The 45,787-nt window shown below is 59.3% G+C and carries 41 protein-coding genes and 3 pseudogenes; 17 read left to right on the top strand and 27 right to left on the bottom strand.

What is annotated here, in order from left to right:
* Positions 1-355 (bottom strand): annotated as a pseudogene (locus JKL45_RS22235) (transposase family protein); the annotation flags it as partial.
* A gap of 1,533 nt (positions 356-1,888) precedes the next feature.
* Between JKL45_RS22235 and JKL45_RS30100 the strand changes: the two are divergent.
* On the top strand, positions 1,889-2,626 hold the full coding sequence (locus JKL45_RS30100; protein WP_246498806.1) for a LuxR C-terminal-related transcriptional regulator: 738 nt from the start codon (positions 1,889-1,891) through the stop codon (positions 2,624-2,626).
* 234 nt (positions 2,627-2,860) lie between these two features.
* Here JKL45_RS30100 and JKL45_RS22225 read toward each other — a convergent pair whose 3' ends face one another.
* From JKL45_RS22225 to JKL45_RS22200, 6 genes are all read right to left on the bottom strand, one after another.
* On the bottom strand, positions 2,861-3,313 hold the full coding sequence (locus JKL45_RS22225) for a cupin domain-containing protein (RefSeq protein ID WP_201863819.1): 453 nt from the start codon (positions 3,311-3,313) through the stop codon (positions 2,861-2,863).
* 231 nt (positions 3,314-3,544) lie between these two features.
* Positions 3,545-5,878, bottom strand: coding sequence for a DUF4962 domain-containing protein (locus JKL45_RS22220; RefSeq protein ID WP_201863817.1), 2,334 nt, complete (start codon positions 5,876-5,878; stop codon positions 3,545-3,547).
* Positions 5,879-5,931: 53 nt separating this feature from the next.
* Positions 5,932-7,482, bottom strand: coding sequence for an extracellular solute-binding protein (locus JKL45_RS22215; RefSeq protein ID WP_246498805.1), 1,551 nt, complete (start codon positions 7,480-7,482; stop codon positions 5,932-5,934).
* Between the two features lie 55 nt (positions 7,483-7,537).
* A complete protein-coding gene (locus tag JKL45_RS22210) occupies positions 7,538-8,452 on the bottom strand; it encodes a carbohydrate ABC transporter permease (protein ID WP_201863815.1) in 915 nt (304 codons plus the stop codon).
* A gap of 9 nt (positions 8,453-8,461) precedes the next feature.
* Positions 8,462-9,346, bottom strand: a complete 885-nt coding sequence (locus JKL45_RS22205; RefSeq protein ID WP_312897015.1) for an ABC transporter permease — start codon at positions 9,344-9,346, stop codon at positions 8,462-8,464.
* Positions 9,347-9,540: 194 nt separating this feature from the next.
* Entirely contained in the window at positions 9,541-10,302 is a 762-nt protein-coding gene (locus tag JKL45_RS22200) for a GntR family transcriptional regulator (protein WP_201863813.1), read from the bottom strand.
* Between the two features lie 159 nt (positions 10,303-10,461).
* Here JKL45_RS22200 and JKL45_RS22195 point away from each other — a divergent pair, with 159 nt between their 5' ends.
* Positions 10,462-11,175 carry an SDR family NAD(P)-dependent oxidoreductase gene (locus tag JKL45_RS22195; RefSeq protein WP_201863823.1) on the top strand — a complete coding sequence of 238 codons (714 nt, stop codon included), beginning with the start codon at positions 10,462-10,464 and terminating at the stop codon, positions 11,173-11,175.
* Positions 11,176-11,255: 80 nt separating this feature from the next.
* On the opposite strand, the gene JKL45_RS22190 is transcribed toward JKL45_RS22195, so the two are convergent.
* From JKL45_RS22190 to JKL45_RS22170, 5 genes are all read right to left on the bottom strand, one after another.
* Positions 11,256-12,359: an alginate lyase family protein gene (locus JKL45_RS22190; RefSeq protein WP_201863811.1), complete on the bottom strand. Its 1,104-nt coding sequence runs from the start codon at positions 12,357-12,359 to the stop codon at positions 11,256-11,258.
* An 829-nt stretch (positions 12,360-13,188) separates the two neighbouring features.
* Complete coding sequence (locus tag JKL45_RS22185) at positions 13,189-14,169, bottom strand: ABC transporter substrate-binding protein (RefSeq protein WP_201863809.1); 981 nt, start codon at positions 14,167-14,169, stop codon at positions 13,189-13,191.
* Between the two features lie 170 nt (positions 14,170-14,339).
* Positions 14,340-16,085: a cache domain-containing protein gene (locus tag JKL45_RS22180; protein WP_201863807.1), complete on the bottom strand. Its 1,746-nt coding sequence runs from the start codon at positions 16,083-16,085 to the stop codon at positions 14,340-14,342.
* A gap of 113 nt (positions 16,086-16,198) precedes the next feature.
* A complete protein-coding gene (locus tag JKL45_RS22175) occupies positions 16,199-17,161 on the bottom strand; it encodes an ABC transporter substrate-binding protein (RefSeq protein ID WP_201863804.1) in 963 nt (320 codons plus the stop codon).
* A 35-nt stretch (positions 17,162-17,196) separates the two neighbouring features.
* Complete coding sequence (locus tag JKL45_RS22170; RefSeq protein ID WP_246498803.1) at positions 17,197-17,976, bottom strand: IS6 family transposase; 780 nt, start codon at positions 17,974-17,976, stop codon at positions 17,197-17,199.
* A 1,282-nt stretch (positions 17,977-19,258) separates the two neighbouring features.
* Between JKL45_RS22170 and JKL45_RS22165 the strand changes: the two genes are divergently transcribed.
* Positions 19,259-19,399: a hypothetical protein gene (locus JKL45_RS22165; RefSeq protein WP_201863802.1), complete on the top strand. Its 141-nt coding sequence runs from the start codon at positions 19,259-19,261 to the stop codon at positions 19,397-19,399.
* 253 nt (positions 19,400-19,652) lie between these two features.
* On the opposite strand, the gene JKL45_RS22160 is transcribed toward JKL45_RS22165, so the two are convergent.
* The 4 genes from JKL45_RS22160 to JKL45_RS22145 form a co-directional block, all read right to left on the bottom strand.
* Complete coding sequence (locus JKL45_RS22160; protein ID WP_201863800.1) at positions 19,653-19,862, bottom strand: hypothetical protein; 210 nt, start codon at positions 19,860-19,862, stop codon at positions 19,653-19,655.
* 55 nt (positions 19,863-19,917) lie between these two features.
* Positions 19,918-20,412, bottom strand: a complete 495-nt coding sequence (locus JKL45_RS22155; protein WP_201863797.1) for a c-type cytochrome — start codon at positions 20,410-20,412, stop codon at positions 19,918-19,920.
* 1,047 nt (positions 20,413-21,459) lie between these two features.
* Positions 21,460-22,137 (bottom strand): ankyrin repeat domain-containing protein, encoded by a 678-nt coding sequence (locus JKL45_RS22150; protein WP_246498802.1) that lies wholly within the window; start codon positions 22,135-22,137, stop codon positions 21,460-21,462.
* A gap of 51 nt (positions 22,138-22,188) precedes the next feature.
* Positions 22,189-23,502, bottom strand: a complete 1,314-nt coding sequence (locus JKL45_RS22145) for an amidohydrolase family protein (RefSeq protein WP_246498800.1) — start codon at positions 23,500-23,502, stop codon at positions 22,189-22,191.
* A gap of 334 nt (positions 23,503-23,836) precedes the next feature.
* Here JKL45_RS22145 and JKL45_RS22140 point away from each other — a divergent pair, with 334 nt between their 5' ends.
* Complete coding sequence (locus JKL45_RS22140; RefSeq protein WP_201863793.1) at positions 23,837-24,694, top strand: LysR family transcriptional regulator; 858 nt, start codon at positions 23,837-23,839, stop codon at positions 24,692-24,694.
* Between the two features lie 43 nt (positions 24,695-24,737).
* On the opposite strand, the gene JKL45_RS22135 is transcribed toward JKL45_RS22140, so the two are convergent.
* Together JKL45_RS22135 and JKL45_RS22130 are read right to left on the bottom strand one after the other, a co-directional pair.
* Positions 24,738-25,646: a tyrosine-type recombinase/integrase gene (locus JKL45_RS22135; protein ID WP_246498807.1), complete on the bottom strand. Its 909-nt coding sequence runs from the start codon at positions 25,644-25,646 to the stop codon at positions 24,738-24,740.
* Between the two features lie 164 nt (positions 25,647-25,810).
* A complete protein-coding gene (locus JKL45_RS22130; RefSeq protein ID WP_201863792.1) occupies positions 25,811-26,668 on the bottom strand; it encodes a GNAT family N-acetyltransferase in 858 nt (285 codons plus the stop codon).
* 282 nt (positions 26,669-26,950) lie between these two features.
* On the opposite strand from JKL45_RS22130, the pseudogene JKL45_RS22125 reads away from it, so the two are divergent.
* From JKL45_RS22125 to JKL45_RS22100, 6 genes and pseudogenes are all read left to right on the top strand, one after another.
* A pseudogene (locus JKL45_RS22125) lies at positions 26,951-27,130 on the top strand (MbcA/ParS/Xre antitoxin family protein); the annotation flags it as partial.
* Positions 27,127-27,429: a DUF433 domain-containing protein gene (locus JKL45_RS30865; RefSeq protein WP_376771060.1), complete on the top strand. Its 303-nt coding sequence runs from the start codon at positions 27,127-27,129 to the stop codon at positions 27,427-27,429. The pseudogene JKL45_RS22125 and the gene JKL45_RS30865, both read left to right, overlap by 4 nt.
* Positions 27,426-27,644: a hypothetical protein gene (locus JKL45_RS22115; RefSeq protein WP_201863789.1), complete on the top strand. Its 219-nt coding sequence runs from the start codon at positions 27,426-27,428 to the stop codon at positions 27,642-27,644. The genes JKL45_RS30865 and JKL45_RS22115 overlap by 4 nt, the downstream gene beginning before the upstream one ends.
* 306 nt (positions 27,645-27,950) lie before the next feature.
* On the top strand, positions 27,951-28,349 hold the full coding sequence (locus tag JKL45_RS22110) for an MbcA/ParS/Xre antitoxin family protein (protein ID WP_201863788.1): 399 nt from the start codon (positions 27,951-27,953) through the stop codon (positions 28,347-28,349).
* Positions 28,324-29,058 carry an RES family NAD+ phosphorylase gene (locus JKL45_RS22105; protein ID WP_201863786.1) on the top strand — a complete coding sequence of 245 codons (735 nt, stop codon included), beginning with the start codon at positions 28,324-28,326 and terminating at the stop codon, positions 29,056-29,058. Before JKL45_RS22110 ends, JKL45_RS22105 begins: the two co-directional genes overlap by 26 nt.
* Before the next feature lie 259 nt (positions 29,059-29,317).
* A complete protein-coding gene (locus tag JKL45_RS22100; RefSeq protein ID WP_201863784.1) occupies positions 29,318-30,460 on the top strand; it encodes a hypothetical protein in 1,143 nt (380 codons plus the stop codon).
* Positions 30,461-30,784: 324 nt separating this feature from the next.
* Here the strand turns inward: JKL45_RS22100 and JKL45_RS22090 are convergent.
* Both JKL45_RS22090 and JKL45_RS22085 read right to left on the bottom strand, forming a co-directional pair.
* A pseudogene (locus JKL45_RS22090) lies at positions 30,785-31,495 on the bottom strand (IS6 family transposase).
* 15 nt (positions 31,496-31,510) lie between these two features.
* Positions 31,511-31,954: a hypothetical protein gene (locus tag JKL45_RS22085; protein WP_201863781.1), complete on the bottom strand. Its 444-nt coding sequence runs from the start codon at positions 31,952-31,954 to the stop codon at positions 31,511-31,513.
* A gap of 448 nt (positions 31,955-32,402) precedes the next feature.
* On the opposite strand from JKL45_RS22085, the gene JKL45_RS22080 reads away from it, so the two are divergent.
* From JKL45_RS22080 to JKL45_RS22065, 4 genes are all read left to right on the top strand, one after another.
* Entirely contained in the window at positions 32,403-33,125 is a 723-nt protein-coding gene (locus JKL45_RS22080) for a LuxR C-terminal-related transcriptional regulator (RefSeq protein WP_201863779.1), read from the top strand.
* 320 nt (positions 33,126-33,445) lie between these two features.
* A complete protein-coding gene (locus JKL45_RS22075; protein ID WP_201863777.1) occupies positions 33,446-33,646 on the top strand; it encodes a NepR family anti-sigma factor in 201 nt (66 codons plus the stop codon).
* Between the two features lie 31 nt (positions 33,647-33,677).
* On the top strand, positions 33,678-33,974 hold the full coding sequence (locus JKL45_RS22070; protein ID WP_201863775.1) for an integration host factor subunit alpha: 297 nt from the start codon (positions 33,678-33,680) through the stop codon (positions 33,972-33,974).
* A 435-nt stretch (positions 33,975-34,409) separates the two neighbouring features.
* Complete coding sequence (locus tag JKL45_RS22065; RefSeq protein WP_246498798.1) at positions 34,410-36,848, top strand: PAS domain S-box protein; 2,439 nt, start codon at positions 34,410-34,412, stop codon at positions 36,846-36,848.
* A 344-nt stretch (positions 36,849-37,192) separates the two neighbouring features.
* Here JKL45_RS22065 and JKL45_RS22060 read toward each other — a convergent pair whose 3' ends face one another.
* The 3 genes from JKL45_RS22060 to JKL45_RS22050 all read right to left on the bottom strand — a co-directional run bounded on the left by JKL45_RS22060 (position 37,193) and on the right by JKL45_RS22050 (position 40,204).
* A complete protein-coding gene (locus JKL45_RS22060; protein WP_201863774.1) occupies positions 37,193-38,248 on the bottom strand; it encodes a diguanylate cyclase domain-containing protein in 1,056 nt (351 codons plus the stop codon).
* Complete coding sequence (locus JKL45_RS22055) at positions 38,197-38,802, bottom strand: cache domain-containing protein (protein WP_201863773.1); 606 nt, start codon at positions 38,800-38,802, stop codon at positions 38,197-38,199. Before JKL45_RS22055 ends, JKL45_RS22060 begins: the two co-directional genes overlap by 52 nt.
* 73 nt (positions 38,803-38,875) lie before the next feature.
* Positions 38,876-40,204: an IS701 family transposase gene (locus JKL45_RS22050; RefSeq protein WP_246498796.1), complete on the bottom strand. Its 1,329-nt coding sequence runs from the start codon at positions 40,202-40,204 to the stop codon at positions 38,876-38,878.
* Positions 40,205-40,564: 360 nt separating this feature from the next.
* On the opposite strand from JKL45_RS22050, the gene JKL45_RS22045 reads away from it, so the two are divergent.
* A complete protein-coding gene (locus tag JKL45_RS22045) occupies positions 40,565-41,017 on the top strand; it encodes a sigma factor-like helix-turn-helix DNA-binding protein (protein WP_201863772.1) in 453 nt (150 codons plus the stop codon).
* Between the two features lie 28 nt (positions 41,018-41,045).
* Here the strand turns inward: JKL45_RS22045 and JKL45_RS22040 are convergent, their stop codons facing one another.
* From JKL45_RS22040 to JKL45_RS22030, 3 genes are all read right to left on the bottom strand, one after another.
* A complete protein-coding gene (locus JKL45_RS22040; RefSeq protein ID WP_201863771.1) occupies positions 41,046-41,837 on the bottom strand; it encodes a restriction endonuclease in 792 nt (263 codons plus the stop codon).
* A 124-nt stretch (positions 41,838-41,961) separates the two neighbouring features.
* The gene (locus tag JKL45_RS22035) at positions 41,962-42,189 is read right to left on the bottom strand and encodes a hypothetical protein (protein ID WP_201863769.1); all 228 of its coding nucleotides are present in this window, start codon (positions 42,187-42,189) and stop codon (positions 41,962-41,964) included.
* A 493-nt stretch (positions 42,190-42,682) separates the two neighbouring features.
* The gene (locus tag JKL45_RS22030; RefSeq protein WP_201863767.1) at positions 42,683-42,892 is read right to left on the bottom strand and encodes a cold-shock protein; all 210 of its coding nucleotides are present in this window, start codon (positions 42,890-42,892) and stop codon (positions 42,683-42,685) included.
* Between the two features lie 287 nt (positions 42,893-43,179).
* Between JKL45_RS22030 and JKL45_RS22025 the strand changes: the two genes are divergently transcribed.
* Positions 43,180-43,980, top strand: a complete 801-nt coding sequence (locus tag JKL45_RS22025) for a phosphatidylinositol-specific phospholipase C/glycerophosphodiester phosphodiesterase family protein (protein ID WP_201863766.1) — start codon at positions 43,180-43,182, stop codon at positions 43,978-43,980.
* Between the two features lie 389 nt (positions 43,981-44,369).
* Here the strand turns inward: JKL45_RS22025 and JKL45_RS22020 are convergent, their stop codons facing one another.
* Complete coding sequence (locus JKL45_RS22020) at positions 44,370-44,633, bottom strand: hypothetical protein (RefSeq protein WP_201863765.1); 264 nt, start codon at positions 44,631-44,633, stop codon at positions 44,370-44,372.
* A gap of 811 nt (positions 44,634-45,444) precedes the next feature.
* On the opposite strand from JKL45_RS22020, the gene JKL45_RS29770 reads away from it, so the two are divergent.
* Positions 45,445-45,787: response regulator transcription factor (locus tag JKL45_RS29770; RefSeq protein ID WP_210345865.1), on the top strand; the 343-nt coding region annotated here is incomplete at its 3' end.

The raw sequence follows: 45,787 nt of genomic DNA, 5'->3' as shown, positions 1-45,787 counted from the left end.
AGCAACTCCACCATAGCCGGTCCTCCCAATGACCACCTCATCCCAACACCCGGCGCGTCAGCAAATTTCCACCACCACCGCGGACTCTACCTGCAGTGCTGATCACGACCTCATCAAGGTGCCATTTGTCTCCTGGTGCGGGCAGACGCCTGCGGATCTGAGTGGCGATTCTCTGGCCAAACTTCAGCGCCCACTGTCGCACTGTCTTATGGCTGACCAGGATACCTCGTGCCGCGAGCATCCCCTCGACCATGCGCAGACTCAAAGGAAACCGGAAGTACAACCAAACGGCATGGCTGATCACTTCAGCCGGGAAGCGGTGACGGGCATAGCGAGGATGACGGGAGTTCTTCATCATCCCTCACCTATGCCCCGATCCGGTCACCCCTTGGTTAATTTGACGGTGCCGTTCGGCTATCGAGGACTTCTAGATCACGGACTCGGCCGGTCACGCCTACCTGACGAACACCGGCATCGACTTCACATTCAGCCGTGATCCGGCCAAGCAACCGCAAGCCTCAGCCTTCTGGGCGCTGCTCGATGGACGGGACAAGATTGTCATTCAGGACACCCGGCAGCGCGAGCTTGATGACTGGGTATTCAAGTACGTCGGCGTCGCGGGCGTGGACAAGCCTCGGATCGTTCAGGTCGGTGTCAGTGAGAAGAACCTGCTCTGCAAGTGAGATGCACGCAATAACAGCGTGGACCAGAAGCAGGCATTTGCCTCGGGGAGCTTGAAACGCAAGCTCGAGCTTGAATGTCCGAACTCTGTCTGCATCGTTTAGAAGACGCTCTAAGCTCAGCTCGGCAGGGACACCTGTCGACCCATGAAACACAGTCTAGCTAGGCACTGATTGTCATCGGTTCCGGACTGCGCCGTGATGGAGAACCCGGCTCGTCTCGGACACAATCACGGGCCTGCCGCTCGATAAGCTCACAACAAGCTCGTGTTCTCCGATCCCAAGGGAGCGTTGACCTCGGCCAGAACTAGCCGCTGAAAAGTCGAAGACGGCCCATACTGTGCAGCGCGCCCCGTCACTCTCGCACGCTACCATCGTTGTCTCCGGTCGGTACTGATAAGTCCGTTGCGGCCAGCGCTCCGCGAATCGGCGCTTCTCGGCAAGTACAGAGCCGATCGTTCGCTCACGGCCATGAAACGTAACGGTAGAGCCATAAAACGATGAAGCCGCAGCGAGCGTCAGCCGGTTTGGTGCAGACCAGAGGTCAAGATAGTCGGCAGCTAGAGCTTGGGCAGCTTGCGCACTCAGGGCCTTCCGATCGCTCTCCCACGCAGCTTGAACGGGTGGCCGAGCAGCTTCAGGTGGTGCAGCAAGTTCGGGGGCGGCAATGTCACCCGGGCGGACAACCGGATCGACCCAGGCCGGGTTCGCTTGCGCGACCGCCGCAGGTCCCCATAGCAGCAGACAAGAGATGAGTGCAGTTCTCGACGCGCAAAGGGATACCGACAACATGCCGTTCTCCTACAAATTCATGCAATCTAAGACATGCTCATCCTAGAGCGTGGCTTCCTTGTGGCAAACCGATTTCTTGGGGTTGTCATCAAGGACGCTCAAAGCCCAGCTTCAGCATACATCGGAGGTCAGCAACAGCTTTCGAAGATGAATGACATCAAACGCGCCCGTCAGCCGCTGTTCATCTTACTCCAAGTATGTGTGATGTGCTCGCAGCACCTTATCAATATGCTTCTGGATTGAACGCACGCTGCCAAGGATAGTTGAGCGTGATCTCAATGTGATACCCGAACCTTCTTGGATCAGCAGATATACGGCCTTGGTGGAGCTTGCCAAGGATCTTGCTCGGTTATAGCCGATGAACGCGACCGAAGTGCGTAGGACGTCATCATTTTGAGCATCAAGGGGGCGAACACATGGACCAAGAGATCATCTACGAAACGCAGATCGGTCCACTTGTTCATGCTCCTTTCGATCATGTGACCACCTTTCTGGTCTGCCGCAACACCCTATTACGCACCGGCATCAGCTATATCTTGGCAGATACACCGTTTGCGGTGGCGGCTGAGACTTTCGACGGTTTGTCCGCGTTCCCGGCGATCGTCGATGAGACGCCGGTGCTCATCCTCCTGTGCGAGAGCCTCGCAGCGCCTGTCTATGAGGAAGCGATTGAGAAGCTGAAGGCGCAATACCCATTTGCCAAGGTGGTCGTTCTCGCTGATCACCTGGTGCCTCAGGCCGTGGTACGCCTTTGCGCCGCTGGCCTGAACGGGCTCTGCCCAGCCGCCATGCCCCAGCCCGCGTTGCTCAAGGCTTTGGAGCTGGTGATGCTTGGCGAGACATTCCTCCCGGCTTCAGTCAGCTTTGAGCTGCTCAAGCAGGGACTGCGCCCGCAGCTTTGCGACGGGCAAGCTGCGCCCGCCCCTAATATACCCGAGGGAATGGGCAATCTGTCGAAGCGGGAGGCCCAGATCCTCCACTGCCTGACCCGAGGAGCCTCGAACAAGCTGATTGCGCGGGACCTCGGGGTGGCTGAAGCAACCGTCAAGGTGCACATCAAAGCCATTTTGCGCAAGGTGAAGGTCGCCAACCGGACCCAGGCGGCGATGTGGGCGCAACAGCATTTGGAGCTCGCATCAAGCAATCAGAGTTGAGCCCGGAGGGCAGCAGCCTTCACGCTGGGAGTAGCGTTTGAGGAATCGCTCAAAGCGCTGGCACGCCACACCGAGTTGATCAGCAGGGCTGGTGCCGGCCCTGAGATATCAAGATCATACTCGCCCTTGCCGCAACATTGGGGTGGCGCCAAGGTCGCCTATTGGCATGAGGCAGAAGTGGAACGAAGGTCCGCTAACGACGCGGCAAGAGACATTGCGGTGCTGATAGGAAGGTCAGTAGGGCGTCCCATCCTTGTGGATGTCCCCGGCCGCCGTGCTGTAGCGCAGATCAACGTCCGGATACTCGGCGACATCCTCATCGGGGCGGCGTGACCCTACCTCCAGGATCAGGGCAGGCTGATCGGAGAGGTTTTGCAGGTGGTGACCGTTCGGATCCCCAGCCTTGAAGCCGGCGCAATCCCCGGCGCGCAGGATCTCCTCACCACCTTCTGTGATGAGAACGACCTCGCCTTCCAGGACCCACACGAACTCGTCCTCGGCCGAATGCCAGTGTCGCTGCGACGACCATGCGCTTGGCGGCAAGTGCAGCAGGTTGACCCCGAACTGGGTCAGCCCGGCAGCATCACCCAAGGCCCGCCGAACCCGATCGCGGCAGGGCAGATCGTACGGCGCCGGATAGTCGGACCCCTCACATCGGGCCGCAGTCATCACATCGATTTTTGCCATCGTCGAGCCTTCGGTCGTTGCCACCCTCTCAGGATCTACTCCGGAGATCAGGGTCTGTTGCGGAGACAGTATCAGGTGAAATTGATATCTGTGAACCAGGAAAGGGCGCGGGTGGCACCGGACTGAGGCACAAGAAACGTCCGCTCAACAAAAGAACACCGGACTTTCCTGAAAGGCAGGGCAACGACGCCACCTGATTCGTTGCAGACATCCGGAGTCTTCTCCGCTTGTTCAAAAGTCCTTTGGCAGCGCCACGGAGAACTCCCGATCGTTCTCGTCCACGAAGTAGATATCTGTGCTGAAACCCTGATCATCGATGAAGTGCAAGACGCGGGCCGGTTCGTTGAGAGCATAAGGCACGAGCAACGTCACTAGGTTGTGCTGCCGGGCAGGGGGCACCTCGGCGGCAAGATGACATTGCAGTGGGAGGCCTTCGATCTCCGCCGGATCGACGTCCGGAAACCCCTGGTGCTGCCGGAGAACTGGCTTTCCAGCACTGCTGAAGACGAAGTGGCCGTACAGGCCTGCCTGCTTGCCGGTCACCCGGAAGGTCTGGCCGCCGATCTCCATCTCGTTCTCGGTGTGGAACAGGAACGAGATCGGCTCCGGCTCGTCGAGCGAGACCCGATCAACGATCACGAAGTAGCGCTCGCGCACAAAATGCACGTCCCGTTGCACCAACCTCACCGCGGGATTGACGGACCGGTAGGCGAAGGTGGCGTCCCCGCTCATGAAGATGCTGGTATCATCCTGCTTGACTGCGAGAATCCTGCCTGAGGCTGCTTTGCCCAGTGCTTTGTCGCGCTCAGCGTATTGACCCTTGCCGCCGATCAGGATGGCGTTCTTCGAGCGCGTCTGGCGGCGCCACAAACGATGCATGGAGGAATTGAACGCTACGTAATAGCCGCCCTGAATAGCCAGATCCTCGCCGAAAGCGCGCAGCAGGAACGCGTTCTGATCACCGTGGCTGTGGCTCAGGGAGCCGTACGGACTGCTCTTGAAGACGAACTGAAGGTGGCGTGCCGGATCGCTCATGTCCTTCTGGAGGGCAACCCAGCCGATGTCGTGAAAGACTTGCAGCAGCGGGAGATCCGTCGGCTGCTTGGCATCGACCGCGGTGAGATCATGGGCGTATTGCAGATCCTCGAAGGCGAAGTCCCACCAGCCGTAATTATAGAACAGATCCTCGGTACCTGGATCGTCGCGCTTCACCTGCTCGAAATACCACTGATAATGGCCGTTGCCTGTCGCTCCGGCGAAGTGGCGCATGTTGTAGCCGGTCTTCAGGCTCGGCGGATCGCCCATGGTGGAATCATCGCCGAAGCAGGTGCGGCGCACGCCCGGCGCTTTGGTGTAGAGAGGGAAGTTGCCGGTTGCCTGGAAAAAGGCTCGCTGGAGAATGTCAACGCCGTAGTAATTGCGGATGAGGCCGGCCGCTTCGAGCAGATAGGCCATCCCGGTCGTCCAATAATGCGGGCCTTCCGCCCAGCCGCCGTCCTCGGCGCCCCACGGGGAGTAGATGCTAGACAGATACTCGACTGTGTAGTCGAGCCAGTCCTGGACCTCCTCCTCGTCGTTGAGCAGAGCAATGCAGCAGGGTGTCAGGACAGCCGACAGCGCCCGCACGGCATGACTGTCATAAGGGAAGATGTGGATGCGGGCATGGCCGATGACGTGATCAGCAATTTCACGGGTCCTTACTAGGAGTGCTGCGCGGACGAGTTCTCGCTCGCGGGCATCGAGACGGTCGTAAAGCCAGTCATACCCCCATGCGAGGGCGCTCGCCACGCGGAACGCGGCCTCGTCGTTGTAGGCGCGGGAGGTCGGTCCGAGCACGTCCCAGTCGGCAACCGTCAGAAGCCATGACTTCGCACGCTCCAGAAGGTGATCGTCCTCCAGTAGCCGGCCCGCGATGGCGAGGTGCCGGATGGCGTAGATAACTTCCTGGCAGTCGATGTACATCTGCCGCCACAGAGATGCGACCCGCTTGTTGTTGGGGTAGGGCGCAGGTTCCGCCATGATCGGGCGGTCGATCCACGGCTTGACCGAACGGGCATAGAAATTCTGAAATCCGGAATGATCCGGGTTTTCCTTCAAGGCCGCGGCGAAAGCCGAGACCTTGTCGGAGCTGAGCCAGAGCCGGGGATGCGCCGGGCTGGCGGCTTTTGCCCGGTCCATCCGGGATGGAAGTGGAACAGCCGTCAGATCAACCGGCACGGTGAAACAGCGGCCCTCGCTCCAAGCGCTTGCGGGAGCGCCCTGATCGGGATCCCAGATGGCGTAGGCCCACGAATACTCGCCCGGAGCATAGGCGTGATCCGGCGTGAAGAAATTTCTGTGTAGGTCGTCGTAGATGAAGAGGGGCTTGCCGTCCGCACGGCCGCCCTCCGTCACTTTCAGAACGTACCGGGATCCTTCGTCCAAGGTGGGAAGCCACACGAACCGCGGCGGGTTCTCATAGATCGTCTCGGCGTCCGGCCTGTATTTTACCGTCAGCGCGCTGGCCTTTGGCTGGTCGAGGATGCGCTGCTTGGCGGCTGAATGGGAATAGACGCTGGTCGACATGATGGCGGATCCGATGGTGAGGGGCCGCCAGCCCAGAGGCTGGCGGCAGGCGTTCAGCGATATTGACGGTCGTAGGCTTTCTGCATCACGGCGAGAACCTGATCCAAGCCGAGCTTCTTTAGTTGGGCGTTGTAGGTCTCCCAGTCCTTGTCCACATCCCGCGAGCCCAGAATCCAGGCCTGCATTTGCTCGATCATGAATGTTTGGATATTGGGCATGTGACGGTCGAAGACCTGACGCTCGTCCGTTGTCATGCTCACGCCGAGGAATTCGTCGATCAGGTAGTTGCCCTTGTCATAGAGCTCGATGCCCTTCAGCGCGTCCTCGTTGGTCCATTGGCGCTCATACTCGTAGTCCTGCCAAAATCCGATCGGAATCTGCGCGCCGATGTCCCACATCTGCGCATTCACCGGCGCCTTGGCTTTCAGGATCTCCGGCTTGTAGCGCGGCTTGCCATCGACCATGTCGTAGTGCTGTCCCTCGACGCCGAAGTTCGAAAGAAGGCGCCCCTGCGGCGTGAAGTAGAAGTCGAAGAGCTTGATGGTTTCGACAGGGTGCTTGTTGGCGACCGTGATCGCCCAGCCGTCTGGCCGCAGACGGGCGCGGCGGTTCTCGTTGATGCGCTTACCGGAGGCGCTAGCCGGCGGTGCGATCGCCAGGAACTTCAGGCTTGGCACTTTGTCCTTGAGGCTGGTGTTGTAGCTGGCGGTCGAGGCGAACCAATCGTAGGTCATGCCGCCTTGGTTGGCACCGAGGAGAGCTTCACGGGCGCGGGCGCGGCGGGTATAGACCTCCTTGTCGATGAGGCCTTCCGCATACCATTTGGCGATGTTGCGGATGCCAGTCTTGTAGTTGTCACCGGTATAGGGGTGCTTGACCTTGCCGTCGTCGATGTAGAAGTCGTGCTGAGCGTCCGACCCACTGGATCGTCCATCCCAGAGAACCACGAGACGCTGCAGCTCGGTGTCGGGCTCGCGGATGAAGATCGGCACCTCGTCCTTCTGTCCATTGCCATTCGGGTCTTTTTCGCGGAAGGCCTTGAGCACCGTGTAGAGCTCATCCACGGTTTGCGGCGGCTGAAGCCCGAGCTTCTCCAGCCAGTCGTAGCGGATGAACCAGCCGCGGGCATATTTGCCGTCAGGCACATAGGGGATCCAGTAGATGTTGCCATCCGGCGCCGTGATAGCCTTGCGCACCTGCTCGTTCTGAGCGAGGAAGCGCTTCAGGTTAGGGGCATGCTGGTCGATGAGCTCGTTGAGGGATTGGAAAGCTCCCTCCATCCCGTAGCGCACAAAATCGTGCCGGAGCTCGTTGCCCGCGACGATGTCCGGAAGGTTGCCCGACGCCATCAGGAGATTGAATGCCTCCCGGCTGAGGGTGGTAGCTTTCGAAGCCACGTTTTTCAACTTGATCCCCGTGAGGCGGGTCAGTTCCTTGGCCACGGGCCACTCGTCGTTCCACACGTACTTGTCGCGAAAGTGCATGTGGACTGTCAGTTCAAGCGGCTTATCGACGATCTTGGTGGTCTTGATGTTCTGAGCCGCAACGGGCATTCCTGCCAGCATGGCCGACATGAGCGCGGCCGTCATCATCCTTTTCATCATGTTCCTCCGAAAGCGTTTCCTTTGGGGCGCGTCGACCCGGCCCGGCGTTCCCTCGTCATTCTTTGACTCCGCCGAGTGTAATTCCTTTATTGAAGTATTTCTGGACGTACGGAAAAACGATCACGATGGGCAGGATCGACACGACCATGATGGCCGCTGTGATCGTTTCGAACGAATATTCCGTGGACATGAGCCCGCTGGCGAAGCTGTCGTCGCTGCGCATGTCCACGATCGTCCTCTTTAGGTAGACCTGAAGAGGAACCTTCTCCTCGCTGCGCAGAAGCACCATGGCCCAGAAATAGCCGTTCCAGCGGGAAACGAGGCACAGGAGCCCGACCGTCATGATCGCCGGCTTGGCAAGCGGGATGAAGATCTTCCACAGGAGTTGGAAGTCGCTCGCGCCGTCGATCCGGGCAGCCTCTTCGAACGAGGCCGGCACGGACTCGAAGTAGTTGCGCAGAAGGATCACACTGAAGGCATTGCAGGCGAATGCCAGCACGATCCCTATACGGGCGTCGAGCAGTCCGAGATCGCGGATGTTGAGGAAGAACGGGATAAGCCCCGCATGGAACCACATAGTGAAGGCCACCATGAAGCCGATGATGCGACGCCCTCTGAGCCTCGCCCGCGACAGCGCGAACGCGCCGGGCACCATAATGAGGAGACTCGTGATCGTTCCGAAAAAGGCATAAAAGAGCGTGTTGCCGTAGGCAATCCAGAACTTCTGATCCGCGAGGACGTATTCGTAGGCGGCGAGCGTGATCTCCACCGGCCAAAGCGTCACCTGGCCTGACGTGACCGCAAAGCCCGAACTCAGCGATGCCGACAGGATGTAGACGAATGGATAGAGTGTGCTCAGCACGAAGAGCAGGAGGAGAACCGTATTGGCAACGCCGAAGACCCTGTCTCCCCGAGTGTAGAGGTTGAAGGGTTCGTGTGAGGTATCGGGTGTGGGCGCGCGAGTAGCCATACAAGGACCTCACCATACCGAATGCTGGCTATAGCGCCGGCTCAGCCAGTTGGCGCTCACCACCAGCACGAGTGCCACAACCGCGTTGAAGAGGTCTGCCGCCGTGCCGAGCGCGTATTGATTGTTCTGGAGGCCTGCACGGTAGATGAAGGTCGAGATCACATCGGCCGTCTCGAAGGTCGCGGGCTGGTAGAGCAGGATAATATACTCAAAGTTGACCTCGATGAGCTGGCCGACTCGGATGATCAGCATAATCATGATCACCGGAAGGAGCGACGGCAGCGTGATGTAGCGGATCATCTGCAAGCGCGAGGCGCCGTCCATGCGGGCGGATTCATAAAGCGCCGGATTGATGCCGGCGATGGCCGCCAGATAGACAATAGAGTCGAATCCGGCTTCCTTCCAGATGTTGGAGCCGATGAAGATCGGCCGGAAGTATTCCGGGATCGTGAGGAAGTAGATCTTCTCGAAGCCGAGACGGTCCAGGAGAATGTTCACGATCCCGGTCGTGGGCGACAGGAAGTTCACCACGAGACCGGCGATGATCACTGCCGAGATGAAATGCGGCATGTAGGTGATAGTTTGGGCAATCCTGCGAAATCCTTGATGCTGAATCTCATTGAACATCAGGGCAAGGATGATCGGAACTGGAAACGCGAACACGAGCGAGTAGAAGCTGATGAGGAGCGTGTTCTTGACCGCTCGCAGGAAGTACTCGTTGCTGAAGAGTGCGACGAAATTGTCGAAGCCGATCCACGGGCTGCCCTCGATTCCACGGAAGAGGCTGTACTGCTTGAAAGCGATTTGAAGCCCGTACATCGGCGTGTAGAGGAAGACCACGAACCAGATGATCATGGGAGCGAGCAGCACATAGAGCTGCCAGTCCCGGCGCATGTCGCTGAGCAGAGTGCGGAAGGCTCTTCGGATGTCGGATCCTCGGTCGATCGAGGAAATTGCGGGCGGCACGGCAAGCTCGGGCGTCGCAATAACGCCATCCATCATCCTCACGGATCCGCCGCCGCTCTCCCTGTCGAGTGCCGCGTCTGCCATCCTGCATTCCTCCCTTCGCCTCCGCTCACATTCTTGGCTTATGCGGAGAGCCTGTACCGTGGCCGTTCCCGGTTGATCGCCTCGAAGAGCGCCCAGAACTCCGGGTTTTCTCCGAGTTCCCAAACCTTCGTCTCGATGCTGCCGAGATGGCCTCGCATGGCCGCTTCGGCTTCTGCCGGATCCTTGTTGGCGATAGCTGCCGTGATGGACCGATGCTGAGCCAGGACCCGATCCGTGGCGCGGATATTCAGGCGCTGCTTGAGGCTGCGGATTCGGTCTATCTCGACTTTCGCGGTGTCGATAAGTTGAATGATCCCTGGCAATTTTGCGGACTCGATAATGATAGAGTGAAACTCCTCGTCGAGGTGCCGGAACGCCGTGTAATCCTGGGACGCAACGGCCTCTTCTTGACAGGCGAGGCAGGCTTTCAGGTTGCAGACGTCGTCTAAGCTCCGTTCCGTAGCGGCACGCTTGGCAGCGCCGCTCTCGAGCTGCAGGCGAACGAAGCAGCCTTCCAGAAAGCGATCAAGGTTGATAGGCGCCACATAGGTTCGGCTTTTCGGAACCACCGTGACGAGGCCTTCCTCGGAAAGCCGGATTATCGCCTCGCGCACGGGCGTCTTGCTGACCTTCAGGGGCGCGGCTACGTCCTTTTCCGAGAGGGTCTGCCAGGGAAGCAGGACCATCTCGATGATGAGTTCCCGCAGCGCCTTGTGCACCTGCGCGACGAGCGGTTCGTCCCCGGCCAAGAGACCGGGATGAAGGATGTCCGTGAGTGGTCTTTCCAGGATTGTTACCATGATTGAGATATCAGCGGTCTACTCTAAGATATCAGTTGACGGGGCCCTTGCAAGGCCCAGTTAATGGTGAAAGACCTCAAGTCTAGGTCGTCCGCAGGGAGGTTGCCATGAGATCGGAGCCCCTGTTGGCCGGAAAGACCGTTCTCATCAGGGTGGGTCATCCCGGATCGGCGCGGCTGCCACCCGCGCGTTCGCCTCACAGGGGGCGAAAGTGGCTTTCTCCTACATGACCGTGCCGAGGAAGCCGACATCCTGGAGCGCGAACTCAACGGCTCGGGGCGGCAAGTCATGGGCATCAAGGCCGACATGACGGATCCGGCCGCCGTTGCCGATGCTCTCGGGAGGGCTGAGGAGGCGTTCGGACCAGTCGATATCCTCTTTGCCAGTGCCGGCGGTCTGCTCAAGCGCAGCCGCTGCGTCGAGACTTTCCTGGACCTCTGGCAGGAGGCGATTGCCGTCAATCTCACGAGCACGTTCCTCGCCTGCCAGTCGGCTCTGAGCAGCATGGAGCCACGGAGATCCGGAAGCATCGTGCCGGTGACCTCGCTTGCAGCGTTCGACGGTGGCGGCCCCGGCGCCTCCCATTATGCTGCCACCAAGGGCGCCGTCGCGGTTTATGTCGGGGCGCTGGCGAAGGAGGTCGGCGCATTGGGGATCCGCGTCAATGGCATGGCGCCCGGCCCCATCGGCACGCGCTTCCATGATACCTTCAATACACCCGAGGGACGCAAGGCGATCGTTGAGCGAACGCCTGTCCGTCGGGAGGGCACTCTAGAGGATGTGGCCGAAGCCGTAGTCTTCCCCGCATCGGACCACGCATCCTATTTGTCCGGAGAGATCATCCATATCAACGGCGGTCTCGGCATGATTTAAAGAGGAGCGGGGCCTGCAGGACGGTTTTCCGGCCGCCTGACGAGGGTCATCTCGCCCCGTCGCAAGCATGAGCTGCAGTGTCACTTGCTGCCGTGAAAAAGAAGTGTCAGATCGCCACCGATCCTGCTTGAGGCGAGGGGCCGTCTCGATGCCAGCAGCGCCTCGATCCGAGGCGAGGGGAAATGGCGCTGATGGATTTCGAGCCAAGCGATGCGGTTGGCGGGCACGATGCCGTCATTGGGGAAAGTCTCCTGCTTCGCGCCCGTTGCCTTCTCGAAGAAGAATGGGTCGTCAAGGGATGCGACCACCCGGTCCACCAGCCGCTTCAGAGCGCCATCCTTATCGGCATAGAGATCGAAATCCCGGCTGCGCGCCAATTCCGCCGTGGCGACGAGCGGTTCCGCGGCGTAGATGTGGTAGTCGCGGGCACGCTTGCCCCGGTCAAGCTCGAGCGGCAGCGTGCCTTCCGGGGTGATTTGCGAAAGGCCGATGCGGGCGCTCTCAATGCCCCAATCGGCCAAGCGCATGTCATCGGCAGCGATACCGGCTGCAGAGGCGGCAAGGCCTGCCCAGTAGCGGTGGTTGTTCCGCCCTGAGACCTCGTGGTTTTGATTCATGAAGTTGACCACCTGCTGGCCGAGTGCCTTGAGCCAGGCTTCAACCCGCTTTTTCTTGTCCCCCTGCAAGTCTGGAGCATTCCGGATCTGGAGATAGGCCAGCGCGAAACCCCCGAGCGTCTGGCCCAGGTTGAACAGGGCGTGCTTCGAGCGCATGTCGGTCATTGCGTTGGCCGAGGCCCAATGCTCCAGCCAATTAAGCGCACAAGCGGCTGCCGCTGGATTTGTCGGGCTTGAGCGCACATAATCGTTGGCTATCTGCACGAGCCCTTTGGCGTAAGCCCTAAGTGGCACCATAGCCTCCAGATAGTTCTCGTTGGCGGTTTCATCGATCGTTGCGCGGGAGCTATCGGCCTGCTTGTACTTGCTCTGCGTCTCAAGGGTGATCACAGGCATTCCAGGCAAATCGCATTTGTATTCCGGCTCCACCTGCCCCTTGTCTCCGCCGAGAGCCGGCACGAGGTACCCCACCCCTTGCGCATGACCGGGCGCTGCCTGCAGTAGGGCGAGAAGAACTGAGGTCAATCCAACGCTGCGCAAAAACCAATCGACAGAGCTGAGAGGCATATCCTACTCCTGTTGCAACTGCCTGCCTTGGAAAATGCGGCGCAGTTGCCGATCAGCTTCCAGACAGATCTGGGCCTGCAGTGAAGAGATCATAAGGAAGTAGAGCCTACAGGACCTATGAGAAGCAGCCGAAATGTCCTAGGTGACGCCCTCTAGTCCTGAAGCGCTTGTAGCGATTAAAGAGAGCAAAAGGGTTTGTTGGGCAGACTGGTAGCGAGTCAGCGGTACAACGTTTCCGGCCAGGCGCAACAAGGCTGCGAGACACTTTCATTCGCCAATGCGTACCCCATCCAATCCGGAGCCGCCGGGTCCTTCTCCAGTTCCGGAGTTTCTGCAGTTCAAGATCTGGCTGCTCGGGATCAGTCCCATGATCTCTGCTTGAGGGCAATGGCCCTCAACGCTGGGGGCTCGCTCCCTGTTCCACACACCGCTTTCCGACATTCTCGACGTAAGCCATTGAAGGATCTGGCACGCAACGGGCTACAAGCTCGGAAGGTCGCAAAATGGCACCTCCCGGAAGTAAGCCGAAGGTGGGCTTACTGCAGAAACAGTAGACGTTCCTGAAAGTCAGGGATCGTCGCTGGATAACCCGGAGAGGACGTTCACAAATTGCCGTCTCTGCTGAGAAGTGAATAGTGGCAAGACTTGATCCGTGTTCTCACATCAGACTGAGAGGCGACTCTCACGCGATCTCGCTTGAGGACCCAGGTCGAACCGCTTAAGACGTCGTTGGTACAAGATGCCGCGACTTCACGGACGCGGTCACTGAGTTTGCATCGCAATGCGCGACGTCACTCGCATAGCGTCAGCTGGAAATCGAAAAGCAGCGTCATTCGATGACCATATCGGCACCGCTAATCAGTGAAGGCGGGACTGCGATGCTGAGGGAGTTCGCGGTTTTCAGATTGATCACCAATTCGACTTTCGTAACGAGCTGCACCGGCAGACCGGACGGTTTTGCTCCGCTCAGAACCTGTCCGGCATAGCTGCCGGCGCGGCGATGGGATTGCGCGAAGTCGCCGCCATAGCTCATCAGGCCGCCTGCCGCGGGAAAGTCGCGGGACTGCGTGACGGCAGGCATAGAATAGCGAAAGCACAGATCGGCGAGCTGTGTGCTGCGGAAGGCAAAGTAAGGATCCGAGGTGAATACCAGCCCTCCTGCCTGTTCTCGGGTAGCGGCCAGGAACATCGCTTCAAACTCGCCTTCATTGCTGGCATTCATGACATGGAGCCGAACCCCGAGTGCCTCGGCGGCTGCCTGGAGGTTCCGCACCTGAGATCCCGAGGTTGGGCTAGTCGGGTTGACGGCAGCGGCGAAGGACGGCGCGGCCGGACGCAGGTCATGCATGAATTCCAGTCGCTTGCGTGAGACTTCCACGCTCAGACTTGACACCCCCGTGAGATTGCCTCCCGGCCTAGACAGGCTGTCGACCACGCCGAGCGCGACGGGGTCACCCCCCATCTCGAAGACAATGGTGATCGTCTTCGTCGCGGCTTTCGCGGCAAGCGCGGCAGGTGCGCCGCCGGACGCAACGAGGACGGCGACCTTTTGGCTGGCGAGATCAGCCGCCAATGCGGGCAACCGGTCGTACCGGCCCTCCGCCCATCGGTATTCGATCTCTACATTGCGGCCCTCAACATAGCCGGCGTCGGCAAGGCCTTGCCGGAACGCCTTAAGGCGACTGTCGAACGGTCTGGGCGATTCCGGCGCGAGGTAGCCTATAATGGGCATGGCGGGTGATTGTGCACGCACCGGGAGCGTCCATGCCGCCGCGCCGCCAAGCCATGCGAGGGCGTCCCGCCGTCTCATCGCACTGGAGGCCAGGCGTGAAGGCGAAGGACATATGGGCGATAGGATTTCGTTCCAACCGCTATCATCTGGTCATCCTACGTGTTCAGGGGCATCCGACGACTTGGCGTCAGCATAGCCGCAATAGCCGTCTCACGAAACCGGTTCGAGCCAACTAGGAAGACGGGCGATCATGAAGCTTGAGGCCGCTGGGTGAAGCCTACGCAGTACACTAGGAACTCTTCGTCGTATCCCTTGATCAGACGCATGCCGATTGGGTGAACATGGCGCTTGTCCTTAACCGCTTCCGCAGCCGTCGCATCCACGAGGATCTCGCTATCTGAGGCCGACGCGCACAATCGGGCGGCGAGGTTCACGACGCTGCCGATCGCCGTGTAGTCGAACCGGTTCTCGTAGCCGATACGCCCGACCGTGGCCGGTCCCATGGCAAGTCCCACCCCGAATCCGATCCGGTAGCCTCGTTCCCGCCAGCCGACGATCAGCTCCTGCACACTTACCTGCATCTCCACTGCCAGATCCACCGCCCGCACAGCTGGTTCGTCGACCGGCACAGGCGCGTTGACGAGCACCATCAGACCGTCGCCTGAGAAGCTGGTGAGCGTCGCCGCATACCTGGTGATGATCGCTCCGAGCGCGTCGTAGTATTCCGACAGCACGCTCATGACCTCCTCGGGAGCGGCTCTGGCCGAGAAGGCCGTGAAGCCCCGCAGATCGCAGAACACCACCACCACCTCGGTGCGGCGGCCCTCGAGCACGCCGTCGTCGCCCTTGCGGTCAACGAGTTCGGCCACCTGCGGGGCCAGGAACCGCTTGAGCTTGGCAATGCGCTCCTGGCGCTCCTGCGACACCGCCAACTCGGCCGCCATGGCGTTGAAGCTGTCGGCCAGGCGCTGGAGCTCGTCCCCTGTCCTGATCTCGATAAGATGGTCGAACTGCCCGGCGCCGATGCGTTCTGTGCCCTCCTCGAGCAGCCGGATCGGCTGTGTCATCCGACGGGCCAAGGCATAGGCAAGCAGGCCAGCGAAGAGGGCACCACCGAGAAGAAGGACGCCAGTCCGCCACAGAGCGGCATAGATCGGCCCGAACGCCTCCGTGAGCGGCTGCTCGACCACAATCGTCCAATCCGGCCCGGGGATCGGGGCGGCGGCCACCGCAATGGGGCTGCCCTCGGCGTCATGGCTCGTCGCAAAGCCCGCGCTAGTAGGCCCGACCGCCTGTCGAGCCGCCTGAAAGGGCGCTAGCGTGGCCTCATCCGCTCCGCGCAGGACGAGGCTGATGTCCGGGTGGGCAATAAGCCGTCCCGGGCTGTCGAGCACGAACGCGTAGCCTGTCTGCCCAACTCTGATGGAGGAGATGACGTCCCAGATCAGCTTAAGGTTGACCTCTGCCACGACGGCCCCCACGGACGGACGGTTGCCGGAGATCGCGACTGTCAGGTAGGGCTCGGACCCGCGGTAGTAGCTGACCTCCCCGTACCAGAGCCGCGCCGACCGGGCTCCGATGATGGCGGGCTCTCCCGAGCGATCCGTGTGGCTCTCGGTTCGGTTGAGGCCAATGCGCGACACGTACAGGCGCTCCCGTCCGGAGCCGTCGACCAGGGTCAAGCTGACGATGGCGGGCACTTGGCGCAACAGGCGCAGAGCATCGATGCGCCGGCGCTCGTCCAGCTCCCCGGTCCAGGGGAGTTGCACCAGCCAGCCGAGCTGACCGGTGATGTCGTCGAGAAAGCCTTGGATCCTGGCAGCGGCCGACCTTGCCTCAACCCCGAGCAGTTGGTCGAGCCGGGCCCGCTGATCGCGATAGCCGAACCAAGCTTCACTGATGCCATTGGCGGCGAGTGGAATGACCACTGCCAGAAACAGCACGAGAAAGTACTTGCGGAAGAGGCCATGGAACCGGAGGCGCTGCACGCTCATGGCCTATTTACCTCAGGCAGTTCCGTCAGCAGCGGGGCGGAGTAAGCCAGGCGGAAACCAGCCACCCCAAGCCACTGCCGCTGGCCTCAAGGTCTGGGCAGTCTGTACCATCGTCATTCGATTACCTCGTCGGCTTGTGACAGGAGCGATGGCGGAACAGTCAGCCCAAGCGCCTTCGCGGTCTTGAGGTTGATCACCAGTTCAAACTTAGTTGGCTGTTGTACGGGCAGTCCACTCGGCTTGGCACCCCTGAGGATCTGACCTGCATAGAGTCCGATGACGCGAAAGAAGTCGGCAAAGTTCGATCCAAAGGAAATCAGACCCCCAGCTTGGGCAAATTCACTGCGGAAATACAGTGTCGGGATCGCTTGTCGGGCCGCCAAGGCGACGAGCTGATCTGCACGTGCGAACAGAAACGGATCGGCCGCGATGAGAAGCGCGTCCACCTGCTTCTGCTTCAGGTCCTCGAAGGCACGGTCGGTGCTGACGCTCAGGATTTCGACGCGGTGCCCGCGGGCGGCGGATTGGACCACACTTGACTCAATCAGGGTCGCAGGATTGGTTGGGTTCACGAGGAGGCCGATGGTGGACGCTCTGGGAAGCAGTTCGTGCAGAAGCTCCAGCCGCTTCGATGCAGCCTCGATGAAGAGCGCTGTGATCCCGGTGAGATTACCGCCCGGCCGGCTAAGGCTGTCCACAAGGCCGACTTTGACCGGATCATCAGCGGTCGTAAAAACAACGGGAATGGTTCGGGTCACAGCCTTCGCGGCCTTTGCGGCAACGGTGCCGCCGGTTGAAACCAGGACCGCAACCGACTTCCGCACGAGTTCGGCTGCCATTGCAGGTAACTGATCATACCGACCTTTCGCCCAGCGGTACTCGATTGTCACATTGTGACCTTCAACGAACCCCGTTTCGGCAAGGCCCTTGTGAAACGCGGTTAAGAACGACGCATCGACATCGCTGGACCGGCTGTTCAGGAACCCGATCACCGGCAGTGCGGGCTGTTGCGCTCGCACGGCAAGCGGCCAACCCACCGCGACGCTCATGAGTGAGATAAACTCGCGCCGCTTCATTCGATGATCCCGAAGTCAGGTCAGCAGAGTCCATCCTACGCCAGCCGAGTAGGTTTGACGAGGGGCACTGTTGCAGTCACTTGAGATGTGCATAACGAACCCGGTTCAACGGGCCGCTCAGGGGCAAGACCGAAGAGCTGATTGACGAGACCTATTTCGCCTGTCACTCGACGGCCCTGCTGGAGGTAATGCCCGCGGCGGATTATGCGCATGATCTCAAAACCCGTCAGGGTCGCGGCGGCGGTGCTCATGGTCTGAAAGCCGCGTGTTGGATGGATCAATCGCTTGAGCGCACCATGATCCGCCTCGATGATGTTGTTGAGGTATTTCGACGTGCGGTGTACCACATCTTTCGACAACAGCCCTTCGTTCTGCAGGCGCTCGATCGCCTTGGGATATGACGCCAGCTTGTCCGTCGTGCTGGAGAATGGCGGATAGTGGCTCATTGCCTTTATGGCCTTGTGTAAGAAACGATAGGCAGCGTTGGTATTCCGGCGATCAGATAGCATGAAGGCAACCAACCGACCGTGCTTGTCGACCGCGCGAAACAAGTATTTCCACTTGCCGCCTACGCGGACGTAGGTCTCGTCCACCGTCCAGGAGCCTGAGCGAGGTCCCTGGTAGAGCCGGATTCGCTTCTCGATCTCTGGCGCATAGCGCTGAACCCAGCGGAAGATCGTGGATGGAGCAACGGCGACACCGCGTTCCTGCATCATCTCGGCGAGATCACGATAGCTGATGCCGTACTTGCAGTACCAGCGCACGCATAGAAGGATGATCTCAACCGGAAAGCGGCGGCGCTTGAACAGAGACAACAGGATCGCTCCTTGATTGGCCGATCCGGATTACACTCCCGAAGTTAATGCAACAGTGCCTGCTCTGGATTTGGCGCGGCCGCATGGCTAACGGGCAAGCCCTAGTCGATGAGCTTTGTTGCGACTATTTACGTCGTACGTTCAGCCCGGCACTCCCGACAACCCGGCATCGATCAGTTTTGCTCTTCTGCGCTACATGCGGGGCGAGGGTAGGCGCTTGTTCATCACTCTGGAGTGCACATCCTTCGAGGACGTGAAGGGACAGCTCAATTCCCTGCAAGATGAGTTGAACGAGATCCGCAAGAGGGTCCGGCGGGAATTCCAGATTGCATAGGTTCGGCATCATTCCATGGTGTTTGCTTCAGTTGAACGGCGGCATTAATCATAGGCTCGTGCGGACATGGCGAACTTGGTAGACGCAAGGGACCCAAAATCCCTTGTGCTTGTCCGTGCGGGGTCGAGTCCTTCCGTCCGCGCCATCAACAAATCCCTTCACCATACCCCGCTATTCGCTGACGAGGCGCGGATGAGGTGGCTATTGGATTATAGAAGACCAAGCAGCAAAAAGGCAGGGCCGCTTCCAGACGATAAAATGATCCCGTGTGGCAAGGCAAAGGTCTGGATCTCTTTCCAGTCGAGCGATCTGTGCGTCAATCGCACTAAGTTTCTGCTCAAACCGCGCTATCTCACGTCGCGCAGAGGAAAAACCTATCTGCTTTTTCGCTGGCATGCCGCACCCCAGTCCTTGTGGTAAGGGCTCATTAACCAGTTTCGTCGGAGGCTGCTGTGCCCTGACGCACGCAAGTGCACGTCCGATGGGGAGACCCGAGGGTAGAGGAACGCCCTCCGGGTTAGTTGGAAGAGATCCCCGAACGTGCCTTCCACCCATTCCAGGTAGCCTACCGCCTCTGACATTAGCCACGGGAAGTAATCATCCGAGCAAGAACCATAATCTCAAGGAATTTTTCCATATATCCCTTTGAGTTTATTGCGAAACAGAGATGAACATTTACGCTTGGAAGTGGTCTCCAAGGGAGCCGCAAGCGTGGAACGGGTGGTGGTAACGCGTACAGGGGATGATGTCTGGTCGGTCTCGCACGACCGGCGAAGCATCTCAGTTCACTCCACAGAGGAGCAGGCACTCTCCGCAGAGTTTGCCTTGGCCTCAAAGCGCAAGCGGCAGGGGTTTGAAGCAGTTGTCGTGATTGCACGAGTGAGATGAAGGTGATGACGCGCTTATGCCCACGGTCCTATCTGTCGCCTATTGTAGGATTTCTTCAACATGGCTGACGATGATGACAAGCTCCTGGTGGCTCGTCCGAAGTCGCCCGCCACTGACAGGCTGTCGCACGTCCTAGAATGGTTCGGGTTGCTGGTTGCCCTAGGTGTTATCGGCTGGGCGCTCGTCTACACACTCGGTTAGTCGCCAAGAGGCAGATGCGCCTTGGCCGGGCTCTAGGAGGAATTCGCAGCAGATGCCGCGCGATCCGACGCTCTGCGCCGAGATCCCTGCGAAATAAGTGAGGCACTGGCGCCCCTCGTAGCCGCCGTTGTACCGCACGATGCGACAGGTACCCTGGTCCGTCATCTTTTCGCTCCTCAATCCTCAAGGCGGGCCTCACGCTGGAGAGCGACTCCAGCCGACTGGCTCCGACCAAACATGCGATGGTGTTAACCTAAAGCTTCAATTTCTCGTCGTGCGGAGAGAAGTCGGCTGCAGGATCCTGTCGCGGATCACCCGATTCATAGTCCCAACTCTGCGGGGCCATGGCATAGACCCGATCCTGCAGGGCCGTTACATTTGCCATGACCTCAAACGGCGGTTCAGGTGGGAGCGGCCGAGCGAGGTGCATCTCCAGCTCAGCCTCAAGCATGTCAGATGTCATGTGCGCCTCCCCGGGGATTGCCGGCTTCTGGGTTGGGGTGCTCTGCTCCAGGTGGCTACTGGGGCATAACCACCGTCAGGTAAGGGGCTGAGGGCTTCTCGTTGGCCCCGACCGGACCGGGTACCGGATTTCTGACCGGCTTCAGGCTCTTGAGATAGCCAGCCAGAGCCCGGGCATCACCATCCGTGAGCTTGCCATAGGAATGGTACGGCATGATCGGCACGAGTTGCCGGCCGTCCGGCCTGACGCCGGATCGCACCGCCTTGATGATGTCGGCCTCGCTCCACTTGCCGAGCCCTGTGTCGGGATCAGGGGTCAGGTTGGGCGGATAGAAGATACCGAGGCCAGGGATCTGGAAGCCGACCTCCGATCCAGCCAGAGGACGCTGCAGATCGGGTTTGCCGAGGAAGGTGCCTGGTGTATGGCAGCCGGTGCAGTCCATGATGGTCACCAGGTACTCGCCACGCTGTATCTGGCTCTGTGCGAAGGCCGCTGGGACGGACAGGAGGAGGCCGCTGGCTGCCAAAGCAGCCGGGATGATGGATATCATGGAGCATCTCTGACTGAGGTTTAACCCAGCTAAGGTGCCAGAGGCTACACGGGAGTGAAGTGCGCAAAAGGCGTAGATCGGCGACGGTAACTGTCACGGACTTCCTTTCAAAGCCATTCCCAGGGATCGGCTGACGCAATGTCCAGGGTCGCGGGCTCGAGGCCACCTTGCCCATGCTCGGCAGCCGCATCAGGTTACATAATCTTTGTTAGCGCCATTGTTTGTGTAGCCGCAAAGTTAGAATGTCCTAATCCTGTTGTTCTGAAAGGCCATAACTCTTGCTTTGAGGCTTCCATCCCAGCTGCAGCGGGAGACTTTATGGCGAGTGGTTTCTAATTGGCAGCTCGGGCTGCTCTCGGTTCAAGGATCACAGCGATCCATGCTTGCTGACCGTCTTCATAGGAAACGCAATGGGGCAACCGATGCAATTGAATTTTGAACGATGTAAAAGCCTGTTCGACTTTATTCGACAGCAATCGCCTTGAGAGCCCGCCTAACAGCGACACGGGCTGCCTTGACGTGGCTGGCGGCTAGCAGTTCGTCGACAATTCTGAGCGCCATTACAGCGTCGGCCTGCTAGACCGCGTCCGGAGGGACTGCAGTCGCGCCGTGAGCCCCTTCAGCCCTGGCAAGATCGTCGCTCTAGCCCATCAGATATGCCGGACTTTATTTGAACGCGGTAGCTAGAGTTGAACACGGTAGCTAGGCTTGCCACCGCATCCTCATCTGGATGTTGGGGACGACCGGTAATGATGTCCTAGATGAATCCCACCTCCAGAGAGGCGCAATGCTATGAGATCTTCAGCGCATGAACTCGTTCTCCAATGTGCTCTTTGATCATCGTGTGCACACTAGGCTCCGTGGGGGCAGACGTGACCAAAGGCGGAAGGCGGTCCATCCGCGCTCTTCCCACCTTCCTTTTGGCTTTGGCTATCATTGACCGAGCATGGTTATTAGAACGCAACCCGCTCGCTGATGAGGTCTCCATAACATCGGCGGACCTTATCCATCAAAGACATTCCAGCTAGACCGACCGATGAGAGTGGCTCACATTGCTCCAGCCGCGACAAGGATCGCTTCGATTTCCCTGTAGCCACGGCTGCGCGCGTGATGCAGCGGCTTCACGCCATCCCGATCCGCCAAGTTGATGTCGGCGCCTGCCTTCACCAAAAGCTCGACGATCTGCAAATGACGTTCGCCCCCAGCACCCAGGATGATGGCCTCCAGCAAAGCGGTCCAACCGAGATTGTTGACGTGGTCCACACTGATGCCCGCCTCGATCAAAGTGCGGACAGTGTCAACATGGCCACGCTCCGCGGCTGGAATGAGAGCAGTGCCGCCATAGCGATTGGTGCTATTGAGATCCGCGCCGTGCGCGAGTGTCATCTTCAGGATCTCGAGATGACCACGCGCCCCGGCATAGAGATAGGGGCTGTCGTTGATCAGATCCTTTGCATTGACGTCGGCGCCGGCCTCAATCAACGCCCTCGCAACCTCGATCCTGTTGCCGTGGGTTGCGATGAGCAACGCCGTTCGCCCGGCTTCATCCCTCGCATCGACGTCAGCGCTGAGGGAGAGAAGAGCTTGAATCTGTGCCGCATCGACATCGTTGTCTGTGACGGCGTCCAATAAGTCTTTCCCTCTCGTTGATTGTCCAACAACCATCATCGATGGGCCCACTATGCCGAGTACAACAAGGATCGAGATGGCGAGACTTCTTCGCATGATCGGAACTCGTTGCAGGAGCAGTGAGCGGCTCGGCCGATGGTTGTTGCCTCAGGCACGCTCAACAGCACCGTAGACCAACCGCCCCTTGTGGAACGTTGCCCGCCGCGGGGAGCGCCGTGCGACGGCCTCGGCGGAACAGCTGGCATCAACCACAACGAACTCAGCCGTGTCACCTGATCGCGGCCAAGCCACTTTCCCATCGTCGCTCAGCGGAAGCACATCGCCGGTGGCGATCGCAAGGGCGCGCGACAGACGGAACTCGTCGCTACCACCGTAAAGCTGAGCCCACAGGTTGGCCTTCTCCAGCATGTCACCACTACCGAATGGTGACCAATGATCGATGACGCTGTCCGTGCCGGTCATAATCTTGACCCCTTTGGCACGCAGCTGCGGCAGCGGCATTGTCCTCTGTCCAATCGGCACCGTCGACACTACGGTCAAGCCCTGCGCGGCCATGCGCCCGGCCATCTCGTTCAGCTCCTCGGGACGCAGCGTGGACAGAGCGAAGGCGTGGCTGAGCGTCAGCCGGTTACGCAGAGCAGGGGTCTTCTCGACAGTTGCGATCATGTAGTTGAGAGCCGCCACGCCGGCAGGGTTGGCTTCATGGATATGGATATCGACACCCTTGTCGTGGTCGAGCGCGATCTGGAACATCGCATCCAGCGATGCTTCCATGGCGCCGTCAACATTGGTGGGGTCCAGACCGCCAACGTACTGCACGCCCATGCTCATGGCTTCACGCATCAGCCCATCCACCTTGGAATGTAACAGGCCGTGCTGCGGGAAGGCGACGATCTCGCACTCGAAGCTGTCGCGATAATTCGCCAGCGCAAGCTGCAGATGCTCCAGGCTTTTTAATCCGCTCACTGGATCGATGTTGCAGTGACTGCGGGCTACTGAGCTGCCTTGCGAGAGGAGGAGGTCAATCAGCGTCTCCGCACGTGCCTGCGAGGTTGGCAGCAGCTTTGGAAGAAGCACTTCCTCCCGCGCAATCATATCCATGATGGTCTTGCCTTGACGGGGAAGGGGAGCCTGCCACGGTCCTCCATAGAAGGTCTTGTCCAGGTGTATGTGCATGTCTCGGAATGCAGGCAGAAGCAGCTTGCCCTGCGCTTTGTAGCGCGGTAGGGCTGCCTCCAACGCGGCATCCGCGTCGTGCACCGCTTTGATGCGACCATCCTGGATTTCCAGCGTATGGATTCCGGTCCGGGTGCCGACCACCACTTCGCCCTCACGCTCGAAGCCTTCTTCGAGGCGCACATCGGTCAAGTAGTAATGACTGTCTTTAAGCGTTGTGACCTGCTGATGGGACTGGTTTGTCTTGGAAGTGGCCTCGGCGGCTGCGGTCTGCGCACCGCTCAAGCCCAGTATCGTGGACGCAACCGCCAGCCCACCGGAATGATGAAGGAAGGCTCTTCGGCTTTGGTGATTTGCACTTTGCACGTGTCGCTCCTGTCTGCTTATCGCTGAGGTGTAACGGTCGGCACTTGGGCGTGCGTCGGCTGCCGAGTTCGGCTTAGCCGTTATAAGGCTGTCAATCGTCGCATCTCCTACAACGAGATCCGCTCACGCCGCCAAGAATTCTGTACTGCAGTGTCGGAAGGATAGTGCCGGCGCACTTCATCTGGAAATTAAATGTTCAGATCAGGATTATTGATTTATTGAATAACAGTGGCAGTGCTTCAACGAGTCGCCGATGCTCGACCCACGCCTATTGCGGACCTTTATTGCAATCATCGAAGCCGGAGGCTTTACCCGGGCAGCTGAGCGCCTGCACATGACCCAGTCGACCTTGAGTCAGCAGCTCGCCCGGCTGGAGGAAGCCGTTGGGCAGACCTTGGTGGATCGGGACGCACGCCCCATACGCCCCTCCGCCGCAGGCGAACGCCTCCTTGGGTATGCCCATCGGATCATGGCGCTCCAGAGCGAGGCGACGGCGGCACTGGGCAACCCGGCCGGCACAATGCCCATTCATATCGGGCTTCCGGAAGATGTCTTCAGCCGTCCCATGGCCCAGCTTTTCGGCGAGTTCGCTAGGCGCCATCAGGAGATCCGTCTTGACGTCAGCGCCGGGCTGAGCCGCGACCTGACCCGGCGTTACCGTGGCGGCGAGTTCGACATCGTTGTCGTCAAGGAGCCGGCACCTAGCAACGATTGTCGGACCAGCTTCCCCGAATCCACAGGCTGGTTCGAGAGCAAGGATGCTCCTGATGCCTGGCCGGACCCTGTCCCCCTCGTGACCTTCCCTCCTGGGGGCCTTTACCGTGAGACCATGTTCGACCGCATCGAGCGTGAGCGTCGCCATTGGTACATCGCCTTTTCAGGCAGCAGCCTCAACAACGTGCTCGTCGCCGTCGAGGGGGGCCTTGGCATAACCCTCCTCCCGATTGCCGCAACGCTCGGGCGCTACGTGAGGCCTTATACCCAATTCGGCGACGAAGCCCCGATCATGATTTCCATCTATGCTTGGGAGAGCACGGGTCTCATCGCGGAATTGGTACAACAGATCGGCGCCGCCTTGTCCGAACGCAGCCGCCGTCCCGGGAAGTTGTGAGTGCTTCCTGTCAATCGAAACTGGAGGCGGGTCACGATCATCTTCAAGCTGAACCAGCTTGCGCATTCAGGGGATGGAGGTCACGGACCATCTGGTGCAGGCGGGAGGTGTCGAGATGAGTATAGATCTGGGTGGTTTCAACGCCGGCATGGCCGAGCAGCTCCTGCAGCACCCGCAGGGCGGTGCCGCCGGAATGCATGTGGGTGGCAAAAGCATGCCGCAGCACGTGCGGTGACACCCGCTCGGGGCTGGCCAGCCCTGCGGCCACCGCGGCCTCCTTGATTTCGAGCACGGCTGCCTGGCGCGTCAAAGGCTTGGTGCTATTGCGGACCGAGTGGAAGAGCCACTGGGTCGGCTTGCTCCCGGAATAGGCATGAGCGAGCTTCTGCCAGAGGGCGATGGCCGCGGTCGCCCGCTCATGCAGGGGCACGAGCCGCTGCTTATCGCCCTTGCCGCGCACCAGAAGCATGCGGGTCCCAGGAGGCGCTGCGTCAGACTGCAGCGACAGCGCCTCGCTGATCCGCATGCCGGAGGCATAGAGGGTCTCGAACAGGGCGGCTCTCCGGGCATAGCCTGCCTGACGGTAGAGGCCGACCGAGGGATCGGCTGCGAGCGCGTGGGCGGTTTCCAAGAGCGCTTCGGTTTCGGCAATGGATAGGACGATGGGCAGCTTCCTGGGCCGCTTCACGGCCGGCATGGTAGAGGTGGGATCGCGGGGGCCGAGTTCCTCGGCGATCAGGAGCTTGTGCAAGCCGCGCACCACCGTGATACGCCGGGCGATGGTCGAGCTGGCATAGTCGCGCCCATCGAGAGCGGCGATGTAGTCGCGCATCTGCTCCAAGCCGATTTCGTTCAGGCCAAGGCTGTTCTCATCGAGCCAGGCGAGGTAGCAGTTGAGATCGTCGGTGTAGGTGTCGATGGTACCGACCGAGGCCCCGAGCTCGGTCGCCAGAGCATCGAGTCACAGCTGGGCCAGCCGATGGTTGGTCCGCATCAGATCCTCCTGGGAGAGGATCCTGCCACAGCACCAGTTACAGACTTCTTGTCAAAATGACTGCCTGCCACAAACCGGGACGGTTGGCCCACTATTGTCAATTCCTCCGCAATTTTGAGTTATTATCCGAGCTCGAAGGTCGAGATCCCATAGGTTCGGGTAAGCGGCAGGTCCGGCCGCACGCCCCGGTACATCCGGGCTGTCTCAAACACAGGCGAAAGACTGTAGCGGGCGGCCAGCTGAACGGCAGCCTGGTTCGGCTCCGGTAGATCCAGGAAGACCAGAGCCCCCTTAGCCTTTACTGCAAGTGCCTGGAACAGCAGATCCGCCTCACGCTCACCGTCGGCAAAGAGTGGTCCGATCTTGTAGCCGTTTTGGCATTCCCGAATGACGCCATAGCCCCTGATTGTTCCATCCTCCACGAAGGCAATGGCAGTCCGGGCCTCTGGCCTGAGCCAGCAGCGCAGAAAGGCCTCGCGCGGCGCGGCAAAGAATGGGTGATCATAGGCCAGAACGGCCGCGACGAGGTCAGAGCCCACCAGCCTCAGGCGCTTGTCCCGAGGAGGCTCGACCTGCGGGCTGCCGCCGAAGCGCACGTTGCGGTGCGCCAGCACGAAGCCGGATCGGGCATAATTGTCCTGTTGAGCGACGACACCATCGAGACCGACTGTGCGGTCCTCCAAGTAGTCCATCCCGGCTTGCCAGAGGCGATAGCCGAACCCATGCCCTCGCCGATCCGGCCGGACCATGTAGAACCCGAGAAACCCGAATGTGCTGGAGTAGCGCACGACCGAGATGGAGCCGATGGGCTCGGCACCAAGACAACCCATCAGGAACCCTGCTGGATCGGCAGCCTGGAAGCACTCAGCATCCTTGAGGCCGGGGTTCCAGCGCTCGGCTGCCGCCCAGTCGATTACCTGATCGAGATCCGTGCGATCCATGACACGGATGGCCAAGGTATCGGTGCTCGCGTGTGCCATATTCCGCCTCTTCAAGCTTTGCTTCTGATCGAAGAACTTGCCTCGCTGCCCCAGGCAGGAGTTTGGCTACTCGTGGGACACTCCACTGGGCTCCAATGCCGCCAATCTTAACTGATGCAATCGCTTCAGGATCCACGTAGCGGGTGAACTCCGCCGCAGGGGTAGCATTGCCGCCCTCCGACAGAGACGCTAGCGGGCAGGGGGGATCGTATCAGCGTCGGCTTTGGCATATACTGTCCGCAGTGAACCCTGCTTGAATGGCTTGTGATGGATGATGCGACGCTCCAGATCCTCACAATGGCTGAAGAAATGGCCGGCAGCGAGCAGCAGGCCGCGATCTGGTTCAAGCATCAGCCCATTCCGGCCTGGGGCGGAAAGACAGCTTCTGACCTCGTTCGTGAGGGTAAGTCAGATCAGGTCATTGCCTATCTGGAGGCCCTACGATCCGGCGGCTATGCATGATTCAGAGAAGGCGAGCGAGCTTGGTACATGACCTTGTCACGAGCGATCCTGAAATCCTTGATGGCATGCCGGTTGTTAAGGGCACACGGGTCTTAGTTTATGACTTGGCGGCATCCGTTACGGCAGGGATCTCGCGGGATCGCATTCTGGCGGCTTATCCCACCATCGAGGAGCACCATCTGGATGTGCCCGTCGCCTACGCGAAGGCTAATCCATTGCAGCGACAGACCCGTAGATTTCCAACGGTGGCTGGGGCAACTCTGGTGAGGTCTGAGCAGATACCGAGGCGGAAGGGATGATGGTCGAACCACAGGATCTTGAGTATGGAGGACCCGAGTGGTCCGAGCAGCTCAAGAGCGCAATCCGTGAGGCCATCGCCGAGGCTGTCGCGGAGCATCAGAGAAGAGGGAATCCTGTGTACTTCACGGACGATGCGGGCTGCTTTTGTGTGACGATGCCCGACGGCCATGAGCGCCGGCTGACAGATGCGGAAATCGAGGCTCTCATGCGGTGACCAATCGTCAAGTTCTCCTGGTGTCGGTGAGTTCTCTTAAGCGCTAGGGTGATCACGCGGCCAGCTAACAGCAGACTTCTTGTCAAAATACTAATTGTGCAAAATGTTATGTCGTTTCAATTGAATCTGCATTGAAGATGCAAGTGTTGATAAAAGTAATGGGTTGCACCCGGAAGGGGAATGTCCCCGCCTCACACTTCATCTCGGTTGTGCCACTCGGCGCCTTTGCCACTAGCTTAGCAACGGAACTGTACTTGCAGATCTGCAGTTTATGACCTAAATTGTGCGATATCGCAGGAGGGCATTATGAGCGGAGCTGTTCAGGCTGTTGCTGAGAGGATGCCTGTCGACAGACAGCGCCTGGCGCTTGAGGGCTTCTTCAGCATCATGGATCATTGGGGGGTCGACAACACCATCGCCCGCAGACTTCTTGGCTCGCCTGCCGAACGAACTTTTTATGAGTGGAAAAGGGGTAAGGTTGGGCGTTTACCCGAAGATACGCTCCGCCGGATCGGCTACATCGCCGGCATCTGGAAAGCCCTTCAGATCGTATACTCACAGCCGGATCTTGCGGATAGCTGGGTCAAGCGGCCAAATGCTTTCTTCGGAGGCCAAACCCCACTCGAGCGCATGGCCGCCGGTGACGTAACCGATCTTGCCGCCGTCCGCACCTACATTGATGCTGCCCGTGCTCCCTGGTCTTGAGATCGCCGAGGCCGCCGTCGATTGGGCAAAGGCGTGGCGTATCATCGCCTCGCGCTTTCCACCAATCCATCTGTTCGAGCGCGTTTCGCCCAATACTGCAGTTTGGGAGGCACTGATCGAGCTCGAGGAACTCACGAACCCTCGTGTACGGGATCAAGTTGGCCAGATCAGCCTGGTACCACCGGAGCGGCGGATCAGTGGCATCAATGCCTCATGGGTGATGGCATCCTTCACCCATGTGAACCCAAAGGGATCACGCTTCTCCGATGGTACATATGGGGTGTACTACGCAGCAGGTAGCCTTCAGACGGCCATCGCCGAGACCGTGCATCACTTTGCGGCGTTTGCACGCGATGCGAATGATCCGCCGCGGCGCGAAGATATGAGGGTGTTGGTCGGCCCTATCTCAAACCGCTTTCATGACATTGAAACCTTACAGCCTGAAGAGCACCGTGCCGTAGTGATGGATCCAAGCTCCTACGGGACTAGCCAAACCCTTGCCCGCTCACTACGCGAGCAGCACAGCAATGGTCTGCTTTATCCAAGCGTGCGTTATCGGCAAGGCCACTGCGTGGTGGCTTTTTGGCCCGACGTCGTTGGGATCCCGCGCCAGGAGCGTCATCTGCAGTACGAATGGAATGGCCAATCCGTGACGCGCTACTTCGACTACAGCCGCAGTGAGTGGCTTCCGATGCCGGCAGACGCGTAAGGGATACAACATCCCCGCACGGTTAGGTTCTGCCAAAGCAGATCACCACAACCCATTCATCGTGCCGCTTCACTGGATTGGACATCCGCGCGTCCTGTTGTGACGGAACGAAGCACGGTTTGACAGCATCTTGGAATTTTGCGGATTTGGCGTTAATTGCCTGCAAATCCTTTGCCAGCTTCTTTCGAAACGGGTCGCTCAAGGCATTGAGCCCTTCCGATTTCAAAGAGCCCTTCACAATCCTCATAGGACCAGCAAGATGCCAGGCATCGCACGTCAGTTCGAGCCGCAGATCACCCGTACCGGTGGAGCCCCTTCCAAGTACCGTTTCACCGCCCGATGCTCCGGGTGTCCCAAGACAGACACCTACGAGGCCAGCAGGCCTGCCGGTGATGAGCTCGTCAAAGGCTACTTCAAGGACCGTGGCTGGCTTCTCGGACGCGAGCGGGCCTATGATCTGTGTCCAGCTTGCCTAGCCGAACCCCGAGAGGCTCAGCGCCATCGGTCGCCAGAGGCTGCGAACGCATCCAGCCGCCTGAGCGCCCCGGCGGACAAGCGGTCCCGGGATACGGCTGACATCCTGGCGCGCCACTTAGGCAAGCCGGAGGAGCTCGCTGCTGAGGTCTTCCGTTCCAAGCAGATACAGTCCTCTCACCCGTCTGCTCCGCATGTACCTCAGCAGACCGGATCAACCCCTGCGCTGCCCCCTGAGGTCGAGCAGGCCCTGACCGGGATGGCTGCGGATTTCAAAAGCCTCCGGTCCACCATGGAACTCATAGTCGAGCAGGTCAGCAAACTGGTGGCTCTTAGCGGTCAGCAGACCGAGGCGATTGCACGCCTGGCACCTCTGATGATCCAATCGGCTGAGGGAATTTCCGGCAGTGTCAGAGAGGTTGTGTCTGCCGTACAGACGTTCGCCCCGCCCACCGCCGTGCCGCTCGCCCAACAATCCATTTCAGCGGGTAAGGTTCGCAACGAGCGACAGCAGGACGTCAGCTCAGAACCGGAACCTATTGAGATGCCTGATGCGCTGGCGAAGCGGATTCAGCGTTCAGGGAAAACCGGAGGGCCAACGCGTAAAGCTGCCTCTGCTCAGGTCGTGGTCAAATCGATTCCTGATGCCAAGCGCTCGGACCGGTTCTACACCTCCATCCGCCTGCCTCGCGAGCTGTGGGATCAGGCAGGCTTTGGGCCGGACGAGAAGCTTCTGCTTGCCTGGAGCGGCAAGGCTCTCACGGTTGAGCGTGCGACCGAGGGTGGCGTGAAGCCGAAGGCGGTTGGTGACACCTCTGTGGTGCTGCAATCCTGGAAGCTCGGTAACCTCAACTTCGATCAGCCCAGGGTCGCCGGCGCCAACGGCTCTCTTCGGCTGACGGCGGAACGTCGCAGCCCTAGGGCTTGATCGTCACAACATGCACAGTGATCGCCTGTTCCGCTCTGGCTGCAGCGCACGGGGTGGGGCAGAGGCGTGCGGACGTCTGGTCCTGAGCTAGCCCTGTGACTTGGTCTGCACGGCGATCCAGTCCTGCGCCTTGATCAGGACCGCCTCGCGGTCTGCCGCCAAGACAATGCCGGGCCGCTGATTGGGCTGGGTGATCACTCCCATCCACTCCAACGGAGTCGGCTGCAGCCTGACGGTGTAGCCGAGTTACTCGAGCATGGATAACTCATCGGGCATCGTCAACTTAACGGGTTGAGGCAGGTCCGCCCGTCCTGGACCGTCAACTCAGAAGCCAGCCGCGACGCCAGTTACCTCGGCCCAGACCCCGAAGGCTCGGGCGCGGGACTTGCGGTGATCAGCAGCGTTGGTGTTGGCGGGCCGGCGGAAGAGGTTGGCAACCTGGTTGTGAACGGAGAGGAAGCGCTGGGCCTGTTCTGCCGACTTGATGCGTTTCATGATGCGCTCGGGTCGTCGGGTGGCCTGATGGCTGTTCTCTGCTCGGTTATTCAAGCCACGATGCTGCCGATGCTTGACACCCGGGATGATCCCTCGCTTAGCCGCGCCGTAGCTGGCGAGCTTACCGGTGATCATCACGCGCGGTGCGATGCCCTGCTTCTAGAGTAGCTTCCGCAGCAGGCGCTTGGCTGCTTTGGCATCGCGGCGTCTCTGGACCAGAATGTCGAGCACGATCCCATGCTGATCGACGGCTCGCCAGTGCCAATACTTTTTCCCAGAGATACTGATTACGACCTCATCCAAGTGCCACTTGTCTCCGGGTGCCGGAAGACGACGGCGGATTTTGTTCGCAAGGTTCTGGCCGAACTTCCTTGCCCACTTTCGCACGGTCTCATGGCTGACCTCGATGCCTCTGGCGGCGAGCATCTCTTCGACCATGTGCAGGCCGAGTGGAAACCGGAAGTACACCTAAACGGCATAGCTGATCACTTCAGTCGGGAAGCGGTGACGGGCATAGCGTGAATGATAGGTCGAGTTCATCCCTCACATATGCCTCTATCCAGTCACCCGCCAGTTAACCTGACGGTGCCGCCCGAACACCGTCCGGGAGAGGCGCGCTGGTTTCAGATAAGGTGAGGAACCATTCGTCGGGCGGATAAATCTGTTGTTACGTTGGAAGCCGATGGACAACATTCGTTCGGGACTGTGACATGGCTTCCCATGCGAGTTCAGCCAGGACGCCAATGCGCTCCCGGCGGTCGGGGCGGTTGCCCAGATCACCTCGAGTTGCCCACTGGTTTCCCGCAGAGCGATCAACGCACCATCCCAGCGGGTATGGGTCAACCCTGGCTCGGTGGAGCCGTAGCCTGTTTCCTCACGCCAAACCATGCGGGCAATGGCGCACATGACCCCAAACGCCTCATGCAGGCGCGAGATCCAATCCGGCTCGGTCTCTTCGTTGTGAGCCGATATCGCGGGGTACTGGTGCAGGCTGCTCATCGTTGTTTTGGCTCCCGTCATCAGGTCCAGAGGCCACTGCACCCTATTGTTTTACTGCAGCTTTGAGAGACTAAGGCCCAAGGCTCGCCAGCGGCAAGGTCCAGTGGCGAAAGCCTCCTCACCCGCCGTTGCCAAGGAGGTGAGGAGGCCTCCTGATCTTGAAGGCGATAGCTGCCCTCGCTCCGATACTCCTCATGAGGTAGTCGGGTTTCAGCTTAGCTGCATGTTTGCAGGGGAGGAGGCGAGTGCTCCCATTGGCTTAGCCCGGAGGGGCATCCTCCTTCGGGAACCGCCATGCTTTAGCCTCGTTATTGCCACGACTCGCCCACGCTTTGGCATCCATCCGAATTATCTGGCCTTACGTCAGACAGTCCCGCCTGCTTACCGCAGGCGGGTAAGGAAACGATTTGCTGTGGGTTGGCCTGAGAAGAACGAGGGGATTACGAGCATGGACCAAGACGTCGGCTACAAAGTCGAGACCCTGGTGCTGGCACCGAGTGCTCCCGAGAAGGTCGTCACCTTCTTGATATGTCAGAACACGCTGCTCCGGACGGGCGTCAGTCATATCCTGGAAGGCACCCGGTTCGTAGTAACAGAGGGTACTCTGGCCGGAGCAGAGGTGCCGGGGCTCATTCTTCTCTGCGACAGCCTCTTGCCAGAGAACGCGACTGACACAATCAAGCAGCTGAAGGAGCACTATTCAGGCGCCCGCCTAGCGGCCCTCAGTGATAATCTCGATCCTTTGACTGTTCGGGACCTCTTCAACGCCGGACTGGATGGGCTCTGCCAAACAGGCATGTCCCAGCCTGCTTTGGTCAAGGCTTTGGAGTTGGTGATGCTGGGTGAGATGTTCCTGCCGATCTCGGTGAGCCTGGCTATGCTCGACCAATCCATGTCTCCCCAACGGCAGAGTATGGCTGCCGCGAATGACCCTACGGCGCTTTCAATCAAATTTTCGGAGCGCGAGGCTCAGATCCTGCGGCACCTGATAACGGGGGCCTCTAATAAGCTGATCGCACGGGATCTCGGGCTGGCTGAGGCCACGGTGAAGGTACACATCAAGGCTATTCTCCGGAAAGCGAAGGCTGCCAACCGGACCCAGGCCGCTATGTGGGCAACCCAGCACCTTGGCTTTCAGACGCGTTACCAAAGCTCCGAATTGGCAAGCTGACCCATGAAAAGGGGCCCGCTCCGTGGGGGAGGGGCCCTTAGATTGACGCCGTAGTTATTGAGAGAGGAACGGCGATCCTTTTCAGACGGTCGAACAGGAGCGAACGATCCGTCAGACAGGCAAACGACAGGGACGCCGACCTATTCCACCTTAGCCGCAAAGAAAAACTTCGCCTGATGTCCAGCCTCCGCATTCTCCTCTGAGGGACCCAGCTGGACCAGCAGAGATGTACAGTCACGCTGAAACCTAATCCAAAAGGGTGAGTTCCCCCTCACATATGTAAACAGGGGCAATGCAGGGACATCAAAGAGAACGATGCCATGCAGCCGAGCAATAGAGTTTCGTGGGCAAAGCCGATCCCCAACAGCCTGAACTTCTCACAGGAGCAGGTAATCTTCTTCGTCGGCCACTCCTTACGCAGTCTCTACGACGACATTCTCACAGCGGACCTGCCGGACAGGTTGGAAGCTCTTGTGCAAGAGCTTGAGAACAAGCAGACACCTGCCTCCGACGCCCGGTAAGCTGGGCCTTCATCAGCAATGGAATGACTAGATGACCGGAAAAACGGCATCCCGGGCAGACCTGTGCGATGCAGTCTATGAGACCGCAGGCCTATCCCGGCATGAAGCCGCTGCGCTGGTGGAGCAGGTGCTGTCTGAGATCGGCGGTGGCTTTGTCCGAGGGGAGCCTGTGAAGCTTTCAGGTTTCGGCACATTCACCGTCCGGAATAAAGCTGAGCGCGTGGGCCCCAATCCAAAAACCGGTGTCGAGGTGCCGATTAAGCCACAGCGGGCGGTGACGTTCAGCGCCTCGAACGTACTCAAAGAGCATGTGAACGCCGCGAAATAGAACGCATCAGGGCCGCAAAAGAAAAGGGCCGCGCCCAGTCTTTTGACCGTGTTCGCGACCCGTCAGCCCCCGCATTTGCCCCTACGGTAAATACGTAAAACTATTGTTGGTTTTGGAATCGACGCTCGAAAATGTGTCGTGCTTCAATGCTCTGAAAGATGAACCAATCGGCCGCTTTGCACAATAAGGGAAAACCGAAAGCTTGGCCTTAGTCAGACTACGTAATGCTCTTAAGGTAAAGTCAGAACATTACATTGACGTCCCAGATCGAAGCTTAGATGACCTATGTAGAAGTTAGTCTTTAGCCTAACCCGCAGGGCGAAGATCGTCGTGCAACGGCTTTTACATTGTTTTCGCTGCACTCCTTTGCTACCGCACCGCACGCATTACCTTACGTTAAAGAATTCGGTCTTCCGTCGGGGCATATATTCAAAAATGGCGACCAGCACTTTCAACGGCAGCGTTCCCGCCTGGGACGAAGTAGTCCGGCTTGCTGCCCTGCAAGACCTTGAGGTTCTCGACACGCCGCCGGAAACAGCGTTCGACGACATTGTTCAAATCGCTGCTCAGGTGTGCCAAACCTCTTCCGCATCAGTAGGCTTTGTGACTGGCGACCGGCACTGGTTCAAAGCCAAGATCGGTTTTGAACAAGACGAAATTCCGTCCGATATTTCGATCGGCTCCCATGCCATGCGGCAGGAGGGCCTTGTAGTCATCGGCGATCTTCGAGAGCATCCGGAACTCCGCACCAACCCATTTGTGACGGGGAAGCCAGGCCTGCGCTTTTACGCTGGCATCGCCTTGCGGACTGAACGCGGGATAGCTTTGGGCGCTCTGTCCGTTCTCGATTGTTCGGCTCGCCCGGAAGGTCTGACCGCGGCACAGGAGCGGACGCTGGTGGCGTTGGCCCGCTCCATCACTCGTGAGATGAAGCTCAGGCATGCCGAGCGCGAGCTTGCCCAAAAGACCGAGATGCTGAACCGGCTGCATGCCAGTTCCGACGACTGCATCAAGGTGCTCGACCTCGAGGGGCGCCTGCGCTTCATGAATGAGGGCGGCTGCCGGGCCTTAGAGATCGGGGACTTCGCACAAATCGAGGGCTGCAACTGGCTCGACTTCTGGACTGGTACCACCGCTGAGGATGCGTGCAAGGCGGTGCTGCGGGCAAAGATCGGCGACACAGGCCGATTCCGCGGCTTTTGCCCGACGCTGGCCGGGACCCCGAAGTGGTGGGATGTGGTGGTCACGCCGATCATGGGCAGCGACGGCAAGCCGGATGCATTGCTCTCCATCTCCCGAGACATCTCCGGCGTTCAGCAAGCCGAGGAGTGCCTGCGTCAAAGCGAGGAGCGGCTGCGCCTGGCGATCGAGACCACAGGCCTGGGTATCTGGGACCTGAACATGGTGACGGGTGAGCGGCAGTGGAGCGCTGAGGCACGAGAGCTGTTCGGTTTTGCGCCGGACACCAAGATCACGCAGGACCTTGTTCTCGCATGCATCCATCCGGAAGACCGGGAGCGGGTGATCCGGGACGTCTACAGTAATGTACGTGCTGACAGCCTGACCTTCACCAATACATTCCGCATCATTCGGGCTGAAGATGGCGAGGAGCGTTGGATCACGTCTGTCGGGCACACGCTGGTCGACAAGGATGGGCGGCCAACCCGCAAGCTGGGTATCGCTCAGGATGTCACTCAGCATATCGCGGCCGAGGAAGCCCTGCGCGCCAGCCAGGACGATCTGCTGCGCCAGACGGCGCACCTGCAATCCATCCTGGCCACCGTACCGGATGCGATGGTCGTATCGGACGAACGGGGGATCATCACCTCATTCAGCGCCACTGCGGTGAAGATGTTCGGCTACCAGCCCGAGGAGATCATCGATACCAGCGTCAAGTTCCTGATGCCTTTGCCGTACCGTGACAACCACGAGGGCTTCATGCACCGCTACCGGCACACCGGCGAGCGCCGGATCACGGAAAGCGGCCGCGTGGCCGTGGCCCAGCGTAAGGATGGCTCGACCTTCCCGATGGAGGTGCATCTAGGCGAAATGGAGTCAGGGGGCGAGCGCTACTTTACCGCTTTCATCCGCGATCTCACGGACCGGCAGTATACAGAGAAGCGTATGCAAGAGTTGCAGACCGAACTTGCTTATATGTCCCGCCTCACAGCGATGGGGGAGATGGGCTCGACCCTGGCGCATGAGGTCAATCAGCCGCTCACGGCCATCACAGGCTATCTGAGAGGATGCGGCATGATCCTGGACCGAATGGACGGCGAGCACGTGCCGATGCTGCGTCACGGGATCGAGGGGGCAACAGAGGAAGCTCACCGGGCCGGAGAGGTGATCCGCCAGTTGCGGGCTTTCGTGGCGCGGGGCGAGACGGACCAGGAGATTGAGGACCTGCGTAAGCTGATCGAAGAGGCGAGCGCTCTTGCCCTCGTTGGGGCCAAGGATAAGGGCATCAAAGTAGACTTTGACCTTCCCCACGAGAGCCCCAAGGTTCTCGTGAGCCGAGTTCAGATCCAGCAGGTTCTGCTCAATCTGGTACGCAATGCCATGGAGGCCATGCAGGAGGTCGAACAGCGGGACCTGACAATTAGGGCCGAACTGGCGGACGCCGGGACGACGGTATGCATGAGCATCAGAGACACGGGCACCGGAATCGCGCCAGCCATCCTCGAGAAGCTGTTCACTCCATTCATGACAACGAAGAGGACCGGCATGGGCGTCGGCCTGTCGATCTGCCGGACCATTATCGAGGCCCATGGCGGAAAAATCTGGGCGGAGTCGGCTCCAGGAGAGGGGACAGCTTTCCACTTCACCCTGAAAGCAGTGAAGGACGAGGAACTTGCCGAGGCAGGCGAGGCGTGAACTGCGACGGAAAGCGTCCTGTTCAGCCCCTGAAAGAGTCACAAATCTGAGTAGGCTTCTTCGTACGGCCTTGCGCTGTGGCAGCTCGCACTTACACAGCATCCCGAGGCCGCGACGCTGACCGGCTGTGCGGTCGCTTGTGTTCGCCGCGAGCAACCGCTCAAGGTGACCCGGTGTCGGCGTCACCTCTTCCCGCAAAAAGAAGGCCGCTGGAAACCAGCGGCCCGAGTCGGGAGAAGTGTCCAGAGGACCATCCGAGGGGGCGATCCCCCGGACAGGAAGGACATTCTAAACATACGGGATTTGGCTTGTAGGAAGCTTGCTTCCGCCTTCCGGGGTGATGCTCAAGCGGCCACAGCGCAGTTGCGCCCCTGAGCTTTTGCCTTGTAGAGGGCCGCATCAGCCCGGTCGGGCATGTCCTGCACGGATTCACCTGGCCTCATCGCGTTGGTGATCCCGATGCTGCAGCCGATACGAACAGCCTTGCCTGACACCAGGACAGGTTCATTGACGGCCCTGATCAAACGCTCGGAGATCTCCTGAAGATTGGGAGCTTCCTTGCCATCGGCTGCATCGACAATGATGACAACCTCGTCTCCCCCGATGCGCGCGATCAGATCGTTGCTGCGCAAACACGAGAGCATCCGGGCGCTGACCTGGCGCAGAACGACGTCCCCGGCGTGATGACCCAGTGTGTCATTCACCGGCTTGAAGTTATCGAGGTCGAGGCTGAGAACGGCAAAATAAGGCACAGGAGAGCGCGAGAGCACTTCTTCCATATACTGGTCGAACAGGCGCCGGTTGGGCAGCCCGGTAAGCGTATCGTGACACGCTGCATCTTCCATCTTTGACAGAGCGTCCTGCGTTCGGGTCAGCGATGTGACCAGCGCCCGAAGGGACGTCGAGAGGTCCGCGACTTCCGCGGCTCCGCCAAGTTGGGGGATTTTCACTCCGGGCTCACCCTGGCGAAGGCGCACCGCTGCGTCGGCGATGGCATGCAGGGGTCGGGTGATTAAACTGGCGGCAAACCAGGCGAAGGCGCTAAAAAGGGCTGCGAAGCCGACACCCCAGAGGAAGATCTCGCGGCTGGCGACGTCGGCATTGTCGTAGGCCGCAGCAAGCGGCTGTCGGACGAGGGCCGTCCATCCGAGGTCGGTATAGTCGTCCTGGCCGACCCCTCGGGCATAGCCAGTGAGGTATCGTTGCCCGTCGGGCCACGTCTCGATGGCCCAGCCGGACCGGTTGGACTGGGCCAGTTTGAAGTTCTCAACCGGCAGCGGTCGTCCGATGGTACCCTGGGGCCCGAGAAGGACAGTTCCGTCGGCGCCAACGATAAAAGCTTCCTGTCCTAGCCTCTCTTTTGCGGCTGGAGAGGTCTGACTTGCACGTCCCTTGCCCAACCCCACGAGAAATGGGTTGCCAAAACGCCCAGGGTTTTGCCGGTGTCATTCCGAATGGGGGTTGCCACATCGACGAACTTCATCGGTTCGCCGGTCGGGTTCGGCAGAAGCTTTGCGAGCAGAACGGCCTCGTGGACGTCTCCGATGAAATGCCCTTTGATGCCCTGATGGAAGACAGGGCGAGATGACACGTTGGCGCCGAGCAAGACCCGACCACTGGAGGCGGTGACAACGCCGTCCGTATTAACGGTACCGATCCAGGCCAGAGTAGAGTCCTTCAAGTGCAACTCATCGACGACTTTTTGAGCCTCGGCCCAGTCCCCGATGGCGCTGATCTTGGACAGCACACTAATTTGGCGCGAGCGAGATGCCATGTCGGCATCAAGTTTATTGGCCATCTGAAAAGCTGTTTCAGACAAGGCTCGGCCTATCTCACGTTCGAAATGCCGTTCGGATCGTGCCCCCACAACCAGGCTCATGGTACTGGCCATGGCAATAACGAGGGTAGCGCCAGAGACAGCAACAATGGTTCGTAAATTCAATCGCTTCAACATGATATCGCCCCGCCCCAGGGCTTCTGTTGGCCCGATTGGCTTCTATTCTCAAATCACTGATCAACAGCTTGTTTTACCTAGACTCTAAGCTCGACTTTGGCCAATCAGGCGGCGTGACAGAGTGCGGAAACCAAGCACTGCTGAAGGGCCCGCGAGGGTTTCGGAGTTTTGTGCCGGTGCCGGGATGTAAACAAACCTGTCTCGCGCCAAATCTGCCGTCGCACGGTTGCGAGCGCATCTGCAAAAGTCGGATGAGACTTGCGGTACCAGCTGTCGATGAGCACAGCTGTTCGGTGCGCTGGTCGAGTTGGGCAGCCAGCAGGGTTACGATGGAGAACAGCCCGAACAAGCAGGGTGTGGTGCGGGCCACGGCACGATCCGACCATTGCCGTTGCGTCTCCACCCCCAGGTGGGCGCGGGCCTCCTGGAACGTGACCTCGACCTGCCAGCGCAGAATGAACCAGCGGATGATCTGCAACGGAGCCTGCCTGGGATCGGTGCATAGCAAGGCCTGCGGCGAGAAGCGTCCAAGGGGATCGCGCAGCAGCACCCAGCGGATTGGTACCACCGGCATGCCGCCGTGGCGCCACACAGCCGTTGCCGAGCAGAACTCGATCAGCCGCTCCCCTTCGCCATACCAGCCCGGCACCGTGACGCGTTGCCAGCGCGTACTTGTCCGCGTCAGCACGTCAGAAAGGGTTGGCAGGCGAGCTCCTTTGGTGCGAGGACGGCCGCATGTCCCTGGTTGACGCGGTGGAGCCGGCTCATAGAGGGCAGCATCCAGCCGAAGCCGGGTGATGCAGATCACACTCTGACGGGACAGGGCTGCAAGCAGCTCCAGGGCGGCAAAGCCCATGTCAGACACTAGGATCAGCTCGCGCTCGGGCAGCCAACGCCGCACCTGCAGCACCAGCTGGCGGGCCCAGTCTGTCAGCTTTTTATGCCGGTGTCCCCGCTCACGGCAGTAGCGCTCCGAGGGCGCCAGGAGCATGAGGCTGATCCAGCGCAGGCCTGATGCCTTAACGAAGTGAGCATCGGATGAGCGCACCGGATCGCGATAGATGCCCTTGGCTTTGATGCGCCGGCCGCGCCGACGCTCGATGGTGTCATCAAGGCCGAGGATGATCGGACCGGTTGGCGCGAAGGCGTGGATGAGCAAGCAAAGCAGCAGACGGGCGGCCTCGCGTCCGCTCCAACGAGCTCGGCTCAACACGCGATGGTAGTTGACGAAGTGAGCCTCGCGACTGAGGCCGGTGATGCGCAAGATGCTGGTCACAGTGCGCTTGCCGGGTGCCAGAATGGCCCCGACGAGCAGGACCTCGGCATGGCGCCAGGTTCGGTGGCGAGAGAGCGGGGCAAAGGCTACAATGATCGCGGCGAAGCGGGCAGGCAGGTCTGGCATGGCCGTGTCTCTTGGCGGGGACACACCAACCTACCGCATCGTTCGCTTCGCCGCTGGGCTCTCCCCACACTCAGCCGTCAGAAATGGCCAAAGTCGAGCTAAGCATTGGCAACCTCAAGAATTAGGCTCCCGAACGCTTAAGCGGCAATCACTGCAACGAAACAAAACAACAATTAAGTGTGCTGCCCTGCTTGAAAAACACGAATCATGGACTCTATTCTGTTTCGGGTCGCTTTAATTCGGCTGACCTCTCCCAGTTGCCGTGCGGGGCTTCTGGATCGTGTCATCACCTCTTCGTCGTTCAAAAGTCAGCCTGAACCGGTGCGAGTGCATCGGGGCAGGAGTTCAGGAGTCTCTCTTTTGGCCACGCTGAAGCAATTTGAAGAAGCCCTGCGCGCCCAAGGCATGAATATGGCCTTGGCGATCCTGGAAAAGATCCGCAAGGAGGAGAAGAAGACGCGGTCAATCATGCCAGCCCGTAGGGTAGCCGGGCGGAAGATGACGCCGGAGCTTGCACGCAAAATCCTCGAGCTACACACCACGACCGATATGACCCAGCAGGAAATCGCTTTTCAACTGGGGATCAACCAAGGCCGCGTGAATGAAGTGGTCAAGCGTGGGAAGTGGCTCACCGAAGATCCGCAATCTGAGGAAGCACAGGCCCGTGACAAGGCGAAGGCTCGGATGAAGCGCACTCAGTCGGAGGATACACCGATCCCGCGCAAACAGCCTATTGCCAAGGGTGTCGAGGAAGGCCCAAGGAAGCCTAAGCCGCGCAACACCGCACAGCTCTCGATTGAGGACTTTCTATAGGGTGTAAAAGGCTAAATGGAATCTTGTATCAGCGGGAGCCCGCCCCGCTGGCGACGATCAGATCGAGCCGCTCCAGATCGGAATGGTGCATCAGCAGCACGCCGTTCTTGTGCGCGAGCTGGTGAGCCGATTTGGTGTAAACCGAGTTTGTGACTACGACAGCGTAAGGCGCATCCTGGAAGGCAGCGGCGGCGTAAGCTTCCTGAACAGCCTTGTTGCCAACAGTACCATTGTAAAACTTGCACTGGATGACCACCCGCCGGCCATCCTTCTCCGCGATGATGTCGGCGCCTTGATCGCCTGAGCCGGGGGTAAGGGCAGCGTCCCATCCTGCTTCCTGCAGGACCTCCCGACAGTAGAGCTCAAACTCTCTGCCAGTCATCCCATCATCAAATTCGACGGTTTGCTCGGCCGGTTGGTGCCGATCGATGACCCGGTTGATCCGCGTCCTGAGCCGGGTAACGTACCGCTTTGGATCCCTGGCGAGGAGATGATCGATCTTCCTGCGCTGGAATTCCGGCAGGAGCGTCTTCTTGATGAATGTGTTGAGATGCTTGTCCCACGCGTCTTCGGACACATTCCCATACTCGTCAGGGGAGAGCATGTGGGCCCGTTTCGTCGCCAGAGTTCGGACGTGCTTCAGCGCCGCCCGGTCGGTGAGATCATAGATCAGAAGGGTCGAGTGAACCTTCGTCAGCCGCAGGAACAGGAGCAGCGCGAGCCCGGCCCAGGCAGCAAGTGAGTTTAAATAGAAACCCACGCCGAATAGGAGCAGCAGCACAGTACTGAACGCCTTATGCCTCCAGAGATAACGAAACATTCCCTTTACCGCACCAGATTTCGGCCATTGCCATGATCACCAGCGGTTTTGGATAGCTGAGCGCGGTTACCGGCGGCTTTGCACCAATCTCAATTGCAGGGAACTCACAGGAATATTTCAGTTGCTACTGTCTAGTGATGCGCGTGCGGTCGAGGATCTGGCCGGCGAACTCCCGCAACTCCTCCGCAGTGCTTGTTTCGTCTCTCTGGATGACGAAAAGCCCGGTATGGAGCAGGATTATCAACTCGCGAGCCTGCCGTGCTTCGCCGTCGGCTGCCGGCATGACTTCAGCCATCTTGGCTCGCATGATAGCGGCATCGCGATCGAGAATTTGCATAAGGCGGGTAGGCACTGCGTCTCCTTTCAGTGGCGGGTCTGAGAGCCTGACCGATACAAATAGTTCTCCTTGCCGGAATGATAATAGGCAGGCGCAGTTGAGCCCAATCACTCAGGCTTGATGCCGAGGGCAATGCAGTAGCCGTAATACGCATGTTCCCCTGCTTTATGGTAGATTTCTGCAATCTCCATCTTCTTGCGCCGGGCGACGGCAAACCGGGAGCCGGTGCGCTGCCGGTGAAGGTAGGCGGTCGGGCAAGCGTCGAGTTTGACGGTCTGCTGCAGGCGAGGGAACTCCTAGGTCGACATCTGTTCTGAGTAACCGTCACGGCCCATGAACATCACGAATACCTTTCGGTGCTCTTTGATGAACCGCTCGTCGTTGAGAAATGCAGGAGGCGAAGTTTCCGACAAAAGGAGTCTTCATTGCGGCAGGCACAATGAAAAAAGCCGCCCCGAAACGGAGCGGCTCATTGTGAAGGCGGAGCAAGCCGCAAATGTGAGAGGTCTTAAACCTGCTGCAGGTTGGTCGCGGACTCTTTCCCCGAGCGCCGGTCCTGCTCAACCTCGTAAGAGATCTTCTGCCCGTCCTGCAGGCTGCGAAGCCCTGCGCGCTCTAGGGCGCTGATGTGGACGAAAACGTCCTTGCCGCCATTGTCCGGCTGGATGAAGCCGTATCCCTTGGTCTCGTTGAACCACTTTACTGTGCCAGTCGCCATTCTTGTCCCTAGTCCTTAGTAGTTCCCCTCCGGCAGAGCGACTTGCTCCACCCTCCGGTGACAGATCGGTCACGCGAAGGAGGCTAGTTGGGCATTGGAACCATGGCAATAAAGTGGCGGAAAGATCGTTAACAGCCGGAGATCGCGATCAGAGTTGCTTCCAGGCGGTCTAGACCTATCTCCACGATTTGGGCGTGAGCCGGCTAAGGACCATGCCATCATCAGTATGTCACCGATTTTTGGAAGCCGAGCACCCCTGACAAGTAGACGAAACTACTGGAGGAAACATGAAAGCCCTGTTCCTGGCCACTGTCCTCGCACTCTCGCCGGCTATGGTCTGCGCTGCCGATGTGAAGCCCCTTCTTCAAGCCCACGCCCACAACGACTATGAGCATCAGCGACCGCTGCTCGATGCCCTCGACCATGGCTTTACCGGCGTCGAGGCCGACATCTGGCTCGTGAACGGCAAGCTGCTGGTGGCCCATGAAGAGGCTCATATTAAGCCCGAGAGAACCCTGGAGGCGCTCTACCTCGACCCGCTGAAGAAGCGCGTTTCCGAGAATAGCGGGAAGGTCTACCCCGCGGGTGAAGGGTTCACCCTTCTCATCGACATCAAAACCGAAGGCGAGCCGACCTACAAGGCTTTGGCTGAGGTGCTTTCCAAATATGCAGACATCCTAACAGTTATTCGGGACGGTAAGGTTCAGACAGGTACTGTTACCGCAGTGGTGTCTGGCAACCGACCGAAAGACTACATGGTTTCAGAGAAGGTTCGCTTTGCCGGGTATGATGGCCGCATGCCTGATCTGGCCTCCGATATGCCAGCATCCTTTATGCCGCTATTGAGCGACAACTGGACCAAGATCTTCACTTGGAAAGGCGACGGTGAGATACCCTTCGCCGAGAGAGCCAAATTGCAGGACATCGTCAAGACGGCCCATGAGAAGGGCTGGACCGTTCGGTTCTGGGCGACCCCAGATCAGCCAGGGCCACAGCGTGAGGCAGTCTGGAAGGAGTTGAAGGCGGCCGGAGTGGACAAGATCAATACAGACGATCTTGCGGAATTGCAGAGTTTTCTGAGCAAATGACCTGAAGAGCGACTGAGATGCGTGATGTGAGCTTGCATCCCAGTCGGTTCAGGCGGTGAGTTGAACAATAAGGGGTAAGGTTTCAAGAATGCCGGCAGCCATCGGTCTCGACGCCGATGAACATCCCGTGCCAGGTGCCAGCGAGGATGTTGTCAAATGAGAGGAGCCGGAACCTCTACGAAAGGTACGATAATTCGGGCTCCCATCTGAAGAGCGCTGAAATAGCTCATGCAACGACTTGATCTGGGCGCGCGTCAGGCGAGCTCGATTCATGGATTCCACCTTGGATAAAGGGCTGGATCAATCTTTGAGGCTGCCGGCGGCCGACAGAACGGCTACGGCTTTGGCTTCGTCGGTGAAGAGGAAGCCGATCCTGTGCTCGTGGGTCATCAGAGCCCAGGCAGCACGGAGCAGATCCTGTAGATCGCCGACTTCTGGTCGCCCTCGGACTCTTCCCCATGAACGAAGGCCGCATGGGTATAGGTATCCATGTCTCTGACATCCGAGAGAGTGAAGGGGCGATTTGTGTCATCTTTAGCAGTCATGACCTGCTCAAAGAACGCCTTGCCCGGTAGACCGTCGCCCTCATCAAACACGTTGACGATTTCCCCGTCGATGGTGAGGATGAAGGCGATCCCTTGGCGGGTATCCAACAGACAAGTGGCTCACCTCTCCAGTATTTCCTGGCGCGTCTTCAGCAAACATCCTGGCCGCACGGGCTGGACCCGCCTGAGTTCTCATTTAGAGGCAGACGAGAGCCGCAGCATGGCTAAGGTATGCTGAAGCAGAATAGTTTAGGGATGAACCGTTTCTTGTGAATGGACACGTGCTGAGCTTAAGCACCTGAATAAGGGTGCGGCTCAGCACGGCCAGTCGAGGGCCGTAATGCAGAACCACCAGCATGTCTCGTCCGCGCTTAACCGCCTGATTGTTGGCGCAGAGCAACCTTTTGATCTCCATGCTCTGTTGCAAAGCACGTCACGGACCCTGTCCAATCTCGACTTCGAACACCAGCACGAGATGCAGCGGGTCGAGCGCGGCAGAACTGATCCTGTGCTGAAGAGGTAGATCATCGACAACCTGAAGCGGAGGCACCGCGAACGGCGTCAGCCTTACATGGCGCTCATTGCCGCACTCCAGAGCCACCTCTCGTCAGCCGTCGCGGACGACCTTCGGGCGACGGGCTGACAGTATTCCCACGTTCCAGGCTCATCTATTGTTGCGGACAGGAACCTTGAAGCGCCTCTTTGGACGCATCCTATTGCCTGCTGGCCGATTTTGTTCAGTGGCGTTGAGGCAATTTCAAAAAGCCAAGTCACATACGGTCAAGCTTAATCAGGTCTCTGTGTTCGGAACTACAGCATAGTACTTTTGGCTGAGCACGTTCTGTCGGGATTCAGACAGACAGAAACTCTGCTTCTCGTTTACTTTTGATTAACTCGGAAGGCTGAACAGGGGGCACGAATGACTGCACAAACGCTGACGCTTGTACATGATCGCTCGTTGGACGCTGACACCCCATCGACGCGTTTCACTCCCGCGATTGCTACGGCCCTGATCTGCGACAACCCCCTTCTGCGCTCTGGGCTTCAGCACATCCTGCGGGACACGCCGTTTGCTGTTGTCGAAGCAGCATCTGTCACTGGTCCAAAGCGCCTCCAGCATTGTGCGGTCGACACGGCTTTGATGATCATCGAAGCCAGCCAGAACACTGGGCGAGTGCTTGAGGTAATCCAGGAAGTAAGAGCGCAGTCGCCAGAGACCCGAATTGTGGCTCTATCCGATCAATTCGATCTCAGCTTTGTGC

It is taken from the genome of Microvirga soli (assembly GCF_016734765.1).
Lineage (GTDB): Bacteria > Pseudomonadota > Alphaproteobacteria > Rhizobiales > Beijerinckiaceae > Microvirga > Microvirga soli.
Note: the sequence above shows the minus strand (reverse complement) of the source record. Positions and strands in the feature narration are given on the sequence as shown.

Bases quoted from the DNA above. Each gene is read 5' to 3' on its own strand.
- JKL45_RS30100 (WP_246498806.1), top strand. From the start codon at position 1,889: ATGGACCAAGAGATCATCTACGAAACGCAGATCGGTCCACTTGTTCAT.
- JKL45_RS22225 (WP_201863819.1), bottom strand. From the start codon at position 3,313: ATGGCAAAAATCGATGTGATGACTGCGGCCCGATGTGAGGGGTCCGAC.
- JKL45_RS22220 (WP_201863817.1), bottom strand. From the start codon at position 5,878: ATGTCGACCAGCGTCTATTCCCATTCAGCCGCCAAGCAGCGCATCCTC.
- JKL45_RS22215 (WP_246498805.1), bottom strand. From the start codon at position 7,482: ATGATGAAAAGGATGATGACGGCCGCGCTCATGTCGGCCATGCTGGCA.
- JKL45_RS22210 (WP_201863815.1), bottom strand. From the start codon at position 8,452: ATGGCTACTCGCGCGCCCACACCCGATACCTCACACGAACCCTTCAAC.
- JKL45_RS22205 (WP_312897015.1), bottom strand. From the start codon at position 9,346: ATGCGCCGGGACTGGCAGCTCTATGTGCTGCTCGCTCCCATGATCATC.
- JKL45_RS22200 (WP_201863813.1), bottom strand. From the start codon at position 10,302: ATGGTAACAATCCTGGAAAGACCACTCACGGACATCCTTCATCCCGGT.
- JKL45_RS22190 (WP_201863811.1), bottom strand. From the start codon at position 12,359: ATGCCTCTCAGCTCTGTCGATTGGTTTTTGCGCAGCGTTGGATTGACC.
- JKL45_RS22185 (WP_201863809.1), bottom strand. From the start codon at position 14,169: ATGAGACGGCGGGACGCCCTCGCATGGCTTGGCGGCGCGGCGGCATGG.
- JKL45_RS22180 (WP_201863807.1), bottom strand. From the start codon at position 16,085: ATGAGCGTGCAGCGCCTCCGGTTCCATGGCCTCTTCCGCAAGTACTTT.
- JKL45_RS22175 (WP_201863804.1), bottom strand. From the start codon at position 17,161: ATGAAGCGGCGCGAGTTTATCTCACTCATGAGCGTCGCGGTGGGTTGG.
- JKL45_RS22165 (WP_201863802.1), top strand. From the start codon at position 19,259: ATGGCTGACGATGATGACAAGCTCCTGGTGGCTCGTCCGAAGTCGCCC.
- JKL45_RS22160 (WP_201863800.1), bottom strand. From the start codon at position 19,862: ATGACATCTGACATGCTTGAGGCTGAGCTGGAGATGCACCTCGCTCGG.
- JKL45_RS22155 (WP_201863797.1), bottom strand. From the start codon at position 20,412: ATGATATCCATCATCCCGGCTGCTTTGGCAGCCAGCGGCCTCCTCCTG.
- JKL45_RS22150 (WP_246498802.1), bottom strand. From the start codon at position 22,137: ATGCGAAGAAGTCTCGCCATCTCGATCCTTGTTGTACTCGGCATAGTG.
- JKL45_RS22140 (WP_201863793.1), top strand. From the start codon at position 23,837: ATGCTCGACCCACGCCTATTGCGGACCTTTATTGCAATCATCGAAGCC.
- JKL45_RS22130 (WP_201863792.1), bottom strand. From the start codon at position 26,668: ATGGCACACGCGAGCACCGATACCTTGGCCATCCGTGTCATGGATCGC.
- JKL45_RS30865 (WP_376771060.1), top strand. From the start codon at position 27,127: ATGATTCAGAGAAGGCGAGCGAGCTTGGTACATGACCTTGTCACGAGC.
- JKL45_RS22115 (WP_201863789.1), top strand. From the start codon at position 27,426: ATGATGGTCGAACCACAGGATCTTGAGTATGGAGGACCCGAGTGGTCC.
- JKL45_RS22110 (WP_201863788.1), top strand. From the start codon at position 27,951: ATGAGCGGAGCTGTTCAGGCTGTTGCTGAGAGGATGCCTGTCGACAGA.
- JKL45_RS22105 (WP_201863786.1), top strand. From the start codon at position 28,324: ATGCTGCCCGTGCTCCCTGGTCTTGAGATCGCCGAGGCCGCCGTCGAT.
- JKL45_RS22100 (WP_201863784.1), top strand. From the start codon at position 29,318: ATGCCAGGCATCGCACGTCAGTTCGAGCCGCAGATCACCCGTACCGGT.
- JKL45_RS22085 (WP_201863781.1), bottom strand. From the start codon at position 31,954: ATGAGCAGCCTGCACCAGTACCCCGCGATATCGGCTCACAACGAAGAG.
- JKL45_RS22080 (WP_201863779.1), top strand. From the start codon at position 32,403: ATGGACCAAGACGTCGGCTACAAAGTCGAGACCCTGGTGCTGGCACCG.
- JKL45_RS22075 (WP_201863777.1), top strand. From the start codon at position 33,446: ATGCAGCCGAGCAATAGAGTTTCGTGGGCAAAGCCGATCCCCAACAGC.
- JKL45_RS22070 (WP_201863775.1), top strand. From the start codon at position 33,678: ATGACCGGAAAAACGGCATCCCGGGCAGACCTGTGCGATGCAGTCTAT.
- JKL45_RS22065 (WP_246498798.1), top strand. From the start codon at position 34,410: ATGGCGACCAGCACTTTCAACGGCAGCGTTCCCGCCTGGGACGAAGTA.
- JKL45_RS22055 (WP_201863773.1), bottom strand. From the start codon at position 38,802: ATGTTGAAGCGATTGAATTTACGAACCATTGTTGCTGTCTCTGGCGCT.
- JKL45_RS22050 (WP_246498796.1), bottom strand. From the start codon at position 40,204: ATGCCAGACCTGCCTGCCCGCTTCGCCGCGATCATTGTAGCCTTTGCC.
- JKL45_RS22040 (WP_201863771.1), bottom strand. From the start codon at position 41,837: ATGTTTCGTTATCTCTGGAGGCATAAGGCGTTCAGTACTGTGCTGCTG.
- JKL45_RS22030 (WP_201863767.1), bottom strand. From the start codon at position 42,892: ATGGCGACTGGCACAGTAAAGTGGTTCAACGAGACCAAGGGATACGGC.
- JKL45_RS22025 (WP_201863766.1), top strand. From the start codon at position 43,180: ATGAAAGCCCTGTTCCTGGCCACTGTCCTCGCACTCTCGCCGGCTATG.